The organism is Mesorhizobium sp. CA16, assembly GCF_020165175.1.
In the GTDB taxonomy this organism is placed as follows: Bacteria; Pseudomonadota; Alphaproteobacteria; order Rhizobiales; family Rhizobiaceae; genus Mesorhizobium.
This window is the reverse complement of sequence record NZ_JAIUHP010000001.1, coordinates 338,589-393,968: the sequence shown is the minus strand read 5'-3', so window position 1 is coordinate 393,968 and position 55,380 is coordinate 338,589. Positions and strand designations below refer to the sequence as shown.

Sequence of the window (55,380 nt, the reverse complement as noted above, 5' to 3'; positions counted from 1 at the left end):
TCGGCCTGATCGCCAACCAGGTGCTGGTCGTCCTGCAGCGGCGGCTGTGTCGTTGGAATGTTTCAGCCGGCTAAGCACCCAAACCTTCACCGTCATTCCAAAACAACGAAAGGCTTGATCATGAGCATCACCCGCCGTTCGCTTCTCCTGCGCGCTCCGCTTGCTGCCGGCATTCTCGCCGGCCTGCCTTCGATCGCCGTGGCGCAAGCCGCATCCGTCAAGATCCGCTATCTCGCCAGCCGCGGCAGCATCTCCCCGCATGAGCTGGCTGACGCGCTCGGCTATTTCAAGGGCCTCGGCATCGAGCTCGAAAATGTCGGCTATGCCGCGGGCGGCCCGGAATCGCTGTTCGCGCTCGCGTCCGGTAGCGTCGACCTGGGCTCGGCAGCCACGCCGGCGGTGATCAACTCGATCGCCGGCGGCAACGACTTCGTCGCGGCTTATCCCAGCAACGGCATCAACAAGGATGTGAAGAGTGTCTTCTACGTGCTGGAAGACAGTCCGATCAAATCGATCGCCGACATTGCCGGCAAGACGATCTCGGTCAACACGCTCGGCGCCCATCTCGACTATACGGTGCGCGAGGCGCTGCACAGCGTTGGCCTGCCGCCGGACGCGGCCAAGCTGGTGGTGGTGCCCGGGCCGCAGCTCGAACAGACCTTGCGCTCGCGTCAGGTCGATATTGCCGGGCTGGGTTATTGGCAAGCGACCTTTGCGGGTCAACTGGTCAGCAATGGCGGCGTGCGCGGCGTCTTCAACGATACCGACGTGCTCGGCGAAATCGCCGGTGGCTTCGTCGTGCTGCGTCGTGATTTCATCACGGCGAATCCGGATGCGGCCCGCAACTTCGTCGAACAGTCGGCGCGCGCGTCGGACTGGTCGCGGCAAAATCCGGACGAGACGCGCAAGCTGCTCGCCGACATTCTCAACAGGCGTGGCGAGAATGGCGAGCTGGCGCGCTACTGGACCGGCTTCGGCCTGCGCGAGAAGGCGGCGGTGACCGACCGCGACGTCGAGTTCTGGGTGAATATCCTGGAGCGCGACGGCCGGCTGCCGAAAGGCAAGCTCAAGGCTTCCGACATTCTCTACCGTCTCGGCGAAACCAAGACCAATTGAGCACGGAGACGCAAACCATGCCCACGGCACGCGGCGGCGATGTCACGATCCGCGACCTGTCGAAATCCTTCGCACTCGGCGGGCGGCAGCTTGCCGTGCTGCGCTCGCTCAATCTCGATATCCGCTCCGGCGAATGCCTGGTCATTGTCGGCGCAAGTGGTTCCGGCAAGACGACGCTGCTGCGCATCCTTGCCGGGCTGGAGCGGGCCGATGGCGGCGCCGTCGCGATCGACGGCAAGCGGATTGAGGGCGTCGGCGAAGAGCGGGCGGTAATTTTCCAGGAGCCGCGGCTGCTGCCCTGGCTGACTGTGCTCGGCAATGTCGCCTTCGGTCTCGGAGTGCGCGGCATTGCCAAGGCGGAGGCCGAGAAGCGGGCGCGTTTCTATGTCGACCTGGTCGGCCTTGCCGAATTCAGCGATGCATATCCCAGGCAGCTCTCCGGCGGCATGGCGCAGCGCGTCGGCATCGCCAGGGCACTGACGGTGCAGCCGGAAATCCTGCTGCTCGACGAGCCGCTCGGGGCGCTCGACGCCATGACCAAGATCTCCATGCAGGAGGAGCTGGCGCGCATCTGGAGCGAGGAGAATGTCACCATGGTCATGGTGACCCATGACCTTGAAGAGGCGATCTATCTTGCCGACAGGGTGCTGATCCTGCCCAGGGAGAAAGGCGGCGCGGCGCGACTGATCGATGTCGACCTACCGCGGCCGCGCGAGCGCAGCGAAAGCCGCTTCGTGCGCTATCGCGAGGAGTTGCTACGCGAGTTCGGCCTGCACTAGGTTGACATTCAGGTGATGCCGGCTCGATCTTGAATCTCAATTAGCCCTAGGCGGTGTCCACCATCTGGTCGCCGCTTAAAGCATTGCGCAGCGCCTGGATTTGCCGGTTCAGCGCATCGAGTTCAGCCAGTTTCATGCCTGAGCGCTCGATCAGGGTCTCGTTCAGGCAATTGCACCGGACGAGCAGAGCACGTCCGGCGGCGGTGAGATCGACCTGCACCTGGCGCTCGTCCGTCTGGCTGCGCTGGCGGGTGACAAGGCCTGCCTGTTCCATGCGTTTCACCAGCGGCGTGATGGTGCTCGATTCGAGGGCCAGCCGATGCGCGATGCTGCCCACCGACATGCCGTCCGTCTCTCCCAGCGCATTGAGCACGAGATATTGCGGATAGGTGATCCCCATCTCGTCCAGCATCGGCTTGTAGGTGCGGTTGATCGCCATGCTGGTGGCGTAGAGGGTGAAGCAGAGCTGATTGTCCAACGGGAGAGGCACGGCGCATTCCTTTGCCGACTGAGCATCCTTTGTGTACCACGGGAAATGGTATCGCGATACATTTTTTCGTGGACAAGGCTCCCGATCTCCATTACGAAATAATTATCGCGATATTGTTTATCGCGCTAATACAAGGAGATTGAGATGACCTCGCAGACCAAGTCGGGTTCGGGCAGCGGCACGATCACCACGAAGGACGGAACGCAGATCTTCTACAAGGACTGGGGGACTGGCCAGCCGGTCGTCTTCCACCATGGCTGGCCGCTGAGCAGCGACGACTGGGACGCCCAGATGCTGTTCTTCCTGGCACAGGGCTACCGCGTCATCGCCCATGACCGGCGCGGCCATGGCAGGTCCAGCCAGACCGATACCGGCAATGAGATGGACACCTATGCCGCGGATGTGGCGGCGCTCGCGGAACATCTCGACCTCAAGGATGCCATCCACGTCGGTCATTCGACAGGCGGCGGCGAGGTCGCGCGCTATGTCGCGCAACATGGCGGCGCAGGCCGCGTCGCCAAGGCCGTGCTGATCGGCGCGGTGCCGCCGATCATGTTGAAGACGCCGGCCAATCCCGGCGGCCTGCCGATCGAGGTGTTCGACGGTTTCCGCGCGGCGCTGGCGGCCAACCGGGCACAGTTCTTCCACGACGTGCCGGCCGGCCCGTTCTACGGCTTCAACCGTCCCGGCGCCCAGGCTTCCGAAGGTGTCATCGACAATTGGTGGCGCCAGGGCATGATGGGCGGCGCCAAGGCGCATTACGACTGCATCAAGGCCTTCTCAGAAACAGACTTCACCGAGGACCTGAAGAAAATCGACGTGCCGGTGCTGGTCATGCATGGCGACGACGACCAGATCGTCCCGATCGCCGACTCCGCGCTCCTCTCGATCAAGCTGCTCAAGAAGGGCGAGCTCAAGGTTTACAAGGGCTTTCCGCACGGCATGGCAACGACCCATGCGGATGTCATCAACGCCGACCTGCTGGCCTTCTTCAAGGCCTGAGGCTGGCCGCCAAAACGCGAAAGCACCCGCCCTCGGGCGGGTGCTGTAAGATGACGGATCATCGTTTCGCGGTTGGGCGGGGACGCTCGATATTGTCCCTATGCCGTCCTTTCGATATCGGCGAGAAGTCAGCGCCCGGCCGCCGATATCATCTCCAGACTCGGCACCGAAAAATGGTACTGTCGCCTCTGAAGAAGGGGGCAAAAAATGAGTGCCGTCGTAGGATCGCTGCTTAATGCCGGCGATTGCAGCATCACGCTGATCCGATGAGATATGTTTCGCTGGGAACGTATCCGATCCGGCAGCCGGTCCAGGGCGGCCAGCTGCGGGCGAACGCCATCCACAGGGTCCTGCGGGATTGTGGATGGGAAACACGCCATGTCCTCGTTACTCCCAACCGCGGCGCCAGGCGGGAAATGGGGGCCGGCGATCTTTTCATCGAGATGCCGCGCCGGTTTCGCAAGCAGATGGCCAGGCGCAAATGGCGTTCCGATGTCGCCACCGCCGAATTCATCGCGCGCAGCAGCTCCCATCGCCTTGAAATCGCAAGATTTCTCGACGACTTCAGGCCGGATGTCATTGCCGTGGAGCAAGGCTGGCTTTGGCCGGCTTTGCGTGAGTATGTTGAAACGTGCTCGCCCGAGGCGAATTTTTCAATCGTCTACAGCTCGCACAATGTCGAACAGCACTTGCTGGCGCAAGAGGCCGCGATTGCCGGCGCGGGAACGGACCTCTGGAGCGCTCGACGTGCGGCGGACATCGAGTCCGATCTTGCCGCAAAGGCGGACCTGGTGGTCGCGGTCAGCGAGCAGGATGCAGCCCATTTTCGCAAGCTCAATCCAAGCGTGGTGGTCGGCGCCAACGGCGTTTGGCCGCGGGAAACGCCCGTCGGCCTCGATCGTTGGGCATCGCGGTTCGCCGGCCTGCGCACGGCGCTGTTCGTCGGGTCGGGCCATCCACCCAACGCCCGCGGTTTTCTCCAGATGACGGATCCGGACCTTGGTTTTCTCTCAGCCTCGGAGCGGATTGTGGTGGTCGGCGGCGTTGCCGACCAGATCCGCAACGATCCCGGATTCCTGCGGCATCGTGGCGCCGACAATGCCCGGATCGAGCTGCTCGGCATGCAGGACGGCGCGACCCTCGGCGCGCTGATCGAGCTTGCCGACGTCGTGATGCTTCCGATCGTCGAGGGCGGCGGCACGAATATCAAGACCGCGGAAGCGCTGTACAACCGCAAGCCGATCGTGGCGACATCTTTCGCGTTGCGCGGCTACGAGCAATTCAAGCATTGGCCGAATGTCCGGCTGGCGGACAGGCCGCAGGACTTCCGGGATGTGCTTGCGCAGGCGCTCAGAAGCGAACCGGAAGCGCTGAATTCGGCGGACATCGCACAGCTCGACACGCTGCTTTGGAGTTCGACGCTCCGAAAGCTTCCCGAGCTGTTCGCAGCGCTGCCGAGGCGGCAACGCCAGCCGGTGGCGAACCCGGCCGATGGCCGGGGCCGCTTTCTTCACGGCCTTTTGCAACGCTTGGGTTTGAGGGGAAGGAGCTGATCTCGTCGCGAGGGCGGCGAGGGAAGAAGCTGCTTGTTGGGTAAAGCAAGCGTCGCGCCATGGGACGCCGCCGCCGGCTCCAGAACGTTCAAGGCTCCGAACCCGGCGGCGATCTTTTGTTGAACGGCAGCTTGGCCGCTGACCCGATCGGCTCAGGCCTTCCGCGCTTCCTTCATGTTGGGCAGGAACACCGTCAGCAGGCCGAGGAAGGGCAGGTACGAGCAGATCTGGTAGACGAAGTCGATGCCCTTCATGTCGGCAACGACGCCGAGCACGGCGGCGGCGATGCCGCCCATGCCGAAGGCGAAGCCGAAGAAGATGCCGGCAATCATGCCGACGCGGCCCGGAACCAGCTCCTGCGCGAAGACGACGATGTTGGAGAAGGCCGACGACAGGATCAGGCCGATCAGCACGGTAAGCACCATCGTCCATTCCAGATTGGCGTAGGGCAGCGCCAGCGTGAAGGGTAGCACACCGACGATCGAGAACCAGATCATCGCCTTCTGGCCGTAGCGGTCGCCGAAGGGGCCGCCGAGCAGGATGCCCAGCGCCGAGGCGCCGAGGAAGAGGAACAGCATCACCTGGCTCATCTGCACCGAAACGCCGAATTTATGCATGGCGTAGAAGGTGTAGTAGCTGGAGAGCGAGGCGATATATGCGTTCTTGGTCAGCACCAGCAGCGTCAGCACGGCCAACGCCCACATGACCTTCTTGCGCGCGAAGGGCGAGACATGGGCAGCCTGCTTACGGGTTGCCAGCGAGGCGCGCAGCCGGCTGTACCAGCCGCCGACCTGCCACAGCACGACGATGCCGATCAGCGAGCCGACGGCGAACCAGGAAATGCTGGTCTGGCCGAACGGCACGACGATGAAGGCGGCGAGCAGCGGGCCCATGGCCTGGCCGAAATTGCCGCCCACCTGGAACAGCGATTGCGCCAGGCCGAAGCGGCCGCCCGAGGCGAAGCGGGCGATACGCGAGGATTCCGGATGGAAGATCGCCGAGCCGATGCCGATCAGCGAGGCGCCGATCAGGAGCAGCCAGTAATGACCGGCATGGGCGAGCACCACCAGGCCGACCAGCGACGAGGCCATGCCCCAAGGCAAGGAGTAGGGCATCGGCTTCTTGTCGGTGATCATGCCGATCACTGGCTGCAGCAGCGAGGCCGTCACCTGGAAGGTGAAGGTCAAAAGGCCGATCTGCCAGAAATCGAGACCGTAATTGTCCTTGAGCAGCGGATAGATCGCCGAAAGCAGCGACTGCATGATGTCGTTGACGCAGTGGCAGAAGCTCACCGCAAGAATGACGGTGAAGGCCGTCGCCTGCGCCGAGATGTTGCTTGCCGGCGCCGGTGCGGCGACGGAGGGGGCGGTCGTATCAGTCAAGGCAATGCTCCGTAGTCTCTTGTTGGAGCATGGTCTTTTCCGAAAACCGGTTCCCACTTTTCGGGATCATGCTCTGGGCGGGCCGAACCGCAGCCGGCCTTATAGGCCCGTTGCCAAGCGACTTCTTTCGTGGTTTGGTCCAATAGTTTCGCAAGTGGGCCACATCGATGCCGCATGGCAAGGAGATATTCAAGGGCGACGCCGCCGAGCTCGGCCGGCTGCATGAAAGCCGCTGGCAATGGCTGGAACAGGCTGTCGGGCCGGCGGTCGCGCTGCCGACCGAATACCCGGACGGCTATCACGTGCCGCAGCACCGCCACAGCCGCAGCCAGCTGCTGCACGCGCTGGTCGGCGTGGTCTTGGTGACGACCAGGCATGGGCGCTGGATGGTTCCGCCCGACCATGCGATGTGGATACCAGCCGGCATCGAGCATTCCGTCGAGATGCTGGGCGACGTCTCGATGCGCTCGGTCTATGTGATGCCGGGCGCCATTGCCGGCCTGCCGGACAGCTTGCGCGTCGTCGGCATTACCGAGCTGATGCACAGCCTGATCGTCGAATCGGAGAAGCTGCCGCAGGGCGGCGAACTCGAAGGGCGGGCGGCGCTCGTCATGGGACTGCTGCTGCACGAGATCCCGAACCTGCCGGAACGGCCGCTCGGCTTGCCTTTCCCGTCCGATCCGAAGCTCGCGGCGCTTTGCCGGCGTTTCGTGGCGGCCCCTTCGCCGCATGCGACGATCGACGAATGGGCGGATGCCGCGGGCATGAGCCGGCGCTCTTTCACCCGCGCCTTCCATCGCCAGACCGGGCTGTCGCTGTCGACCTGGCGCCAGCAGGCCTGCCTTTTCGCGGCGTTGCCAAGGCTCGCCGACGGCGAGCCGATCACCAGGGTGGCGCTCGATCTCGGCTATGACAGCGTGCCGGCCTTCATCACGATGTTCAAGCGCATGCTCGGCACATCGCCGCGCGGCTATATGCGCAGGGCGCGCGATGCCGGTGAGAACCCGCGCCGCACAGGCGGTCCGATCGCCGCGTGAAACAGCGCCCGGCGGCATTGAGCCGGTGTGCCGGTTCTCGGCATAGGCGCCAATTCTGATTGCAATTTGCAATCAGTTATGTTTCTTTTCCGAGAAACGCAAAATCGGAGGCCCCTATGGCAACGCATCGTCTATGCCATGCTGACATCGCTGGACGGCTACATCGCCGGGCCGAGCGGAGACATCGACCTGCCGGTTCCCGAGGAAGAATTGCATCGGTATTTCAACGACGAGATGAGGCGGACGTCGATCGCGCTCTGCGGGCGCCGAATGTATGAAACCATGCGCTTCTGGGACAACCCGGAACGCGATATCGCGGCTGGGGAGGTCGAGCGGGATTTTGCCCGCGCGTGGCGGGAGACGCCGAAGGTCGTGTTTTCGACCACGCTTCAGGAGGTCGGGCCGAATGCCCGGCTGGTGAAGGCTGACGCGGAGGCGGTGGCAAGGACCCTCAAGACGGATACAGATGGCGAGATCACGGTCTCCGGCGCCGACCTTGCCGGGCACCTTGCGCGTGCCGGCCTGATCGACGAATACCGGCTTTACATGCATCCGGTCGTGCTGGGCGGCGGCAAGCCCTATTTCCAGTCCGGCCTGTCGCTGGCGTTGAAGCCGCTCGGCACGGGGCGCCTCGCGCAAGGGGTCACGCTGCTGCGCTATGCGCCCGCAGAAACCAGTTTCTGATCAATCGAACAGGCTCGAAACCGATTCTTCGGTCGCGGTGCGCGAGATCGCTTCGCCCAGCAGGTCGGCGATCGAAATGACACGGATGTTCGGGGCGTCGAGCACGCCCTGCGTCGGCTGAATGGAATCGGTGATCACCAGTTCCTGCAGCTTCGAGCCGGCGATACGGGCAACGGCGCCGCCGGAGAGCACGCCATGGGTGATGTAGGCGGTGACGGAGGTCGCGCCATTGGCCAGCAGCGCGTCGGCTGCGTTGCAAAGCGTGCCGCCGGAATCGACGATGTCGTCGATCAGGAGGCAGTCCTTGCCGGCAACCGCGCCGATGATGTTCATGACTTCCGATTCACCGGGACGCTCGCGGCGCTTGTCGACGATGGCGAGCTGCGCGTCGAAGCGCTTGGCCAGCGCACGCGCCCGCACCACGCCGCCAATGTCGGGCGACACGACGACGACATTGCCGAGCTGCTTGTACTTGGCCTTCACATCGCGGGCCATCACCGGCACCGAGAACAGATTGTCGGTCGGGATGTCGAAGAAACCCTGGATCTGGCCGGCATGGAGATCAAGCGTCAGCACGCGGTCGGCGCCGGCGCGGGTGATCATGTTGGCGACCAGCTTGGCCGAGATCGGCGTGCGGCCCGAGGCGCGGCGGTCCTGCCTTGCATACCCGAAATAGGGGATGACCGCCGTGATGCGCCGCGCCGAGGAGCGCATGAAGGCGTCCATCATGATGAGCAGTTCCATCAGATGGTCGTTGGTCGGATAAGAGGTCGACTGCAGGATGAAGACATCCTCGCCGCGCACGTTTTCCTGGATCTCGACGAAGATCTCCTGGTCGGCGAAGCGCCTGACGCTGGCCTTGCCGAGCGGGACGTTGAGATAGCGAGCGACCGCCTCGGCCAGCACCCGATTGGAATTGCCCGCGAAAAGCTTCATGCACCGTTCCTGGTGAAGGATGGAGAGGCCGGAGAGACTCTCATGCGCCTTTTAAGCGGGCTTTTAGCGGGCCGGGCCGGTATTGCAAGCCTCGTCGTCCGGAATCCTTCCGGCGGCCGCAACAAACACGGAAAACATCGCAAGCCGGCAACAGTTCGGCCCGCGCTGGCCCCGTCAACCGGCGCCGCCGCTGCCGAGCCAGGCGGCGAACTGGTCGATCGTCTGGTCGGCAATGGCCTGCATGGTCGCGGGCGCCACCGTGGGCCAGCCCTCGCCGCTGCCGGCCGCGGGCGCCTTCTGCTGGCCATTGATGCGGTGCAGGCGATTGCCGGAGGGGTCGTAGATGTCCCAGACATAGATGACGGTCGTGTCCTTGCCCTCGGACATCGTCGAAAAATAGCCTTTCAGCACATGCGTGGCCGTTTGGTCGGTGCTGCCGACAAGCGTCAGGCCGCGTTGCCGCGCACGGGCCTGCAGTTCCGCCGTCAAGGGCGCCGCAGCCTCCACGGACGCGCCGACGATCGGCGCCACCTGAAGCCGCGTCTTGGCGACAGCCGCGGTCTGGGCCGGTGTCCTGGATGTCGCGGGCGACGCTGTGGTGGAAGGCGCGGGCGAAGGGGCGGGCGCGGTCGTGGTCGGGGTTGTGGCCGTCGTCGATGTGCCCTGCGAAGCGGCCGAGGACTGGGCCGAGCCCGCCGGCGGGGTGATCGCCGAAGGTTCGAGCACGTCCTTGGCATTGGTGCAGGCGCCAAGCGCCAGCGCCGCAAGCAATGACACGGTCGTCACCTGCGATCGTCTCATTTGCCTGAAAACTCCCTGCTGGCGAACGCCCCCGCGTGAACGAACGATTATGGATTCACTGCACGATCAAGTCGAGATCATGGCGCGACAGCGGCTTCGGCGCCGATTCCGTGGTGAGGTAGGTGCGGCCAAGCGTCATCGCGGTCTCGGTCTCAGAGTCCATGATGATCATGTGCGCGAACAGCGTCATGTTGGGCGCGATCGGTTCCGTGTTGCCCTGGTAGAACATCGGCATGTCCATCCAGGACGGCGTGAAGCGGGCGCCGACCGAATAGCCGCAGGCGTTCAGCCGGTGCTTGGTCAGATTGTGCGTTTCGAGCGTGCGGGCATGCGCGTCGAAGACATCGCCGAAAGTGTTGCCCGGCGTCATCGCCTTTTCGACCGCGAGCAGGGCGGCGCGGGAAGCGTCGAACAATTCCTGATGACGTTTCGACACCTTGCCGGTCAAAACGGTACGCATCATGGGGGCATGGTAGTGGTGGAAGACGCCGGCCCATTCGAGCGTCAGCTGGTCGTTCTTGGTGAGCTTGCGGCGGCCGGCCTTGTAGCGGCAGAGCAAGGCATCGGCGCCGGAGCCGATGATATACTCATTGGCGGGATAGTCGCCGCCGCCGGCAAAGACCGCGCCCTGCATGGCGGCAAGGATCAGCCCTTCGTCGCCGCCTTGCTTGATCAGGGGCAGGGCGGCATCCAGCGCGTCGTCGGAAAGATTGGCGGCCTTTTCCGCCTTGGCGATCTCGGCCGGGCTCTTGAACAGGCGCAGCCGGCCGACGATGCCGGAAGCATCGGCGATCTGGCCGAAGGTCTGCAACTGCTCGTCCAGGCGGCGGCCATTGTAGGCGGTCAAGCCATGGGTGTCGTATTCGACGCCGATGCGGGCGCCGAGCAGATCGAGGTCGTTGAGCAGGTTGCGCAGGTCGATCGCCGGATTGGCGCCCTGACGATCGGTCCACAGCACGATGTTCTCGATGGTCGAGGTATGGCGCGCCTGTCTCAGATCGGCCGAACGGGTGAGCAGCACCATCGAGCCGTCGGCCTTCACCACCAGGCACTGGAAGAAGCAGAAGCCGAACGTGTCGTAGCCGGTCAGCCAATACATGCTCTCCTGCGCGAACAGGAGCACGGCGTCGAGCTTCTTCTCAGCCATCTCGATCAGCAGCCGGTCGCGCCGCGCGTCGAATTCCGAACGTTCGAAATGCAGCGCCATTATTCTTTCTCCAGAACGATTGCCGAAACCTGGCGCCCGTAATCCGCTTCCTTGCGGTGTGTGGTGCGCCGGTAGGAATAGAACAGGTCTTCTTCCGCATAGGTGCAGCGGCCAAGCCCCTCGGCGGTCACGCCGGCCTTGCGCAGCCGGTCGACCGTATATCGGTTGAGATCGAACATCGAGTGGCCGGCGGTCCTCGATGGCCTGAAATAGCGATGATTGCCGGCGTCGGCCTCGACGAAGCGGGCGACGAATTCCGGCCCGACCTCGTAATTGTCGGGGCCGATGGAAGGACCGAGCACGGCGACGATGCGCTTGCGGCTGGCGCCGAGGCTCTCCATCGCGGCGACGGTATTCTCGAGCACGCCGGTGAAGGCACCCTTCCAGCCCGCATGGGCGGCACCGATGACGCGCGCCTCGGCATCGGCGAAGAGAACCGGCCCGCAATCGGCGGTCGAGGCGCCGATAGCGATGCCCGGACGGTCGGTGACGATGGCGTCGGCCTTTGGGCGAGGACCAGCGAAGGGCTCCCTGGCGACGACGACATCCGGCGAATGGACCTGGTGCGCGGTCAACAGATGATCCGCCGGCACGCCCATCCAGGCGGCAACGCGCCGCCGGTTCTCGGCGACCAGTGTCTGATCGTCGCTGGAGCCCGTGCCGATGTTGAGCCCCCGATAGATGCCGTCGGAGACGCCGCCGATGCGCGTGAAATAGCCGTGGCGCATGCCTTGCGCCTTTTCAAGGAGCGGCGAGCGCACTGGATCGGGTCTGGTCTGATTCAGCATGGTTGGGTTTGTCGTCCGTGCGGGGCGGTCTCGTCAAGGCGAAGTTCGGAGTACGAAGCGGACCAGCCGGTGAAACCGCTCGTCGATCTCAGGCGGCTTTGGCCGCCGGCAGGATCTTCATCACCTTGAACAGCTCGCCCATCGCGTCGCGGCCGGCCAGGCGTTCGACCGCGTCCGAAATGGCTTGACGTGTCTTGGCATCGGCATCGGCGCCGAGCGTGCCGGCGCGCTCGAGCAGGCCCATGCCGAGCAGGAATTCGCCCTGGGTCGACAATTGCACATCGAGACCGTGAGCGCGCGCCATATCGGCAAGGGGCGTGAAATCGACATGGGCGGTGAGATCGGCTTCACCTGGGTTGGCCAGCACGTCTTCGCGCCGATGCCGGCGCAGCGCCTGGAAGGTGTCGCCGATCCCCGGCCGGAGGTGGCCGTAGTCGATGAACAGGCCGGCGCCGCCCTGGCCGGCGATGCGTTCGGCGATCACCGCCATCAGCGCCGAACGGGCGGGCGCGATTTCGGCGACGGCGCCTTGCGGCGCATCGGCCGCGGCGGCCGGTAGCAGTGCCGGATCGACAGACCCCGCGCCGGCGAAGAAACGCAGTTCATCGGCGCCATCGAGGCCGACCACGCGCTCTCGCCAGCTTTCGCCGACATGGACGAACTGCCGGATCGGCACCGCGTCGAACAGCTCGTTGCCGACGATGAAGAGCGGCTGCCGCGGCAGCGTGTCGATGGTCTGGTGCCAGGCAAGCGGCGCGCTCTCGCCGGCAAGCGTCTGCTTCTGGATCTCAGCCAGGCGCGGGCTGGTCTCGATGAGGGCAAACGAAGCCTTACCGGTGAGCGCCGGGTCGAGCCGTGACCAGGTGCGCAGCATGTCGTTCATCAGGGTGCCGCGGCCGGGACCGATCTCGGCGAAGGTCGCGGGCAACGGCCGGCCGGCACCTTGCCAGGCCTGATAGAGCCAGACGGCGACAAGCTCGCCGAACATCTGGCTGATCTCTGGCGCGGTGATGAAGTCGCCGGCGACGCCGAAGGGCTCGCGCGTCGTGTAGTAACCGGCGTCGGGATCGAACAGACAGAGCGCCATATATTCGCTGACCGGGATCGGCCCCGCCGCGCCGATCAGGCCTATGATGCGCTCCTTCAGCCGGGTCATGCCGCCCGCGGCTCGGCCGCCGGTCTTGCGGTGACCATGGCCCAGATGCCGGCCAGCACCATCGGCGTGGACAGGATCATGCCCATGGTCAGCCAGCCGGTGCCGAGCAGATAGCCGAGCTGCTGGTCGGGCTCGCGGAAGAACTCGACAAAGATGCGCGACAGGCCGTAGCCGCAGATGAAGGCGCCGCCGACGAAGTGCGGCGTCTTCAGCTTCAGGCGCGAATGGGTGAGGAAGCGCAGCACCAGGAAAAGCACGAGCCCTTCGAGCAGCGCCTCGTAGAGCTGGCTGGGGTGGCGGGTGAACGGGCCGCCATTGGGGAATTCGATCGCCCAGGGCACGTTCGACGGCCGGCCCCAAAGCTCCGAATTGATGAAGTTGGCGACCCGGACCAGGCCCAGCCCAACCGGCACGCCCGCCGACACCACATCGAACAATGTCCAGGTGGGGATGCGGCGCTTGAGCGAAAACAGCGTCATGGCGAGGATGACGCCAAGCAGGCCGCCGTGGAACGACATGCCGCCCTGCCAGACCGCGAAGATGTCAAGCGGATGCGCGATATAGCGCGGCAGGTCGTAGAAGAGCACGTAGCCGGTGCGCCCGCCGAGCACGACGCCGATCGCCGCCCAGACGATGAAGTCGTCGAGATCCTCGGGCTTCATCGGCAGATTGCCGTTGGGCCACAGGCGCGGGTTGGTGACCAGGCGCTTGGCGTACCACCAGGCAAAGAGGATGCCGACGATATAGCCGACGCCGTACCAATGCACCGCCAGCGGCCCGATATGGACAATGACCGGATCGATATTGGGGAAGGGCAGGGAGGCCAGCGGCAGCAGGAAATATTCGCTCAAAACGGTTCCCCGGTGACTGTCACGATTGGGCGCGGACCATGCGGCAGGGTTTTGGCGCGGTCAAGGCAAGGCTTCGCTTGCATTCCGCGCCGCTCGCCACTACGTCAAAATGACAAAGCGAGGATATGCCATGGCGACTGGACCGAACCGCATTCTCGATGAATTCGCAAAGATCATGACCGATGCCGCGGGTGCCGCGCAGGGCGTGCGGCGCGAAGTGGAGACGGCGTTCCGGGCCCAGGCCGAGCGCATGCTGAATTCCATGGATGTGGTGCAGCGCGAAGAATTCGAGGCCGTGCGCGAGATGGCGGTCAAGGCGAGGGAAGACAACATCCAGCTGGCGACGCGCGTCGAGGCGCTCGAGGCCAGGCTCGCCGAACTGACCGGACAAGCCGCACCAGCGGGTGCTGCAAAGCCCCGCGCAAAAAAATAATCGTTAAACTTTTCCACATAGCGCGATCCGAAAAATCGCTTTGCCGTGAATCGTTTACCGGCATCGCATGAATCTTCGTGACAGCCACCTTTCCACATGCGGATGGCGCGGTGCGAAAAATTGGGCTGTTCACGCGACTCCCGATCAATAGACTGAATTTGTTGCATGATTCGAAGCAAGGTCATGCGCCGGGCGGTGGGGTCCGGTTGGGTCTTTGTGTTGGAAAGTCCTGACCGTCCGAGTTCTAGACAAGATTGTTCGTCGTGTGTGCCCCGCGGAGCGTGTGGCGCTCCCCTGAACACAGGAAGCATTCATGGAACTCCTCGAACTCGAATTCTCCCGCGAAATCCACCCGGTGGACGTCATCGAGCAGGTGGCCCACAACAACGACTGGTCCTTCGAGCGCGCCGGCGACGACGAGATTTCGATTTCGGTGGCCGGCAGCTGGACAGACTATCACGTCTCCTTTTCCTGGATGGAGGATTTCGAGGCGCTGCATCTGGCCTGCGCCTTCGACATCAAGGTGCCGGAGACGCGCGCGCTGGAAGTGATGCGGCTGCTTTCGCTGATCAACGAGCAGATGCTGTTCGGGCATTTCGACCTGTGGGAGCAGGAAGGCGCGATCATGTTCCGGCAGTCGCTGCTGCTTGCCGGCGGGGTCGAGCCGTCGAGCCAGCAGGTCGAGGTGCTGCTGTCGTCGGCGCTCGAGGCCTGCGAATGCTATTTCCAGGCCTTCCAGTTCGTCGTCTGGTCGGGTACATCGGCCAAGGACGCGCTTTCCAGCGTGCTCTTCGAGACCCATGGTAACGCCTGAACTAAGCCAATTCCGCCAATGAGTTCCAGCAGCGAGCGCAAGCCCGAGATCAGCTTTGCCGATTTCGACCGTGTCGACATCCGTGCCGGCACGATCGTCGAGGCCGAGCCGTTTCCGGAGGCGCGCAAGCCGGCGATCAAGCTGAAGATCGATTTCGGCCCGGCGATCGGGGTAAAGAAATCGTCGGCGCAGATCACCAAATACTACGCGCCGGAAACGCTGATCGGCCGCCAGGTCTTCGCGGTGGTCAATTTCCCGCCGCGCCAGATCGGCCCGTTCATGTCGGAAGTGCTGACGCTGGGCTTTCCCGACGAAGAGGGCGCGGTCGTGCTCGGTGCCATCGAGCGCAAGGTGCCGGACGGCGGGCGCCTATTCTAGGGCGAGCCTGGAGCGAACTGGAGCCACCCTGTCCTGATCGGCGCGCTTGCTTGGCATGCCCAGCGCTTCGTCGACGGCGTCGAGGAACATTTCGGCGCAGGCCTGCCAACTATAGCGCATCGCGCGCTGGCGCGCTTCGGCGCGATCGACGTGAGTCGCCTTCATCGCCGCCTCGCCCAGGTCGTTCGACACGGCCCCGCCGACGCCATCGCCGACAATATCGATCGGTCCGGTCACCGGATAGGCGGCGACGGGCGTTCCGCTGGCCAGCGCCTCGATGATGACATTGCCGAAGGTGTCGGTGCGGCTCGGAAAAACGAAGACATCGGCCGACGCGTAGATCTCGGCCAGCTCGTCGTTCGGGCGGTGGCCGAGAAAATGCGCGTTGGGATAGCGCGCCTTGAGCTTTGCCAGTTCCGGTCCTTCGCCGACGATAACCTTGCTGCCGGGCAGGTCGAGATCAAGGAAGGCGGTCAGGTTCTTTTCGATTGCGACCCGGCCGACGCACAAGAATACCGGGCGGGGGAATCCGGTTTCCTTGCGCTTGTTGGGCCGGAAATGGTCGGTGTCGACGCCGCGCGTCCAGGGCCTCAGCTTGTTGAAGCCGCGTGCCGCGAGATCGTCCGCCAGCGATTGCGTCGCGATGAGCGTGCCCTGTCCGGAATTGTGGAAGTCGCGCAGCCAATTGTAAGCCCAGCTCTCCGGCACCGGCAGGCGGGCGCTGAGATATTCGGGAAAGCGCGTGTGATAGCTGGTGGTGAAGGGGCGGCCCACTTTTCGGCAATGGCGGCGCGCCATGATGCCGAGCGGACCCTCGGTGACAATGTGGATGTGGTCGGCCTTGGCGGCCTCGATCATGCGCGCGACGCGGCCAGGCGTGGTCAACGCCAAGCGAATGTCGGGATAGGTCGGCATCGGCAAGGTGCGAAACAGGTTCGGCGTCAGGAAATCGAGCTCGACGTCGAAGGGTTTCAGCGCCTCGGTGAGGCGTTCCAGCGTGTGCACCACGCCGTTGACCTGGGGCCGCCACGCGTCGGTGACCATCAGGATACGCATGGCGATCCCGATACGCATGGCGATCCTTTGCCGCAATAATTCCTGAGCGCGCCGGCGCGGTGCCGGAACGGCAACCAGGCAGCCGCTCGCGCCTCGCTCCAGCGCACCCGGGCAGGGGCCGGATCGAAGCGATGCGGCAGGGCCGAATCAACAGAGGTCGCGCGCTTCATGCGCGCTCTTGACCATGATTTCATGACGGGCGGATGAAGCTTGTCTCGGCTGGACTTACGCAGGCACCTTGATCACGGCGCGCAGGCCGCCGAGCGGGCTGTCCTCGAGGCTGACGTCGCCGCCGTGACTGCGGGCGATGTCGCGGGCGATCGACAGGCCAAGGCCGGTGCCGCTGGCATCGAGATTGCGCGCCTCGTCGAGCCGCAGGAAAGGCTTGAACACCTCTTCTCGTTTGTCGGGCGCGATGCCCGGTCCGTCGTCGTCGATGGTCACGGTGAGCGAGCCGCGGCCATGATTGGCGTGGACCTCGACGGTCTTGGCATAGCGGAAAGCATTGCCGATGACGTTCGACAGCAAACGGGCAAAGGCGTTCGGCCGCACATGCACGGTCGGATCGCCGACCAGCGTCGTAGCGAGCTTGCAGCCGCGCAATTGCGCTTCCTCGCCGAGCTTCTGGAAATAGGTCTCAAGGTCGAAGCGGCCTGTATCCTCCGCGGACTCGCCGCGGGCAAAAGAGAGATAGCCTTCCAGCATCGACTGCATGTCGTCGATGTCCTGGTTCAGCGCGGCCTTGGTCTCGGACTTGCCGCCGGCCAGCGCCAGCTGCAGCTTGAAGCGGGTGAGAATGGTCCTGAGGTCGTGGCTGACGCCGGTCAGCATCGCGGTGCGCTGCTCGATCTGGCGCTCGATGCGCTCTCGCATCTGGATGAAGGCGAAGCCGGCGCGACGGACTTCCTCGGCGCCGCGCGGGCGGAAATCGCGCGGCATCGGTCGACCCTTGCCGAAACTCTCGGCGGCCTCGGCGAGCGTCAGGATCGGCCTGATCTGATTGCGCAGGAACGGGATGGCGATCATCAACAGCACCAGCGAGGTCCCGACCATCCAGATCAGGAAGATATGGGTGTTCGAGGCATAAGCCTGGCTGCGCCTCACGAAGACGCGCAGCACCTTGCCTTCAAGCTGGACGCGAACCTCGACGACGTTGGAGTTGCCGACGGTGTCGATCCAGAACGGACGGTTGATCTGCTTCGTGATCTCCGACGACAAGGCCTCGTCGAGGATCGAGAAGAACGGTTTGGGACCGGGCGGCGGCAGCGGGTCTGGCGGCAGCAGATCCACCTTCAACTGCATGCGGTCCTGGGCGATGCGGATGATGTTGGCGTAGTCAGCGTCGTGCGGATAGGTCTCCATCATGTCGATGACGGCCGCTATGTCCGAGATGGTCGCCTGCGACAGGCGCTGCGTGACAGTCTGCCAATGGCGCTCCATGAAGACGAAGGCGACCACCGACTGCAGCAGGATCATCGGCGCGATCACGATGATCAGCGAGCGGGCGTAAAGCCGTTTCGGCATATAGAGTGCGACCAGGCGCCAGAACCGGTTCCAGGCACGCGGCATCGCCCTCAGCGTCCGCAATGCGAGATCGCCGGGACCGCTTCCTTTTGGCTTGTCCAGTTGCGTGGTCGCCATTCGCCCTTCCGCTCGTCGATGGCCGTTCAGCAAAGGGCCTTCGACGGTAACCTATTCGACGCTGAGCCGATACCCAATACCGCGCACCGTCTGCAGCCACACCGGATTGGACGGATCGCGCTCTATCTTGCGGCGCAGCCGGTTGATCTGCACGTCGATGGTGCGCTCGCCGACATCCGATTCATCGCCCACCAGCTCATGGCGCGGTATGGTTTCGCCCGCCCGCGCGGCGAAGATCGCGAGGATCTCCTGCTCGCGGTCGGTCAGCTTAAGCGCCTCGCCGCCGCGCTTCAATTCACGCTTGGCGATCTGGAATGTGTAGGGCCCGAACACCAGTTGCTCCACCTTCGGCGTCGCCGCCGGGCCGCCACGGCGCAGAATGTTGTTGATACGCAGGATCAGCTCGCGCGGATCGAACGGTTTCGGCAGGTAATCATCGGCGCCGGCTTCCAGGCCGGTGATGCGGCTGTCGGTCTCGGACAGCGCCGTCAGCATCAGGATCGGCACGTTCTTCTCGGCCCGCAGCGCCTTGGTGAGGTCGACGCCGGTCTCGCCCGGCATCATCACATCGAGCACCAGAAGGTCGAAGTCGAGGCCGGCGAGCTTGCGCCTGGCCTCGCCGGAATTGCCGGCCACGGTGACGCGAAAACCGTTCTCGGACAGATACTGCTTGAGCAGGTTACGGATACGCGTGTCGTCGTCGACGACCAGAAGATGCGGCGCGTCATCGTCGGGCGCTGACGGATGATCGACCTTCTCAATGGTCTCCATGGTTCTTCCCCGATGTTTGCGCAGGCACAATGTCAATCTGCGCTCTTAGTTCCGGATTGACCATCGCTTCCAGAAAACGCTCGATCGTGGCGCGTTCGGTGGTTCCGGAATCCTCCAATGCCGCACGGATGCGGCGCGACTGTGGCCGCGCCAGTGCCAGGGCCAGGGCGCGACCCTTGGCGGTCGGGTAAAGCTCGCGCTGCCGGCGGTCGCGCGGACCCTGCACCTGGACGATGTGATCGGTGTCGATCAACTGCTTCAAAACCCGCGCCAGGCTCTGCTTGGTGATCTTCAGCACATCGAGCAGCTCGGCGACGGTGAGGCCCGGCCTGCGGTTGACGAAGTGCAGCACACGATGATGGGCGCGGCCGAAGCCGTAATCGGCGAGGATCTGGTCCGGGTCGGAGGTGAAATCGCGATAGGCGAAGAAAAACAGCTCGATGATGGCGAAGTCGATGCCGTCCTCATCGGCGATGGCCGTCCTGATCGGTTTTCCGGCTGCGGGGCTCGTCATCGTTTCTCCATGCGAGGCGGGAATTACGTCAGTACTATTGACGTAATTTCCGGGCAATGATAATTTTTGACAAGCTTTTCGGCGGATTGCGAACAAAAAGGCAAGAGGAAGCCGTTTTTCCGGAACTTCCTGAGTTTGCCACGGATTGAATATCCGCCTACGCTTTCAAGCATTGGCCAGCGTTTCGGATCCTGTGCGGGGCCGGTTCGAAAGGTCATAAACACAACGATTTGCGGGCGCCTGCCCGCGGGAGGTTTCCATGGCATCCGTTCCCTTCGATCAATTGGAAGGCTTCATCTGGATGAACGGCGAGTTCGTCAAATGGGCCGACGCCAAGATCCATGTGCTGACCCATGGCCTGCACTATGCCAGTGCCGTCTTCGAGGGCGAGCGCGCCTATGGCGGCCAGATCTTCAAGCTGACCGAGCACAATGAGCGCCTGCATGAATCGGCGCGCCTGCTCGGCTTCAAGATTCCCTATCCGGTCGCCGAGATCGACGAGGCCTGCCGCACGCTGTTGAAGAAGCAGGGTTTCCAGGACGCCTATGTGCGTCCGATCGCCTGGCGCGGCAGCGAGCAGATGGGCGTTTCGGCGCAGAACAACCGCATCAACTGCGCCATCGCCATCTGGCAGTGGCCGAGCTATTTCGATCCCGCGCAGAAGCTCAAGGGCATTCGGCTCGATGTCGCCGAATGGCGCCGGCCCGATCCGCGCACCGCGCCGTCCAAGTCGAAGGCCGCCGGCCTGTACATGATCTGCACGCTGTCCAAGCACGCCGCCGAGGCCAAGGGCTACGCCGACGCCATGATGCTCGATTGGCGCGGCCAGGTGGCGGAAGCGACGGGCGCCAACATCTTCTTCGTCACGGACGGCAAGATCCATACGCCGACGCCCGACTGCTTCCTGGACGGCATAACCCGCCGCACGGTGATCGGCCTGGCGAAGGACCGCGGTTTCGAGGTGATCGAGCGCGCCATCATGCCGGAGGAGCTCGAAGGTTTCGAGCAGTGCTTCCTCACCGGCACCGCCGCCGAGGTCACGCCGGTTTCCGAGATCGGTCCATACCGATTCGAGGTCGGCGAGATCGCCAAGACATTGATGAATGACTATTCCGCCGCGGTGCAGCCAAAGCATGCAATCGCTGCAGAATAGAGATAGTCACAGCTTTTTTGTGCAATAGGGGCGGTTTTCGAGCCGCCCCTTTTATTTAAGCGCGCGCGCATTTGACTTTCGAACAATTCGGCGTCTCATGATGGCGTCGGCCCGAGGAGGCTGGCGGCTATGGAGGGACTAGCTACATGGACAGCAACACGATTATTCAGATCGTTGTACAGGTAATTGCCGGCGTTATCGGTGGCCAGGCGGTTGGCGCGGCGTTCAAGCAGGCGGCGATGGGCCAACTTACCAAAATCCTCAGCGGTGCGATCGGCGGCGTCGGCGGCGCGGCCATTCTCGGCAGCCTGCTCGGCGGCGGCGGCGTTGACGCGGCAGCGGCGGCGGGCGGCATCGGCAGCGCGCTCGACCTGAAGAACCTCCTCGGCGGCGTTGGCGGTGGCGCGATACTGACCGGCATCGTCGGCGCGGTCATGAATGCGATGAAGAAATAGGTCCGGTCTTTCGGACTTTGCCATGGGCGGCCTCGGCCGCCCATTCCTTTGGAAACATGGCCAGCGGCCTCGGCCGCGCATTTCCTCCCGAAGTTCGGACAATGGTGGACGAGGTTCGCCGGGCTGTCTACATCAGGGCGACACTTCGAAGGAAAAGGAATGCCATGGGTCAGCTCAATGCCGGTATCGTGCCGGTCACGCCCTTCCAGCAGAACTGCACCATTCTCTTCGACATGGACGACAGGTCGGGCGTCGTGGTCGATCCCGGCGGCGATGTCGACCAGATACTGTCGGCGCTGAAGGACAATGCCATCACCGCCGGCGCAATTTGGATCACGCACGGTCATATCGACCATGCCGGCGGCGCGATGGACCTGAAGGACGCGCTGGGCATCGACATTATCGGCCCACATGAGGCCGACAAGCCGCTGCTTACCAATCTCGAGAACCAGGCCAAACGTTTCGGCCTCACCGATCCGGTGCGCAATTGCGTGCCGGACCGTTTTCTCACCGAAGGCGAAACGGTGTCGTTCGGCAACCATGTGTTCGAAGTGCTGCATTGCCCGGGACATGCGCCGGGCCATGTCGTCTACTACAACCGGGCGGCCAAATTCGCGCATGTCGGCGACGTGCTGTTCCGCGGCTCGATCGGGCGCACCGACCTGCCCGGCGGCGACCACGCAGCGCTGATCGCCTCAATCAAGGACAAGCTTCTGCCGCTAGGCGACGACATAGGTTTCATCTGCGGCCATGGCCCGGGTAGCCGCCTTGGCGACGAACGGCGGACCAATCCGTTTCTGACCTAGGCTATGCCGATATTCAGGTGATGCCGGCCTGCGAGCGTCAGTTTCCTGCGCTTCCGGTGCTCACGTACTGTAAGTACGCTCCGCTCCGGTTCTCGGAACCCATCGCTCTCGGCTCGGCCTGACCTGAATCTCGGCATAGCCATCGTTGGCGAGGTATTCAAAAAAGCGCCGCCCAAGGGCGGCGCTTTTTAAGGTAGGGAACCTGGGTTTTCTTAATTGGCGACGCAGAAATGCTGAGCGCCGTCACTGCCGGTGAAAGTGCCGGTCCGCGAATTGAAGCTGCGGTAGCGGTCCGAGCAATACTCGTACCAGCCGCGGGTCCACGGCTCGGCGTAGCGGTCGGCATAGACGACGCGCGGCTGCTGAACATAGTAGCGGCGCACCGGCCGGTAGACATAATAATCGTCACCATAGGCCGGTTCGTAATAGCGCGGCCCGGGGTTGCTGAGCGCGCTGCCGATCAGAGCGCCGGCCGCGAGGCCGACAACGCCGGCGGCGAGGGCGTCACCGCCATGATGACGATGATGGTGCCAGCGCCAGTCGTCCGCATTGGCCGCCGAGAAGGTGGCCAAGGTGGTCGCGGCAATGCCAACACTGAGGATGGCGGTCCTGAGAAAACGGTTCATTTTCGGTCTCCTTAGCGCCGACCCGCGCGTTTTTCGGGGGATACGGACCGGCTTTAGCAAAGGTTAATAGAAGACCGTGGCTGAACGGAGGCTGAACAGAAATCGGCGTAAACGATTTTTCGAGGCCTGGGGATTTTTCGAGCCTCGGCGGTTTGCGAGGCTTGGCGATTTTCGAAGCCGGCGACCTTTCCGGACCTAGGCACAATCCGTTCCGGGGCGGGAGCGGTCCCGCCTGAAAAGCTTCCGTCGGATCCGTCGCGAGCCGGCTTAGCCGACCGACAGATTGACGGCCTTCGGACCCTTGCCGCGCTTGTCCGGCTCGGTGTCGAATGTCACTTTCTGCCCATCCTCAAGACCGGGAAGGCCCGACGCCTGCACAGCCGAGATGTGGACGAAGACATCCTTCGCGCCATCATCGGGCGTGATGAAGCCGAAGCCCTTGGCATGGTTGAAGAATTTGACGGTGCCGGTCTGCGGCATGGGAAACTCCTTTGATCCCATCAAGTCAAGTCTCGGGCCGGCAAACTGCCCGAGAGGAAATTTGTCCTTTATTTTAGCGCTATCGGCAAGAGAAAGTTTTCGCCTGCCGATCCAAGCATTTGCGCGCAAAAAAGGCGCAACCTTTTCGGTCGCGCCTTCGCAAATTCAAGCCTGTCCTGAAGCCGGTTCATGATCCTGCCGCACCATTGCATCCGCAACGATAGGCTGTTTCGGCGGATCAGGCGGCGCGCAGGTTGACCGCCTTCGGGCCCTTGCCCATGCGGTCCGGCTCGACGTCGAAGGTGACCTTCTGGCCGTCGACCAGCGTGCGCAGGCCAGAGGCCTCGATCGCGGAAATGTGGACGAACACGTCCTTGGCGCCACCATCCGGCGTGATAAAGCCGAAGCCTTTGGTGGCATTGAAGAACTTTACAGTACCGGTCTGGGCCATTGGGGAAAACTCCTTCACCCGTGTCAGTCTTGGTGGTTTGCCCGCTGCCTCGCGCCTTGGGCAAATCCCGGTGGTTGCTTCGGCGGTCATGCATTCGCGCATGGTCAAACCCCCCGCCGAAAAACGGGGTTGTCAGAGATTCACACTTATCGGGGAAAGGTCGTCCAAAACGTTCCGCTCTCCGGGTCGCAAATGCCCGAACATGATTTTTATTACACGGAAACGTGATGGTTGCAAGACGACGCTCGCGGGCGGCCAGCGGCGCGTCCAACGCTGGGCCTCGATAGACCCGGCCCTATCACCGGTCATCGGCCAGAGGCGGGCCAAGCATGGGCCAGAATGTGGGCGGCGACGACCGTTCCGTGGCTCCACAAACGATGGTTGCGTTTAACGCGCGGGATGCGAGGATACCGCGAGCCGGCATCACGCGTCGGGATGGAGGAGGGGTATATGCGGCTTCTTGCGGTGTCATGGCAGGGCGTTGTCGTTTTCACGCTGTCGGCGCTGCTGGCAGCCTGCACCGTCGTCGTCGACGATGGGCCGCGCCCGCCCGGGCCGCATCCGCAGCTCTGCACCATGCAATACCAGCCGGTCTGCGCCCGGCGCGGCGGCGACCGGCAGACTTTTGCCAATGCCTGCCTGGCCGAAAGAGAAGGCTACCGCATCATGCGAGAGGGTGCTTGCCGCGACGGCGGCGGCGGTGGTGGCGAACAAGCCTTCTGCACGCGCGAATACGCGCCGGTCTGCGCCAGGCGCCACGGGCAAGTGCGAACCTTCCCGAACGCGTGCGAAGCGCGCGCGGCGGACTATCGCATCGTCGGCGACGGCCCGTGCTGAGCAGACCGCGGTGTCCATTCGCAAGATAGACACCGCGAGGCGCGCTGACGTTTGTCTTGAATCTCTTGCCCGCATGGCTTAGGTCCGGCGGACCAACAAACACGGCAGGTTTCCCATTAACCGAGATCAAAGAAGAGCGGCAAACGCCGGCGGCAGGCCAGGTGGCTCGGCGAGCCCGCTCGACCCGTATGTGCAAAAGGCGCTGCAACTGCATCAGGCGGGACGCCGCCAGGAGGCTGAGGCGCTCTACCGGCAGGTCCTGGGGCAGCAGCCGAACCATGCCGCGGCGCTGCACTTCCTCGGATTGCTGCTGCACCAGACCGGCAGGAGCGAGGAAGGGCTCGAGCTCATCGAGCAGTCGGTGACGCTGCAGCCCGAAAATGCCGATTTCCTCAACAATATGGGCACGGTCATGCGCGACCTCGGGCGCGTCGCCGCCGCGGTCGATTTCTTCCGCGGGGCCGTGGATATCCGGCCGGACCAGCTGGCCGCGCGCGACAATCTCGGCTCGTCGCTGAAGCAGCTCGGCCAATTCGACGCGGCCGAGGAGATCTATCGAGGCACCATCGGCCGCAATCCGTTCCATGTCCGTGCGCGCATCGGCCTTGCCGAGACGATGCAGGAGGCCGGGCGGCTGGATGAGGCGATCAAGCTGTTTAGCGAGGCGCTGTCGATCCGGCCGAAGGACGCCGAGCTTCTCTACGGGCTTGGCGTCGCGATGATGGAGAAGGGCAAGCTCGGCGAGGCGGCCGATTTCGCCCGCCAGGCATTGGCGATCGCCCCGAACATGTCGAAAGCCTGGCTGCTGCTCTCGCAGGTCAAGCGCCAGACCGAGCGCGACAAGGAGCTTTCCGGCATGGAGGCCGAGCACGCCAAGGCGCCGCAAGGCAGCCTCGCGCGCATGCAGCTCTCCTTCGGCCTGGGCAAGGTCAATGACGACCTCAAGGATTACGGTCGCGCCTTCGACTATTTCGCCGAGGGCAATGCCATCCGCCGCAAGGCGATCGACTACGATCCCGCGCGCACGCGCGGCGAATTCGAGGCGATGAAGGCGGCCTTCGACACAGCCTTCTTCGAGAAGCGCAGGCCAAGCGGCATTTCCGACGACACGCCGATTTTCGTCGTCGGCATGCCGCGCTCCGGCACCACGCTGGTCGAGCAGATCATCGCCAGCCACCCGACGGTCTTTGGCGCGGGCGAGTTGAACATCCTGAAGACGGCCGTCGGCAAGCAGTTTCCGATGAGCATGCCGGGCGGCTTCCCCGCTGGTATCGCCGATATGCCCGACAAGGCCTTCGTCGAGGCCGGCCAGGCCTATCTCGACATGCTGCATACCCGCTATCCGGGCTACCGCCATGTCACCGACAAGATGCCGGGCAACTTCCTGCTGGTCGGCTTCCTGCACATGATGCTGCCGAAGGCCAAGATCGTCCATTGCGCGCGCGATGCGGCGGCCACGTGCCTGTCGATCTTCAAGGTGCATTTCCGCGGCGACAGCCACCGCTACGGCTACGACCTCGGCGAGCTCGCCGATTTCCATAACCTCTACACCGACATCATGGCGCATTGGCACAAGGTGCTGCCAGGCGTCGTGCATGATGTGCGCTATGAGGATTTCGTCGCCGACCAGGAAGGGCAGTCGCGGGCGCTGATGGCGTATCTCGGCCTGCCCTGGGACGACAAGGTGCTGTCCTTCCACGAGACGGACCGGCCGGTGCGCACCGCTTCCGCCGCGCAGGTGCGCCAGCCGATGTATCAGGGCTCGGTCGATCTGTGGAAGAGGTATGGGGAGCGGCTGAAGCCGCTGCTTGATCGGCTGAACTAGCGCACGCGTCAGCGATTGGCCGAAGCGCCCGAACTTCGTCATCCTCGGGCGGAGCGGGAGCGAAGCGGACGCGTAGACCTGAGGATCCATTCCGTGACCTCGCGCGAAGGTTAAAGGCGGCGCAGAACAGAGGTCGTTTTGCATCGCTGCAAAGCTCATAGGTAACGGAATGGATCCTCGGGTCCGCGCCGCGTCGCTTCGCTCCTTGCTCCGCCCGTGGATGACGACCTGACGAGCGTCTCGGCCAATCGCAACGGATTGCGATCAGCCGACACTGGCGTTCCGTCGCTCCTCAAAGCTGGATGAATGGCTGGAAGCCGCCGAAGATCATGCGCTTGCCGTCGAACGGCATGGCGGACCAGTCCATCTTGAGACGCTCATCGGCCATCACCTTGGCCATGACCGCGTCGCGGCTCTGCCTGGACTCGTAGACGACCCAGGAGAAGATGACGACCTCGTCGTCCTTCGCCTGCACGGCGCGCGGGAACGAGGTCAGCTCGCCATAGGGGACGTCGTCGCCGACGCATTCGACATAGGCGAGCGCGCCGTGCTCCATCCAGACGGCGCCGGCGTTCTCGGCCATCTTCTTGTACGCATCGAGATTTGCCTTCGGCACGGCAAGCACGAAACCATCGACATAGGACATGCTGAACTCCTCTTTGTGACGTCTCTTTGTCCCCCTGTGGGAGGAGGTGGATCGGCGCGCAGCGCCGAGACGGATGAGCGGTGCGCCAGCTCGGCGCCGCTTACCCCTCACCCGGATTGCCAGCCGATTCGCGAAGGGCAAATCGGGGCAATCCGACCTCTCACAGGGGAGAGGTGGGCGGGCTCACTTCACCGGCGCATTCATCGCCCAGGCGACGCCGAAGGGGTCTTTTACCTGGCCCCAGCGGTCGCCCCAGAACATCACCTGCAGCGGGGTGACGATCTCGCAGCCGGCATCCACCGCGCGCTTCCACCAGGCATCGATGTCGTCGCTGCCGAGATGCAGCTGCAGCGTATAGCCTTGCGCCGCCTGGTGCGGATGACCGTGCTCGGGATAGGCATCGCCCAGCATCAGCGTCGAGCCGTTGACGTAGAGATGGATGTGCATGGTGCGGCCCTTGTCGTCAGGCGGATAGGCGAACACTTCCTCCGCGCCGAAAGCCTTCTTGTAGAACTCGGCGGCCTTGATAGCGCCGTCGACCTGCAGGTAGGGAGTCAATCCGCCAAGGACCTTGGCGCGGGGCGGGGTCTGGTCGTTCATTCTCGTGTTCCTCTTCACGGGTTGATACGGTTTTGCGACCCCAGGACGGATGAAGCGGCGGCGATCCTACATGGCCCGCGAATTATTTTTTTGAGTAGCTGGCCCAAACAGCTCGGGCGACAAGCGCGGCTGCAAAACGATCGCATCGAAAGCGACTTATATGACCTTCGCCGAGAAGGTGGCGGCGCGGCGGCTTTCGCGCGTTTCGAAAATCTCCGGAAAGCCGATGTCCTTGCGCAGCTCGGCCGGCAGCGACAGCAGGATGCGCTCGCTGCGATGACGGGCGCGCGCCTGGACGTAGCGGTTGGCAAGACGGCCGATGGATGACAGTACCGACATGATGTCTCTCCCTGGTTGATGCCGGCATCATCGTGTCGGCATCCCAAGGACGAGGCGGCAATCGGCGATCCGACAGGTCGCCCTCGATTTTTTTTCAGAGCACCGACGCGGCCAGCGCGGTGTCGTAATATTCCACCATCTCGGTGATCTCCCCGTCGCGGACCGTCCAGAAATTGGCGGTGCGCATGATGAGCTCCTCGCCGGTGGCGCGGCGCGTCATGTGGATCTCGACTTGCGCGGCCACCTTGTCGCCGCCGTCGATGAGCTCGACGGGGACAAAATGCCGGTACTCGAAGTCGTCATCGAGCGCCAGGAGCCTGGCGAGGAATTCCTGCTTGCCGTGCGCGGTGCCGGCATGACGCGATTGCCGGGGATCGGCAATCCAGCGGAACACGACATCTTCAGCGCACCGAGACAAGGCGCCTTCGATGTCGCGGTCCGCGTAGGCCTGATAAAGATTGCTGACGATTTCCACTGCACGCATGGCCCATTCCCTCCATGGCTAAGCAGTTCAGCATGCGCTTTTTTTAGCAGGTGGAAAAGTATCGCCAGGCCGGCAGCAACGCCTGTTGGACCGGCAGTGCCGGCCCAACAGAGGTATCGCCTCAGTTCGGCATCTCGGCGACCGAGCGGAAGAACGCCTCCGGGTCGTCGACCTCGGTCAGCCGCTGCCTGTCGATCAGCCAGAAGCGGTTGCCGACGGCGCGGATGAAGGAGCGATCATGCGAGGCAAGCAGGCAGCTCGCCTGATGCTTCAACAATTCGTCCTCCAATGCTTCCTGGCCGTCGATGTCGAGATGGTTGGTCGGCTCGTCGAGCAGATAGAAATTGGGATGGATGAGCCTGAGCACCAGCATCATCAGCCTCGATCTCTGTCCGCCGGACAGAGCGCCGATCTTCCTCTCCTGCATCTCGATCGCGACGCCGGCGCCGGCGAGCAACGAGCGGGCGCGCTGCTCGCCGACCTCGAAGCGGCGCGAGACCATCGCCAGCGGCGTGTCGCCGCCATCGATGCCCGACAGCGCCTGATCGCTGTAACCGAGCACGGTCGACGGCGTCACCTTGACGTTCGCGACCGATCCCGGGTCGGCGACGGCGCCGCGGATCATCGCGATGAAGCGCGTCTTGCCGACGCCGTTGCGGCCGAGCAGCACGATGCGGTCGTCCTGGCAGATGTGGCGCTTGCCGGTCCTGAACAGCAGCGTGCCGTCAGGGGTTTCGACCGCCGCGTCCTCCAGCGTGATCAGCACCTTGGCGTGGGTGCCGCGGTTCGCCAGCTTGATCGCGCCGGCCGAACGCTCGCGATGCGCTTGTATGGCGGCATCCTCCAGCTTCTCGGCACGTTCCTTGAGCTGCCTGGTCTTCACCGTCAAAAGGTCGCTGCCGGAATTGATGCCGATATTGTTCAACTTGGCGGCCTGCTTGCGCAACTGCTGGGCGATCTTCATGTCGCGCTCGAACTTGCGCGCCGTCGAGGCATCGAGCTCGTCGAGCGCCTGCCTGGCGCGCGAATAGGGCAGGGCGAACACCGGCGATTCTTCCGGGCGCAGGAACAGGGTACGGTTGGTGGTCGCGTCGAGGAAGGCGCGGTCGTGGCTGGCGATAATGACCGGCACATCGCGTGGCAGCGCATTGAGCCATGTTTCCAGCTGGCTGATCCTGGCGAGGTCGAGATGATTGGTCGGCTCGTCGAGCAGAAGCACGTCGGGATCGGTGACCCAGACGCGGGCGATCAGCGCCAGACGCTGCCAGCCGCCGCTCAGCGCGCGCATCGGCCGGCCGCGCATGTCTTCCGGCACCTCGAGCGAATCCAGCACGACGTCGACGCGCCAGAACTCGCTGTCGCGCTGTTCGGGCGGCAAGGCATCGGCGACGACGTCATGGAAGCTGCGACCGAGCAGCGAGTCGGGAACGGATTGCTCGACATGGCCGACGCGCAGGCCGCGCGACCGGGTGATGTCGCCGGTGGTGGGTTCGAACGCGCCGGTCAGGCATTTGAGAAGTGTGGACTTGCCACGGCCATTGGCCGCGACGATGCCGAGCCGGTCGCCGGAGCCGATGATGAGGTCGAGGTTGGAGAAGAGCGGCGCACTCATGGTGACGCCGAGGGATTTGAGGCTGATCAGGGCCATGTCGATTTCTCTGGTCTGTCCAATACACTTTGACGGTGCGCGGCTGATCAACGGATCAGCTTAGCGGCACCACGAAGGGCAGACCAAAAATCGAAACGGGAAGAACCCGGACCGTCCGGTCAGCCCTGCAAGCAAGCTCGCAGGGCAAAGACAGGGCCGCGCTGACGGTGGTGGCAGTAGTTCACGCAGCCCTCCTTTCCAGATGTTCGAGTTGGGAATTGGGTACACCGGGGGAGGGGCGGAGGCAAGTGGTCCGCACTTCCCTTCTCCCCTTGCGGGAGAAGGTGGATCGGCGCGCAGCGCCGAGACGGATGACGGGTATTCCAGCGGAGTGAGACGGCCGCGACCTCTTCGCTGGACAAACGGTGTCGCCAAGCTGGAGCACCCCTCATCCGTCGCCTTCGGGAGAAGGAAAAGATGCTACTGCCCCGGCCGTCCGGTCTTGCCCGGCCGGCGTTTTTGACGCCGCTCGTCGCCAGGGTCCTCGTAGGAGCCGATGCCGGCTCGCTGGCGGACGATCGGCTTGCCGGAATCGTCGCGATCCTTCGCGCCCCCCTCTGTCCTGCCGGACATAACAAGGGGGGAGATTGGCTGCGGCTTCGCCGGCTTCGTTCCCTCGACCGGCTTTTCGGTGCGGCGCACGGTCATCTCGTCGAGCGAGTTCTTCCTGAACAGGGGCTTTGTCGGCTCGCCGGGAATGCCGAAATCGGAACCGTGCGCTTCGTGCGCGCTCTGCTTCTTGAACAGCGAACGCGACACCGCGCCCGCCGGGGTCGTCATGTCGGTGCCAGGCCCCATGTCGTCGATCGACGGCTTGGCGAAGAGCTGCTTCTTCACCGGCACGGCGCCGTCGGCGCCCATCTCGTCCAGATGCGGCTTGCGGAAGAGGTTGGGCCGGGCAGCCTTTGCCGCCTCCTCGGCGGCGCGTGCCTCATCGAGCTTGCGGAAGCGCTCCTGCTCCTCGACCGTGCGATGCTTGGCCACGCCCTTGTTGTGCCTGCCCTTTTCGCGGCCCGATGCGGGACTCTGTCCTTCCACCTCGCGCGCCAGCGGGTCGTCGGAGATGGCGAGTTCCATCTCGCGCAGCCGCTTGATCTCGTCGCGGACGCGGGCGGCCTTCTCGAAGTCGAGATTGGCGGCGGCGTCGCGCATCTGCTTGTCCAGCGCCTCGAGGTGCGTCTTCAGATTGTTGCCGATCATCGCCCCGGCATCGTCTGTGAACTGCGAGATGTCGGCGCGGACATGGTCCTTCTCGTAGACCGAGTCGAGGATATCGGCGATACGCGACTTGACCGATTCCGGCGTGATGCCGTTGGCGGCGTTCCACTCCATCTGCTTCTCGCGGCGACGGTTGGTCTCGGCCATCGCCCGTTCCATCGAGCCGGTGATCTGGTCGGCGTAGAGGATGACCTTGCCGTCGACGTTGCGGGCGGCGCGGCCGATGGTTTGGATCAGCGAGGTTTCGGAACGCAGGAAACCTTCCTTGTCGGCATCGAGAATGGCGACGAAGCCGCATTCGGGAATGTCGAGGCCCTCGCGCAGCAGGTTGATGCCAACCAGCACGTCGAAGGCGCCGAGGCGCAAATCGCGCAGGATCTCGATGCGCTCCAGCGTGTCGATGTCGGAATGCATGTAGCGGACGCGAATGCCGTTCTCGTGCAAATATTCGGTGAGGTCCTCGGCCATGCGCTTGGTCAGCACGGTGACCAGCGTGCGATAGCCGGCCCGGGTTGTGTCGCGGATCTCGCCGACGACGTCGTCGACCTGGCTCTTGGCCGGACGCACCTCGACCGGCGGATCGATCAGGCCGGTCGGGCGGATGACCTGCTCGGCGAAGACGCCGCCGGACTGCTCCATTTCCCAACCGCCCGGCGTCGCCGAAACCGCCACCGACAGCGGGCGCATGGCGTCCCATTCCTCGAAGCGAAGCGGCCGGTTGTCCATGCAGGACGGCAGGCGGAAACCGTACTCGGCCAGCGTCGCCTTGCGGCGGAAGTCGCCGCGATACATGCCGCCGATCTGCGGCACGGTGACGTGGCTTTCGTCGATGAAGATCAGCGCGTTGTCGGGCACATATTCGAACAAGGTCGGCGGCGGATCGCCCGGCTGGCGTCCGGTGAGGTAACGCGAATAGTTCTCGATGCCGGCGCAGGAGCCGGTCGCCTCCAGCATCTCCAGATCGAAGCGCGTGTGCTGTTCCAGCCGCTGCGCCTCCAGCAAACGGCCAGCCTTTTCAAGCTCTTGCAGGCGATGCTTGAGCTCCTCCTTGATCGACTTGATGGCTTGGTTCAAGGTCGGGCGCGGCGTCACATAATGTGAGTTGGCGTAGATCTTGACGCTCTTCAGCTCGCCGGTCTTCTGCCCGGTGAGCGGATCGAACTCGGTGATCTGCTCGATCTCGTCGCCGAACATCGAGATGCGCCAGGCGCGGTCTTCCAGGTGGGCGGGAAAGATCTCGATGGTGTCGCCGCGCACGCGAAACGAGCCGCGCACGAAGTTGATGTCCTGGCGCTTGTATTGCTGGGCGACGAGGTCGGCGAGAAGCGAGCGCTGGTCGAGCCGGTCGCCGACCTGCATCTGGAAGGTCATCGCCGTATAGGTCTCGACCGAGCCGATACCGTAGATGCAGGACACGGAGGCGACGATGATGACGTCGTCGCGCTCGAGCAGCGAGCGCGTCGCCGAATGGCGCATGCGGTCGATCTGCTCGTTGATCGAGGATTCCTTCTCGATATAGGTGTCGGTGCGCGGGACGTAGGCCTCCGGCTGGTAATAGTCGTAGTAGGAGACGAAATACTCGACCGCGTTCTCGGGGAAGAATTTCTTGAACTCGGCATAGAGCTGCGCGGCAAGCGTCTTGTTCGGCGCCAGGATCAAAGCCGGACGCTGCGTCTCCTCGATCACCTTGGCCATGGTGAAGGTCTTGCCCGAGCCGGTGACGCCGAGCAGCACCTGGGTGCGGTCGTTCCGCTCGACGCCTTCGACGAGGTCCTTGATGGCTGTCGGCTGATCGCCGGCGGGCTCGAAATCCGAGACCATCTTGATGGCGATGCCGCCCTCAGACTTTTCCGGGCGGGCCGGACGGTGCGGTGTCCACAGCTGGCCGTCCTTGTGCAGCGGATTGCCGGATTCGATCAGCGCCGACAGCGCCGCGACCGTCGCGGTGACGCCGCCGGACGAAACCGACTCGGCATCCTCCAGGCTGATGTCGAGGCCGGCCACAGGGTTGAGGCCAGCGGCCGCGCGCTCCTTCGCCGAGGCAGCGCCGCCCATCGAGGTGCCGCGCGCGGTGCGGCCGGGCGCCGACGAGCGCTCGGGTATCTTCTTCGGCGCTTTTGCCTTCGGCTGCTTTTCAGCTTCACGCTCGATCTGCCCGGCCCAATCGGAGATCGAGCCGGTCAGCGGCGCGCCGGCAAAGCCGGCCTGCGGCGCTTCCGCGAAACCGCCGGGCTCCAGCGGCTCGGCGGCATCGAGGAATTCGGTCAGCGGGCTGCGCCGCTTCGGCGCGCCGTCTTGCGAAGGCGTCTTCTTGTCAGGATGTCTGGCCATGGCCCGAATATGGGTGGACTCGGCCGAAATGGAAAGAGCCGAGTGAAAGGGCTCCGGCCGCGCTTGGACGCTGCTGACAGAAGGCTGTCAGGAGAGGGATCATGACCCGATGGACTGGGGAGCGTCTGCGATTGCGGCAAGCGCCGCGGCGACAACGGCGGCGCGGCGGGCCTTCGGTCCATCCACCGGCCAGACCAGACGGCGCTTGATGGTCAGCGCGGGAATAACGCGGGCGATCTCGACGAGTTGGCCGGAGCGGAAATGCTCCCTCAGTACCAGTTCGCTGGCAAGCAGCGCGCCCATGCCGGAAATCGCGGCATGCGCGGCCAGCACGGTCAAGGGGAATCGCGGTCCGTGGTCGATGTTCTTGCGTTGGCGGCCGGCGGCGGCGAACCAGTTTGCCCATGTGGGGTAGACGTCGTCGCCCATGGTCTGGTCGATGTGGAGGAGGGGCAGGCGGTCGAGCACTTCGGCGCTGTCTTGATCTGCGCGGTTGCGGATCAGCGCCGGGGCACAGGCCGGAACCACCCTTTCGGTGAAAAGATCGGCCGATGCGAGATCTCTTGCCGTGCTGTTCCGGTAGCTGATGGCAAGATCGACGCTTTCCTCCAGCATCGCATCCAACGCGATCGACACCACAATGCGCACGTCCAGTCTGCCGAGAGCCGCGCGGACATTGCCAAGGCGCGGCGCCAGCCAAAGCGAGGCGAAGGACGGATCGGCCGCGATGGTGAACGTATCGGCGCGGCGCTCGAACCGCAGCCGCCGCAATCCGGAGGCCAGCGCGTCGAAGCCGCGGTCGATGTCTGGCAGCGCCGCCTCGGCAATGCGTGTGAGCGCGATGCCGTTGCCCTCGCGCCTGACCAGCTTGACGCCAAGCCGGTCCTCCAGCTGCCGCAACTGATGGCCGACGGCGCCCGGCGTGACGCCGAGCTCGTCGGCGGCGCGCGTCAGACTGCCGGTGCGCGCGGCGGCTGCAAGCGCACGCAGGGCCGACAGCGGGAGGTCGCGAAGAAGCGTCATGGATTGAGAATACCTCAAAACTTGCGAAAACAAACTCGTTTGCAAGAAAAGCCGCGAGCGCCCTACCGTTGTTGAAGACAACTCAATCCAGGAAAGCCGTCGCCATGCTTGATATGCAAACGCAGTCCGTCCCCGCCGGCCAGGCACTCGCAACGCGCTCCTTGCGATCGATGCGCAACGAAGGACCGCACATCGCCATGGAATTCGACGACGGCAGCGCCGGCCGGCTGTCGATGCGCTGGCTGCGGCTTGCCTGCGAATGCGGGATATGCGGCGACACCGCTTCCGGAAAGCGCTGGCTGACGCCTGCTGATGTTCCGGCCGGTATTCGCGCGGCCTCGATCGAAATCTCGACGGATGGGAAGATGGACGTGGTCTGGCAGGACGGCCACGTCTCGCGCTTCGCGGCGGGCTTTCTGGCGGCCCATGCCGGACGGGGCGGCGATTTCGGCGCGCCACGCTTTCAGCCGGAACTGTGGAATGGCGATCTCGGCGCGCGGCTTGGGCGCTTCGCCTTCGACGCCGTGGTGGAGGGGGACGCGGCGCTTTTCCAGTCGCTGCGCGCCTTGCGCGACCATGGTATCGCCATGCTGACCGGCGTCCCGGCCGAGCCGGAGGCGACGCTGCGCGTCGCCGGCCGCTACGGTCCGGTGCGCGAGACCAGCTACGGCAAGGTTTTCGATCTCATCTCACGGCCCGACGCCCGGGTGGCCGGGGAAACGGCGCGCGCGCAAATTCCGCACACGGACGAGCCGTTCCGCTATTCGCCGCCGGGCTTCATCTTCTTCCATGCCATCAGGACCGGCGCCGGCAGCGGCGGCACATCGCTGATGGTCGACGGTTTTCAAATTGCTGAACGGATGCGGCGCGATACGCCGGATCTGTTCGCCCTACTCGCGCGGCATGGCGTGACATTCCATCGCGAGCATGCCGGCGACGTGTTCTTCAGCGCCGAGGCGCATGTCATCAGCCTCGACGCGAGCGGCGCCGTCACCGGCATACGCTTCAACGATCGCTGCCTGGCGCCGCAGACGGGCGCTGTCGATGAGATCGACGGGCTGATCGAGGCGCTTGCCGAGCTGACGCGGCTGATCTGCGATCCGGCGAACCAGTTCCGGCATCAGCTGCAGCCCGGCGAGGTGCTGGTCTTCGACAATCAGCGGGTCTTGCACGGACGCACCGAATTCGATCCGACGCTGGCCGTCCGCCACCTCAGAAGCTGCAACCTGGACCGCGACGGCGTCCACAGCGCCTTCCGCACGCTGGCGCGGCGCTTCGCGCCGGAAGAGGCGGAAGCGGTGCTTTATCAGGGCGCAATTTTCTGACGATAGCCAGGGGGACGGCGTCGACCTCGAAGGTTCGGTTTCCTCGCCCCCGCCAGAGGCGGGGGAGAGGTGTCCGCGAAGCGGACGGAGAGGGGGTTTCGTAAGGCGGAAGCCCTTCTCTTCAAAGCGCTTTCGCCGCGCGGGACCGGCGCCCCCTCTCCGTCTCGGCTTCGCCGAGCCACCTCTCCCCCATTTCATGGGGGCGAGGAACCTAAGACCGCGGGCCTCAATTGAACCACAGCGCAAACGTCAAGAAACCGGCGCCGCTGAACTGGCGCTGGATCTGGTCGAAATCGTCGCTGGTGAGGATCTTGCCGCTTTCGAGATAGGGCGCGATGCCGGGACCGGTGATCGAAAGGACCAGGTCAAAAGGTTTCGGCTCGTCGAAGAAGCGCTTCATGTTGATGCCCTTGCCGGTGATGCGGAAGTGCGGAAGCAGCGCGCGGCCTTCGAGAAGATCCTCGGCCACGGTCAACGTGGCGAGCCAGGCCTGCACCTGTTCCTCGCCGACCTCGAGGCCGGTCAGCGGATTGACGCCTTTTTGTTGGGGTCCCGGCAGCCATTCGCGATCGTTGTCGGTCTCGGCCAGGATCGATTTCCAGTCCTCGCGCGACAGCCGGATCATCTCCAGCAGGTGGCGTCGCGCGGCCTGCCGGCGTTCCGGCTCGACCACCGGCCAGTTGACGAGATGCACCAGCGAGATGAAGTCGGCGAAGCGCCATTCCGAGGCGAAAATGTTGCCGCTCATGCCGCCGTCCAGTGGCACGAGCGTATCCTGCAGTGGCAGTTTCGCGCGCGGGAACAGCATGTGGAACGAGCCGTCGAAGGCATTGCGGAAATCATGCGCCAGCCAGAAATCAGCCTGCGCCATCAGGAACTCGGCATAACCTTGCAGCCAAAAACCGTCGGCGCGGTCGAAGCGGAAGGTGAGCGAAGGCGCGGTATTGCTGGTGTCGATGCTGCCGCGCGACAGCGACGCCATGATGGCGGCGATGCTTTCGTCGGGCGCGAGCTTGCCATCTTCGTTGAGGTCGATGCCGGCGCGGGTGAGATCGACCACCATGCCGATATCGGCATCTTTTGGCACGGAGCCGAGCGTGGCGGCGGATTTCTCGAGCCGGTCACGGAAGGCGACCAGGATGGCGCGGAATTCTTCGTAGGTCAGCGGCTGCGGGTTGGGATTGTCGGGCACGGGCAACCGCATCAGCGGCAGCATGAAGGATTTCGGGCTCTCGAAACCGTGGCGATGCAGTCCGCCGGCGAGGAGCTCAAGCGCGGTGAAGAATTCGCCGGCGCCGGCCGCATAGGCCGAGGCCGGGTCCTTGGCCGCTGCCGCCTCCAACGCCGACAGCGCCGTGTTCCGGTCGCTCACGCTCTTGGCCTCGAACATGGACTTGGCCGCGTCCGGCATCTCCGCCCAGGCAACGGACGCCGGCAGGAATGCAAGCAAGGCTGCTGCAAGGATCGTTCTACGCATCATCTTCGCCCTCCACTGCGTCATGTTGGAAGCATACACGCATTTGGCTCAAGGCGTCCTCCGGCCCGTGCCGATCTGCGAGCCCGCTTTCGGAACGGCGCCTGGCTTCAACACGCAGGGCAGACAGTCTACACAGGGCGAAACTGGATGGGCCCGTGTCGAACTATCCGCTTGCCTATAAACTGTCATGGCTGCCGCGCCTGCTGAGACCGTCGCTTGCCGGCGACAGAAGCGGCTTCGCGGCGCCCGCGGCGACGTTGCTCGATCCGCAACCCGCACGGAAGGTGCGGCTGGCGTTCGTCGGCGATATTTCGGCAGTCGCCAATCGCGATGCGCCGGATTGCGATCCGGCAATCACGACGCTGCTTTCATCCGCCGACCTCGTGATCGGCAATTGCGAAAGTCCGATCGTCGAACGAGCACGCGCGGTCATAGGCACGCGGCTCGGCACGCATCATGCGATGAGCGAGCATTTCCTGGCCGATGCGCTCGCAGCCGCCGGCATCGCGCGCGACAGGCTCGTTCTGTCCCTGGCCAACAACCACGTGCTCGATCAGGGCATCGCCGGTTTCGACGAAACGCTCGCTGCGCTGAACCGGCTCGGGATCCGGACCATCGGCACAGTTGCCGGCGGGCCTGTCCAGAGTCATGCGGCCGGATCGCTGACGATCGGCTTTGCGGCTTTCACGCTGTGGCGCAACACGGATGCCGCGCGGTTCGAAGAACGCATCTCGACGCATGCCGCCGAATGGCCGAGCGACGCTGCATCCGGCATCGATCTCATCTGCGCCGTGCCGCACTGGGACTGGGAGTTCCGGCATTTTCCACGACCTGCGACGCGGGCGCTGGCGAGACGGCTGGCGGATCGCGGCGTCCGGCTGATCGCGGGGCATCACGCGCATGTCGTGCAGCCCATCGAGCGTATCGGCGACAGCGTGATCGCCTACGGCCTTGGCGATTTCCTCGGCACTGCGCTCGCCAGACTGCCATGGCCGGCACGCATCGGCTCGATATTCGTCGTCGATGTCAGCGCCGGTCCGGCCACGCGGGGTAGGATCGCTGCCTACTGGATGCATTTCTTCGTGCGGCTGCGGGCAGGCAACCATGAGCGGCTGCTGCCGATCGAAGTTCTGGATGGAGTGCTCAAGCAGCGGGTCGCGGCCCGACTGGTGGCGATTTTTCCCATGGCGGGAGGTGGGCGATAGACCTCAGCAATCGAAGCCGTATTGGGCGCGCATGTACTCGGCCTCTTTCTTCGACATCTTCTTGAGCATCACGCAGACGGTGAAGCTGCCGACCTGGCGGCCGTTCCTGGTGTAGCCCCAGTCGGAGATGTCGTCCCTGGTGAATTCGATGTTCTGGCCAAGGACGACGTTGCGGACGATTTCCGGCTCGTTCGCCAATATGCCGGCGAAGCCGTTGGCCGTCCGCTTGAAGGGAATGACCCAGAAATGCTCCGTCGCCTTGCCGTCGACGATCATCACCTTCAGCTTGAACCTGTCGGTTCCCGGCGGCGGAGCGTCGGACAGGTTCAGGAATTCATCCAGGCTGGATCGCGCCTTCTCGACCGCCGCCGCCATCTCGGCGTCGTCGGATGCGATCACCATGGCCTTGTCGTCGCCTTCCGCCCTGGCATGCAAGGGAGCGAGCGCCAGCAGCAGGGATAACGCGATACGAACGGCAATTGTCATGACACCCCCGGGTGAAGGCCAATATCCTGTGCGTTATCTTCGGGCAATGTGTCGGCTTGATCAATCCGGTCTGCGGTTGCGAAGCGGCCCTACGCCATTGTCATCGGGCAATGATAAGGGAATGGCTGCTCGGGCCGACCCGAACCTTGGGCAGGCTTACAGCCCGGTCAATCCGGCCAGCCAGCTTGCCGAGCGCTTCGCCGCGTCCACCGTTGCGCCGGCAGCGCGGCTGAGGTCGGTCTTGACCACGGCATAGCCGGCCTTGGTGCGGTAAAGCACGGCGCGGCCGCCATCGACCGACCCGTCGAAGGCCACGGGCTTTGCCGATTCCGTTTCGCTGGCGGTCACCGTTCCGCCGACCGGAGCGCTCGGGCGATGGTCGAGCTCGGGCGGCAGCGGGGCGATGGTTTCGACGACGCGGTTCCTGGGTTTCAGATCCGGCCTGGAAGCTTTCTCGGCAAGCTCGGAGGAAGAGGCCGAGCCCTTGACGCGGCAAATGCCTGAAACAAGCGGATAGTCGAAATTGCGCTGGTGCAGCATCTGGCTCTTCATCGCCGCTTCGCAGTCGGCGAGCGTCGTCCACTTGGCCGGCGTCTCGCCGATATATTCGCAGAGCTTGGCGTCGCAGTCGCAGCCGACAATGGTCATGGCGACAAGGGCGGTCTTGATCACGGTCTTGTCCCTTTAAATATTCCCAAACCGATCAATCACCGCGGAACAAGGCGGGATTTGGCCGCGATTGTGGATTGTGCGTGTCGATGCGTTACGGAAGGTTGCTTGGCCGGCGACTGTGGCCGGAAAGCATCAGCAGCGGACGCCCCGGGAGGCGCGGTAGCCTGTGAGGCGGGCCAAAAAGACAGTCGGCGCTGGGATTTCTCCCAGCGCCTCCCTGTCAGATCAGGAACCAGTCAAGGCAGCAACTTCCGTAAGGTCGTCGCGCCAGGCCAGCCTTGATTTTGACGGTCCTGCCAGTCGCCGCCCGAAGGGCAGCTCCCGTTCCAGACCACGCCGATCTCCACCCTTGCAGGCTTCGCCCAGCGTGCCATCGAAGGTTTTTACCGGCCTTCATGGCAGCATCGGTCCGCCGTCGGCGTTGGCACGCTTTCCGCGGCACCCGTAGGTCTCGGCATCCGTCCCTCAAACAGGCGAGCCTGCTCTCGTTCTGGGCCGTACGGGCCTCAGGAAATCCGCCTTGCGCTTTTGCCTTTCGGCTGGGCGTTCGGTAGCCGCCTGAGATGGGTTGAATGTACGCCGGGTAAGGGGTTTCGGGAATGCCGGCGCGCCTGTGAATAGCGGGATTATCGGGGACCAGTGGCAAAAGCCGCGGAATCCGCTGGCCGAACCGCTTAGACGGCCTGCCCCGCTTTTCTGTATCCGTTCGATGTTGGAGCCTTGCTCCGGCGCCCGGTCCGCGTTTCAATGTCGGCAAAAGACTTTGGGTGCTAGTTGCGCGACTTGCCTCGGGGGAGGTCGACTTGAAAGTCGGGGTGGTTCTCAATCCGATTGCCGGCGGCGGCAGGCTCAAGCGGCATTGGGCGGAGGCCGCGGCATCGCTCAACAGGAATTTCGGCGATTTCCACTTGCGGGAAACTCAGGCCAACGGCGACGCAGAGCGGCTGGCGATCGATCTCGCCGCCGGCGGGTGCGACCTGGTGATCGCGGCAGGCGGCGACGGCACCGCAAGCGAGGTGGCCGACGGGTTGCTGCAGGCACAAGATGAGACCGGCCAGGAAGCCGCGCTTGGCCTTCTGCCCTGTGGTACCGGCATCGACTTCGCGCGCGGGCTCGACTTGCCGCGCGGCATCGATGCCGCGCTGAAGCGGATCGCCGATTCCAATGCGCGAAAAATCGACGCCGGCCGCATCTGCTACATCGACGACCACGGCGCGCTGGCCAGCCGCCACTTCATCAACATTGCCAGCCTCGGCCTGTCCGGCGCGACGGATCGCGCCGTCAATGCCGACAAGCGCAAGGGCAGGGTCTCGGCCAAGGCGCTGTTCTTCTGGCGCACCGTGCTGGAGTTCATCCGCTACCGCTTCCAGGATGTCAGGATCACCATCGACGACGGCGAGCCGGTCGAGGCGCGCATGGCGCTGGTCGCGGTGGCAAACGGCAAATTCTTCGGCGGCGGCATGATGATCGCGCCGGACGCCGAGCTCGCCGACGGCCAGTTCGATATCATCATCCTGCGGGCCGCCGGCAAGCTTGGGCTGATCCGCGACCTCCGCCTGCTCTACGGCGGGCGCCACCGCAACCATCCGGCAATCACCATCCTGCGTGGCCGCAAGGTGCTGGTCGAGCCGCTCGGCGATGCCGAGAAGAACGGCGCGCTGGTCGACATAGACGGCGAGTCGCCAGGCCGAATTCCGGCGACGTTCGAGATCCTGCCCGGCGCGCTGACGCTGAGAGGTTGAATCAGCCGGCTAAGAGGCCGATTCAGCCGGTGCGGTCAGGCAATTGAAACAGCTGGCTAATTTCTGCCGGGTTACAGTTCGAGCTTCGCCGGAAAGCCCGGCGCGCGAAGCTCCACGCCGACTTCATCCTCAAGCAGCTTGACGATCTGTGTCGACCAGGCACCACCACCATAGGCGCGCTTACCCTCTTCGAAAATCGCGTTGACGCGGGTGGCAAGATCGAGCGGCGCGCCGAAATCCCTGGCCATGGCAAGCGCGAAGCCGAGGTCCTTCAGTGCCAGGTCCATGGTGAAGCCGATGTCGTAGGAGCCGTTGAGCACGAGCTGGCTTTCGGTTTCGTGGACGAAGCTGTTACCGGAAGAGGCGACGATGGCGTGGTAGGCCTGGGCGAGATCGAGCCCGCCCTGCTTCGCCAGCATCAACGCTTCGCCGGCAGCGACGAGATGAATGAAGGCGAGCATATTGGTGATGACCTTGATCACCGCCGCCGAGCCGACCGGGCCCATCAGGAAGGATTTCGCGCACATCGCCTCGATGGCCGGACGATGGCGTTCGTAGAGCGCCGCATCGCCGCCGACGAGCGCCGTGATCCTGCCCACTGCGGCCAGATGCACGCCGCCGGTCACCGGGCATTCGAGCGTCTCGATGCCTTGTGCCGATGCCAGCGCGGCGAGTCGTAAAATCTCGTCACGGCCATTGGTCGACATCTCGATCCAGGTGCCGCCCGCGGGCAGGCCCTGGAGCAATCCGTCGGGGCCGGCGAGCACAGTTTCGCTGACCTTCGGCGAGGGCAGGCAGGTGATTGCATTGCCGGCGCGGGCAGCGGCCTCGGCGGGGCTACCCGACGCCGATGCACCGAGCGCGACCAGGCGCTCGACCGGCGCCGGGTCGCGGTCGAAGACGGTGACGGCAAAGCCGTTGCGCAGCAGGCTAGCGGCAAGGTTGCCGCCGAGATGGCCAAGGCCGACGAAGGCATAAGCGAGGCTCACGGCATCAGCGGCGTCTGCATCATCTGCAGATGCAGCTCCTTGCCGCTATAGGGATGGGCCTCGCAGACCGCCTCGTCGAGCTCGACGCCGAGGCCGGGCTCCTTCGAGGGGATGACGTTGCCGTCCTGCCATTCGATCTTCTTCTTGAGCAGCGTGGCGTGGAAACCGTCCCACTGCTTCAGCGATTCCAGGATGAGGAAGTTGGGCAGCGTCACGGCAAGCTGGATGTTGGCGGCGCCGACGATCGGGCCGCAATAGCAATGCGGCGCCACCTGGATGTGGTAGGCTTCGGCCATGGCAGCGATCTTCTTGGTCTCGAGAATGCCGCCGGAGCGGCCGAGATCCGGCTGCAGGATGGTCGCGGCGCGGTTCTCGATGACGCGGGCGAACTCGAACTTCGTCGTCAGCCGCTCGCCGGTTGCTATCGGGATGGAGGTCTGGCGGGCGACTTGCGCCATCACCTCGGGCATATCAGGCGGCACCGGCTCCTCGAACCACAGCGGATCGTAGGGCTCGATGGCGCGGGCGAGGCGCAGCGCGCCCGAGGCGGTGAACTGGCCATGCGTGCCAAACAGGATATCCGCCCTGTTACCGACTGCTTCGCGGATCGCCTTGACCATGCGCGCCGACAGGTCGATGTCGATCAAGCGCGGCTGATGGCCGTCATAGGCGGTGTAGGGGCCGGCCGGATCGAGCTTCACGGCATTAAAACCCTGCTCGACATATTCGAGCGCACAGGCGGCCGCCATATCGGGGTCATTGTAGACGTTCTTGCCGCGCGCATCTTCCGAATGGACGCTGCCGGTGTGCGGATAGAGGTAGGTGTAGGAGCGCAGGGTCTCGTGCACCTGGCCGCCGAGCAGCTTGTAGACCGGCTTGCCGGCCTCCTTGCCGACGATGTCCCAGCAGGCCATTTCGAGCGCCGAGAAGCAACCCATGCCGGAGACGTCGGGGCGCTGGGTGAAGCCGGAGGAATAGGCGCGGCGGAAGAAATTCTCGATGTCGTGCGGATCGCGGCCGACGAGATAGCGCTCGGCCATGTCCTCGATCATCCTCGCGGTGACATGCGCGGAGAAGGTGGCGTTGTAGGCCTCGCCATAGCCGACCACGCCGCCATCGGTGGTGAGCTTGACGAAGATGAAATACTTGCCGCCGACACCGGGCGGCGGATTGCCGACAACCCAGGTCTTCACGTCGGTGATTTTCATGTGTGATCCTCCAGAACCAGGTCGGCGCCTTTCCATCCGGTCAGGATCGAGGCGGCGTTGGTGTTGCCCGTGATGTTGTCGGGGAAAATCGAAGCGTCGATGACGCGCAGCCCCTGCAGCCCATGCACCCGAAGCCGCGGGTCGACGACGGCGCGCGCCGCGTCAGGTCCCATGCGGCAGGTCGAGACTGGGTGATAGACGGTGCCCGAGCGTTTCCTGAAATCATGGATCAGGTCGGCGTCCGACCGGACCGAGGGACCGGGCAGCACCTCTTCCTCGATGATCTCGGCCATGGCCGGCATCGAGGCGATCTTGCGCACGAACTTCACCGCCGCCAGCATCTCGTCGACATCGGCATTGGTCGAATAGGCGTTGGCCTTGATCCTCGGATAGTCGCGCGGATCCTTCGAGCGGATCATGATCTCGCCGCGGCTCGAGGGCCTGCAGTTGGACAGGCCGATCGAGAAGCCCGGCCAGGGGTCGGGCGTCAGGATCGGACGCTCGCCGCTCTTCGGGATGACGGTGGAGAAGGCCTGGAAATAGAGCTGCATGTTCGGCCGCGTCATCGACCGGTCGGTGCGGAAGAAGCCGCCGGCATTGTTCATCGACAGCGACAGCGGACCGGAGCGCAAGAGAATGTATTGCATGCCGACGAGCAGCTTGCCCCACCAGGGCCTGAGGACCTGGTTGAGCGTCGGCAGCTTGCCTCTAAAAGTGTAGTTGATGCCGACATGGTCCTGCAGATTGGCGCCGATATTGTCGTTGGCGAGGACGACCGGGACAGCGAGGTCGGCCAGCAATGCCGCAGGGCCGACGCCGGACAGCTGCAGCAACTGCGGCGAGTTGATCGAGCCGCCCGACAGGATCACCTCGCGGCCCGCGCGAGCCGTGTTCTTCTGCCCGTTCTGCTCGTATTCGATGCCGACGGCGCGCTTGCCCTCGAACAGGATTTTCGTCGCCAGCGCATTGGTCTCGACGCGTACGTTTGAGCGCTTCATCGCCGGCCGCAGAAAGGCGCGGGCGGCCGACATGCGGCGTCCGTTCTTGGTCGTGATCTGGTAGACGCCGACGCCTTCCTGGGAGGCGCCGTTGAAGTCCGGATTGAACGGCAGGCCAGCCTGCTGAGCGGCGGCAATATAGCGCTTGGTCAGCGGATGCACCGCGTTCGTGCATTCGGTGATGTGCAAGGGGCCACCGACGCCGCGCCACTGGTCGGCGCCCGCTGCATTGTCTTCCAGCGCCTTGAAGGCGGGCAGGAGGTCATCATAGGCCCAGCCGGGATTGCCTGCGGCGGCCCAGGCATCGAAATCCTCGCGCGCGCCCCTGATATAAACCATGGCGTTGATCGAGCTCGAGCCGCCAAGCAGCTTGCCGCGCGGCCAATGATCGCTGTTGCCGGCCAGGCCGGGATCCGGCTCCGCCTTGTAGTTCCAGTTGACGGCCGGATCGAAGAAGGTCTTGCCGTAGCCTAACGGCATCTGGACGTAGAACCGCCGGTCGGTTCCGCCGGCCTCCAGCACCAGCACCGAGAATCGGCCCGAAGCCGACAGCCTGTCGGCAACGACCGAACCGGCCGAGCCGGAGCCGACGATGATGAAGTCGTAAGTCTGCATGATGGAAAAGCGGGCTCCGCACTGTTGCGCTTACCCTAGACATTGCCGGCTTGCGGCGTCGCCGTGGCTTCCGGCATGGCTTGTGAAAAAAGCGACCGGCGCAGTGGGGCACATTTCGCTTTTACCAGAGCTTGCGACATGGTGGTCGCATTGATACGCAACATAAGCTGCCCTTTGAGGATTTTGCCATGGTGCATTACGCGGACGGAAAACCCATTGGCGATCTGACCTTGCGCACGCTCGCCATGCCGTCCGACGCCAATGCGGCCGGCGACATCTTCGGCGGCTGGGTGATGGCGCAGATGGACCTTGCCTGCGGCATCCGCGCCGCCGAGCGCGCCAAGGGCCGCGTGGTCACCGCCGCAGTCAAGGAGATGTCCTTCGCCAAGCCGATGAAGATCGGCGACACGCTCTGCATCTACACCCATGTCGAGCGCGTCGGCCGCACCTCGATGGTGCTCAAGGTCGAAGCCTGGGCGCAGCGCTATCTTTCCGATCTGATGGAGAAGGTCACCCATGCCGACTTCGTCATGGTGGCGCTCGACGGCGAGGGCAAGCCGAAGCCGGTTCCGGCCGAGAGCTGACGCTCCGGCGGGATACTGATTCTCCCCAGACTTGCCGCTTTGTAACAACGCCTGCTCGGGAGATTCGCTTCGCGACATCCAATGGTTGCCTTCACCCCCCACCTTGTAGGCGCGAGGGAAAGACAATGCGTCAACATATGCTGAACGGCTGGCTCGTGGCAGCTCTTATTGCCTTGGTCTGCCTGCTCGGGATAACTGCCTATGTGGAGGTCAGCAAAGGCCTTCCACACGTCGCCTGCATGCGGGGCCCGAAGGCGATCGACAAGAAGGCCGCGCAGCGGGAGAGCTGCTCGACCGCGTGCTGCGACAGCACTGCCCCAAGCGCCTGATCCGTTGCCGGCTAAAGACGGATCTCCTTGGCGAGCCGGTTGCGCGGAGACGCCGGCGAGGCTGACTGCGGGGCCGCAGCGGATCCATTAAACCGGAAGGTGGGACGGGCCCTGCGCCCAGCCGCATGGCTCATCCAATGGTTCAGAAATCCTTGAACTTCAAGGGTTTCAGGCCTGCAGGCCGTCGAATTTCGCGCGCGCTTCGCGGACCCGATTGGTGTTCTTGCGCGCCCATTCGCCGAGCGCGCCGACCGGCACGAGCAGCTCGTGACCGAGTTGGGTGAGCTCGTAATCGACACGTGGCGGAATGGTCGGAAACACTTTGCGCGTGACGAAGCCGTCACGCTCCAAACCGCGTAAGGTGGTGGTCAGCATCTTTTGCGAAATTCCGCCAACGGCGGCGCGCAATTCGTTGAAGCGCATTGGTCCGCCGCCGAGCTTGCCGACCACGAGCACCGTCCATTTGTCGCCGACCCGTTGCAGGATTTCTGAAACGGCCCGGCAGTCCTCGGTGTTGTGCGGGTGCCTCAGTAACAAAGAAGTGCCTCCTTGCGCGCCGATTTGTCAGTATCACATATAGCGCCGGTATCCAAACGATACCAGAAATTCCCGCAAGGAGAGCCCCTTATGTCCAAGCCCAAAATCGCCATTGTCGTCGGTTCGACGCGCGCCGCCCGCTTCGCCGACGTGCCGACGCAGTGGATCGCCAAGATCGCCAAGTCGCACGCCGATATCGATGTCGAGATCGTCGATCTGCGCGACTGGCCGCTGCCTTTCTTCGACGAGGTCGCTTCCTCCGCCTGGGCGCCGTCGCAGAACGAAGTGGCGCAGCGCTGGCAGAAGAAGGTCGCCGAGTTCGACGGCTTCATCTTCACCGCCGCCGAATACAATCACGCCCCGACCGCTGTGCTGAAGAACGCCATCGATTACGCCGCCAATGAGTGGAACAAGAAGCCGGCCGGCTTTGTCGGCTATGGCAGCGTCGGCGGCTCGCGCGCGATCGAGCACCTTCGGCTGATCGCCGTCGAGCTGCAGATGGCGCCGGTCAAGTCGGCGGTGCACATCGCCTGGGGCGATTTCCTTGCGGTTCGCCAGGGCGAGAAGAAGCTCGAAGATCTCGAGCACCTGAACCAGTCCGCCACCGCCCTGGTCAACGACGTCGCCTGGTGGGCAAGGGTGCTGAAAGCGGCCCGCGCCGCCGACGCGATCGCCGGCGAAGCCCAGGCCGCCTGAGCGGCCGATCGACACTGTCCTCCCAATGAGAAAGGGGCGGCGCCAGCGCTGCCCCTTTCCATTTGCGGAGCTGTCTGTCTGGCCTGGATCCCAGGCTGATCCCTTTGCCGCCGCACTGTTGACCGCTCGGAACGGCGCGTTAGATGCAGGCCCGAATCCACCGAAGAAAAAGACAGCACAGTCGTGGGAGGGGCGGAATGCCTTGGCTTGGCAGATGGCGCAATCAGTATGGGTCCGTCCTCGACATCACCGGCGAGGACGGCGGCCGGATTGAAGGCACGTTTCGCACGGCGCTCGAAGACAGCAGCTTCTATGGACAGACCGTGCCGATATCCGGCATCGCGCATGGCGACGTGATTGGAGTAACGGCCGCCGGCGAGGGTACGGCCGGCCCCGCCGCCGTGAGCTACACCGGCATTTTGCGGGACGGCAAGCTGGAGACGATGTGGCTGACAGTGGCCGGCAGCACCATCACCGGCAAGGAGGGCGAAACCGCTTCCCGCAAGCAGATAGGAACCTGGCGTGCCTTCGGCATCAGCCTCGACACCTTCGTCCGAGAATAGCCAAGCCGACGAGAGAAGGTCCCTGGTTGATGTTCATGGGTGATGGTCAGAGCCGGCCCTCCATGAGCAACTCGCGGGTGCGCTTCAGTGTGGACAGCAGGGCAGCCTTGTAGCCCTGGTCGCCGTCGAACTGCGCCTGTTCGGCCTGCTCCTCTGGGCCGTTCGGCTCTTTGCCGCGCCGGCCGAGATAGCAGTAGAAGCGCAGATGGAGCGTGCCGTCGGCGCCCTCGAACAGTTCGTTGATGATCGCGCCCTCGCGCGGCCCGGTGGCCTGGAAGAATGTGACTTTGCTCTCCGGTTCAAGCGTGATGATCTCGCGCAGATCTGCACCCGCGATGGTTGCTTCGCGCACGAAATGCGTCTCGCTTTCTTCCACGACATCGCAGCGGGTGCAGAGGCCGGGCGGCAGGAATTCGCGGGCGTCGCGGGCCTTGAGCTCCAGGCCAGCCCAGGCTTGTGCACGGGTCAGCCTGGTCGCGCCTTCCGGGTTCACCGGGACGGTGGCGGTTGAGTAGATCATAATTGTATCCTTAGGATTGATGTTGGGGTGGCAGGCTGTCTCCGGCGTCAGGCCGAGGCAGCGATTTCTGCGGCGAAGTCGCGATAGGTGCGCATCGGCCGACCCAGCAGCTTGGTCAGGCGGTCGACGTCGCCAGCATCGGGAATCATGCCCTCGCTGATGAAGCGCTCGCCCATCAGGCGCATGTCGAGCGCCATCCAACTCGGCATGAACTGCCGCAGGTTCTGTTCGAAGCCTGCCAGATCTTCGCCGGGGTAGGCGATCTGGCGACCCAGGACCACTGTCCAGACGCCGGCGACATCCGTGCCGGTCAGCGTGTCGGGACCGACGAGGTTGATCCGGTCGAGCGGGAGGGCAATTTCGGCCTGCTCGCGGCGAAGCAACTCGATTGCCGCGACCTCGGCGATGTCGCGCGCATCGACCATTGCCAAGCCTTTGCTGCCGATCGGCATCGGATAGACGCCATAGCTGAGGATCACGTCCTTGATCATGAGCTCGTTGTTCATGAAATAGGCCGGACGGAGGATGGTGGCGTTGAGGCCCATCTGCTCTATCATCCGCTCGACCGCGAGCTTGCCGGCGAAGTGCGGCACGTTCACGTAAAGCTCGCCGTGGATCACCGACAGGTAGACGATGCGCTCGATGCCTGCCTCGCGGGCCAAGTTGAGGGCGATCAGCGCCTGGGTGAATTCATCGGGCACCACGGCGTTAAGCAGGAACAAAGTGGAGACGCCCGAGAAGGCGCTGCGCAGGGAATCGACGTCGAGCAGGTCGCCCTGCACGACGGCGACGCCCGCCGGGAAGTTCGCCTTGGAAGGATCGCGGACAAGCGCACGGACATCGGCGCCGCGCTTGACGAGCTGGTTGACGACTTGGCTGCCGACATTGCCGGTCGCGCCGGTAACGAGAATGGTCATGGGGGTTCACTCCGGGTTTGGGTCAAAAGACATCCCGTAAATGAGTGATCCACATTCGAACCGATAGGCGCTATATCTGGACACAGCGTCTCAATGGTGGAACAGATGGACCTTCTCGCCCTCGCTGATTTCAATCTGGTTGCCCGGCATGGAGGGTTCGGAAAGGCGGCGCGCGCCGCGGGGCGCCCGAAGGCGACCCTGTCTCGCCGAGTCGCGGAACTGGAGGCCGCCCTCGACTTGCGTCTGTTCGAGCGCGGGGCGCGTGCGCTGAAGCTCACCGAGGAAGGACGGGCGCTCTTCGAGCGGACGGGAGCGTTGCTGACCGAATTGGACGAAACCGCGACGGCGATCGCTTCGGGCGGACGCACGCCGCGGGGCAGGCTGCGGATCAGCGCGCCGCTGCTCTTCTCCCAAACTGCGATGGGGAGGCTGGCCGCCGGGTTCGCGCTGAAATATCCGGAAGTCCGGCTCGAGGTCACGACGGAAGACCGGGCCGTCGATATGATCGAGGAGGGATACGATCTGGTGATCCGGGTCGATCCCGAGCCCGATGAAAGTCTTGTCGGACGGGTGTTCCTGCGCGACCGGCTGGTCGTGGTCGCGAGTCCGGGCCTCGCCAGACCGCCTGACGATCTCGCCGTTCCGGCCGTCGTGCGGGAGTCCGGCGAGCGCGTTGCAGCCTGGGACATCGTGACGCCGACCGGACGGTCACGCATCGCGATTGAGCCAGTCCTTCGCCTTTCGTCGCTCCTCATGTTCCGCGATGCCGTCCGGGCGGGCGTCGGCGCCGGACGTTTGCCGATCTCGCTTGTAAGTCACGATCTGGCTGCTGGAACGCTGGTGCATTGGGGCGATGTCGACGGCCCGGACATCGCCCTATGGACGCTCTATCCGTCCCGACGCTTGCTCAGCGTCCGCGTATCGGCGTTCCTCGACTATTTGAAGCAGGCCTTTCCCAAGGGAACCCCTGACGAATTGGCGGCCTATATCGGCGGATGAGACGGAATGATCGAAACGCTATCTGCGCCTTCTCTATGCGGCGACCCTGTACGGTCGGGGGCGGCAGCTTGTTGGTGGGCCTGCCGAAAAGCAGACTGGGCGCCTCCCGCCGCAAAGCTGACGGCGAGTTGGTTACCACATAAATTTCGTCCTCAGCGCGCCACAGGGCGGTGGCCCTCGGGCAGGCGGGTGGCGATCAGCTTGTCGATGCGGCGGCCGTCCAGGTCGACCACCTCAAAGCGCCAGCCTTGCGCGTCGACGCATTCGCCGGTGGTCGGCAGATGGTGGAGATGCGACAGCACATAGCCGGCGACGGTTTCGTAGTCGCGGTTTTCGGGAAGGTCGATGCCAAGCACCTCGGCCATCTCGTCGGCCTGCATATAGCCGGCGAGCAGCCAGGAGCCGTCCTCGCGCTTGACGGCGTTTTCCTCCTCGCCGGCTTCGAGGTCGGAGCGGAACACGCCGGTGATGGCTTCGAGGATGTCGGCCGGGGTGACGATGCCTTCGAAATGGCCGTATTCGTCGTGAACGAGGGCCATCGGCACGTCCGATTTCTTCAGCTTCTGCAGGACATCGAGCGCGTCGGCCTGATCATGCACGATGGGGGCGGCGCGCACATGCTGGCGCGGATCCAGCACCCTGCCGGCCAGAAGGGCGGCCAGCACGTCGCGCGTCTGGATGACGCCGACCATGGCGTCGACATTGCCGTCGCCGACGGGCAGCCGCGAGTGCTGGGTATCCATCAGAAGTTTTTTGACCGCCGTGTCGTCTGACTGCAGGTTCAGCCAGTCGACCTCGGTGCGCGGCGTCATGACGGCGCGCACGGCGCGGTCGCCGAGGCGCATGACGCCTGCGATCATGCGGCGCTCATCGGATTCGATGGTGCCGTGATGCTCGGCCTCGGCGACCAGCATCTTGATCTCCTCGTCGGTGACCTTCTCTTCGGTCTCGCCGGCCTGCCCAAGCAGCCAAAGCACCGCGCGGCCCGAGAGGTCGAGCAGGAAGACGAGCGGCGCCGAGAAGGTGGCGAGGATGGTCATTGCCGGCGCGGCTCTGACGGCGACGCGCTCCGGATCCTTGAGCGCGATCTGCTTCGGCACCAGCTCGCCGACGATGAGCGAGGCATAGGTGATCAAAGCAACCACGATGCCGACGCCGACAGGATCGGCGATGTTTTCGCGGATGCCGGTCGACGCCAGATATTGCGCCAGCCTTTCGCCGAGCGTGGCGCCCGAAAAGGCGCCGGAGAGAACGCCGACCAAGGTGATGCCGATCTGCACCGAGGACAGGAACTTGCCGGGATTAGAGCCGAGCGCCAGCGCGCGGCCCGCGCCCCTGACGTTGCGGTCGATCATCGCCTTGAGGCGGGCGGGCCGCGACGAGACGATGGCTAGCTCCGACATCGACAAGAGGCCGTTCACCAGAATGAGGACGGCCACGACGGCGATTTCAACATATAGCATGGGCGGTCAATAGCATTGCTGCAGTGCGTTCGAAAATAGCCCGCGGGTATTTTTGGAACATGACAGGCGCGCTGTTCAGGCGGCATCCCAAAGCGGCGCCGAAAAATGCCCGACAAGCGCGTCGACCACCACGCGCACCTTCGGCGTCAGCGCGCGCGTGACGGTGCGCCGTCACTGCTGCGTCTTCAGAACGCCGATAATGGCCATGCCGTCGGTGAAATAGGGGTCGCCGCCGCCATTGCGTCCGGCCTTGGTGGCGCCGATCCCGGGTATCTCGCTGGTGGAGGCCAGCAGGTCGGCAGCCTTCAGATCGCCGATCAGGAAGTCGCGCTCCGCATCGATATCGGGGCCGATATGGTGGGTGACGGCGCCGGTATCGTGGCTGAGGCCGACGCCGCGGTCGAAGCTCGCGGCGCCCAGCCAGAGCGGGCGGCCGTCGTCGCCCACCGTGTCCGTCTGCCAGAAGCGGACGTGGTGGCGCCGGGCGGCGCTGTCGCCGACCGGCTTCTCGAAGGCCAGGTCCTGGGCTCGGCCCTCGAACAGAAGGCGGCTCATCGGCGCATCGGGGTAGGGGCGGGAAAACAAGACGCTTTCGCCGATGTCGATCGCGGTCTGCAGCGTCACGGCATCGGCAGTGTCCCAGCCCGCGACCGCGAAGGCGTGGACAACTTCCTTCTCGGTGCCGACAAGGCCGACATTGATCGGGTCGCCGGGAATGCCCTGCGGCGTATGCGTCACCATCTCGAAGGGCCGGGTGCGGAAGCCGCGCTCCCGCCAGGTCCAGAATTCCGGCGCGGCGAGATAGGCGAGCATCACGTAGAAGGCGCAGAAAGCCGCGATCCAGATCACCGCGCGTCGTCTCAAACTTCTGTGGCTCATGAACGCCGCTCGATCCCGTGTGGCATGTGTTGCGCGACAATCACGGGAAATCAATGGCCAGCGATCTGGAGACCGTCTACCATCGATTATCGCTTGACCGGGGTGCAGCGAATGGAACCGACAAAGACAGGCCGCGGGAAAATGGCGCTGACTGCCGAGCTTGTCGCGAGGGTCGAGCGCATGGAGCCGGATCCCGGTCCCGAGCCCGGAACAAGCGAGCATAGCGACGCTGAATTTGACGGTCTGGCCGAACAGCTGCTTGCGCAATATCGGCCTGAGACGCTTTGGGTCTTTGCCTATGGCTCGCTGATCTGGAATCCAGAGTTCATCTATGAAGAGCAGCGTCAGGCGACGGCACTGGGTTGGCACCGCTCATTTTGCCTGAAGCTGACACGCTGGCGCGGAACGCGTGAATTGCCGGCGCTGATGCTGGCGCTCGACCGGGGAGGCAGCTGCAACGGCATCGCCTATCGGCTGCCGGCGGAGGACCATCAGGGGCAGATCGTCCAACTGCTTCGTCGCGAAATAGATGCGAACCCGCCGACCAACGTGCCATGCTGGATCAAGCTCCGGACCAGGGAAGGGCCATTGCGTGCGCTGGCTTTTGTCGCCGCGCCCGAGGGCAGGGCTTATGCCGGCAGGCTGGCGTTGGAGCAGGTTGCGCACACGCTGGCGCGCGCCGCCGGGCATTGGGGCTCCTCGGCGCAATATCTTTTCCGGACGGTCGCCAAGCTGGAGGAAAGCGGGATCCGCGACAGAAATCTTTGGCATATCCAGGATCTGGTCGCCCGGCAGATCATCGCTGCCACCGAAGCCCAAGGCTAATCTAGACTAGCGGCAGGCGCGGTAACCGCTTTTGCGGTTCTTGATGTCGAAATGGAAATGGTTGCGGTGGTCGTAATTGTAGCCGGGGCCGAGCACCGTGGTGAAATACTCGCAACCGTCGGCGCGCACATTGTTGAGGAAGCCGCGCGTGCGGAAGGCGAACAGGCCGGGCTTGCGGACGTCGATGTCGTCGCCATTGTTGAGCTCGATGCTCATGACGTCGAGGGCGTTGCCCTTGCCGTGCTCGGACAGCACGCCTTCGCCGGCGATGTTGCGGCAGGAATAGCTGGAACCCTGGTGGATCGCCTTGACGCCGGAGAAATAGCGCCAGCGGGCAGCAGGCTGCAGCTCGTTCTTCGTCCATGCGGCAAAGGTTGCGGCCATGTTGCAGGTCAGCGTCGCCGCGGGCGTCATGGCGACATTGCCGATGGCCGAGACTTTTACCGGATAATCGATGCCGCACTGGCCCTCATGGATAGGCTGGACGTCCTGATAGACGACACCCATCCGCCTCAGCTCGTTGCGGCAGTCGATCTCGCTGGCCGGCATCTGCTCGAGAGGCGACATCGGCTCGTCCATGCGCGGATAGGCGACCTGCGTCATATAAGGGTTGGACGGAACAAGACGCTGCATTCCGGAATATTGCGGCGCATCGGGCTGCGGCACGGCTGCCGTCTGGCTGCCGACATCGACGGCCGGCTGCAGTGCAAAGACGTCACCGGTCGTGCAGGCCGATATTGCCGCCATGGCGACGCCCGCGGCCAGCCCGGCGACCGTGATGCGCGCACGCTTGCTCCGTTGCGCCGCTGCCAGCATAGCGCCAAGTCTTCGAGCCATTGAAAGGCGTCCTTGTCCCCGAATGGCACAAGGTTAACCGCCAACAGTAAAGGAAAGATCAGCGCCGGCATTCACGCATGGGGCGGAATTGCGGCGCTGTTCTTGGCTTGCTGCGGGCAAGACTTCCGGAATTCACCTATTGGCAGAAGGTTCCGCCGTGGCGGCGCGGTTCCAGGTCCAGATGGAAATGCAGCGCGTGGTCGGGATCGGCGCCTGGTCCGAGCACCGTCTTGAACGGCCCGCAGGCAGCCTTGCGCACCGCGTCGAGGAATTTTGCGTCCTTCTCCGGCGGCGTCGGCCCGACCTCGATCTTCCTCCCGTCCGACAAGGTGAAGCTGGCGATGTCGAGCGCGTTGCCGAAGGCGTGTTCGGACAGTTTGCGGGTGCCGTTGCGCGGCCGGCAGACAAAGGCCGAGCCCTGGTCGATCGACTTCAAATCGGCGCCGAGCTCGGCCTTTGCCGTGGGCTGGACGATTTCGGCCATGAAGCGCGCCGCCGCCTCGGCCATCTGGCAGTTGAGCTCGGTGCCGGGACTGATGCCGATGGATTTGCCGAGCGTTTTCAAAACTACCGGATAGGGGATCGAGCAGCCGATTTCCGCATCGTGCTCGGCCTTGTGCTCCTCGAATTCGACGCCCAGCGCCTTCAGCCGCTCGCGGCATGCGGTTTCTTCCGCCGGCATCGTGTCGGCCGGCATGTCGGCCGAGCGCGGATCGGGAAGCATCTTTTCCTCGCCCGGCGGTTCGGGTTTCTCCGCTGGCTGCGGCGCGGTTTCCGGCGGCTCCGGCTCCAGTTCGGTGGGCTTCTGCGGGGGCGTCGGAACGACATCCGGCGTCTGCGGCTCGGCTTCCGTCCGCGGCGCGGATTGAGCGCTCTTCGAACGCGGCGGACGGGCGTCCCATTTCGGATGCGATTTCTGCTGGTTGAGGAAGTCGTCGCTGCTGTCGAGGCGGCTTTTGTCTTGCGCGGACTTCTCGGTGCCGTTCTCCATGTCCTGGGGACGCGACCCTGGAACCGGGGTCGCCGGAGGCGTTTCCGGTGCCGGAGCGGCGCTCTGGCTGGCCGGCGGCGGGTGTCTTTTATTATTTCGATGGTGATGCTTGGCCAGGGCCGGCGTAACCAGCAGCATCGCGGCCGCCACAGGCAGCGCCAGTCGGCAAATTTGGGAAAGGCTCAGCGTTGCCATCGCCCCGAAACGGCAGT

The 55,380-nt window shown here is 64.2% G+C and carries 58 protein-coding genes (1 of these 58 cut by a window edge); 23 read left to right on the top strand and 35 right to left on the bottom strand.

All coding sequences use genetic code 11. From position 1 onward, the window contains the following. The 3 genes in view from LB525_RS01955 to LB525_RS01945 are tightly spaced (at most 46 nt apart) and all read left to right on the top strand, a layout consistent with a single transcriptional unit that may run on beyond the window. A protein-coding gene (locus LB525_RS01955) for an ABC transporter permease (RefSeq protein WP_224543178.1) crosses the window boundary here: on the top strand, positions 1-74 show its 3' portion. 775 nt of this gene lie to the left of the window's left edge; only the last 74 of its 849 coding nucleotides appear in the window; the start codon falls outside the window, past its left edge; its stop codon occupies positions 72-74. Positions 75-120: 46 nt separating this feature from the next. Beyond that, a complete protein-coding gene (locus LB525_RS01950; protein WP_224543177.1) occupies positions 121-1,116 on the top strand; it encodes an ABC transporter substrate-binding protein in 996 nt (331 codons plus the stop codon). 17 nt (positions 1,117-1,133) lie between these two features. After that, complete coding sequence (locus tag LB525_RS01945; RefSeq protein WP_224543176.1) at positions 1,134-1,895, top strand: ABC transporter ATP-binding protein; 762 nt, start codon at positions 1,134-1,136, stop codon at positions 1,893-1,895. Positions 1,896-1,941: 46 nt separating this feature from the next. Here LB525_RS01945 and LB525_RS01940 read toward each other — a convergent pair whose 3' ends face one another. Further along, positions 1,942-2,385 carry a MarR family winged helix-turn-helix transcriptional regulator gene (locus LB525_RS01940; protein WP_224543175.1) on the bottom strand — a complete coding sequence of 148 codons (444 nt, stop codon included), beginning with the start codon at positions 2,383-2,385 and terminating at the stop codon, positions 1,942-1,944. A gap of 144 nt (positions 2,386-2,529) precedes the next feature. On the opposite strand from LB525_RS01940, the gene LB525_RS01935 reads away from it, so the two are divergent. Together LB525_RS01935 and LB525_RS01930 are read left to right on the top strand one after the other, a co-directional pair. After that, positions 2,530-3,387 (top strand): alpha/beta fold hydrolase, encoded by an 858-nt coding sequence (locus tag LB525_RS01935; protein WP_224543173.1) that lies wholly within the window; start codon positions 2,530-2,532, stop codon positions 3,385-3,387. Between the two features lie 266 nt (positions 3,388-3,653). Beyond that, on the top strand, positions 3,654-4,940 hold the full coding sequence (locus tag LB525_RS01930; RefSeq protein ID WP_224543172.1) for a glycosyltransferase: 1,287 nt from the start codon (positions 3,654-3,656) through the stop codon (positions 4,938-4,940). 152 nt (positions 4,941-5,092) lie between these two features. Here the strand turns inward: LB525_RS01930 and LB525_RS01925 are convergent, their stop codons facing one another. After that, positions 5,093-6,322, bottom strand: coding sequence for an MFS transporter (locus LB525_RS01925; protein ID WP_224543170.1), 1,230 nt, complete (start codon positions 6,320-6,322; stop codon positions 5,093-5,095). 167 nt (positions 6,323-6,489) lie between these two features. On the opposite strand from LB525_RS01925, the gene LB525_RS01920 reads away from it, so the two are divergent. After that, a complete protein-coding gene (locus LB525_RS01920) occupies positions 6,490-7,359 on the top strand; it encodes an AraC family transcriptional regulator (RefSeq protein ID WP_140838663.1) in 870 nt (289 codons plus the stop codon). A gap of 138 nt (positions 7,360-7,497) precedes the next feature. Next, a complete protein-coding gene (locus tag LB525_RS01915) occupies positions 7,498-8,043 on the top strand; it encodes a dihydrofolate reductase family protein (protein WP_263483115.1) in 546 nt (181 codons plus the stop codon). Here LB525_RS01915 and LB525_RS01910 read toward each other — a convergent pair whose 3' ends face one another. The 6 genes from LB525_RS01910 to lgt form a co-directional block, all read right to left on the bottom strand. Next, entirely contained in the window at positions 8,044-8,979 is a 936-nt protein-coding gene (locus LB525_RS01910; RefSeq protein WP_095766529.1) for a ribose-phosphate pyrophosphokinase, read from the bottom strand. Positions 8,980-9,153: 174 nt separating this feature from the next. After that, a complete protein-coding gene (locus tag LB525_RS01905; RefSeq protein WP_095766530.1) occupies positions 9,154-9,780 on the bottom strand; it encodes a hypothetical protein in 627 nt (208 codons plus the stop codon). A gap of 55 nt (positions 9,781-9,835) precedes the next feature. Then, positions 9,836-10,987 (bottom strand): M24 family metallopeptidase, encoded by a 1,152-nt coding sequence (locus LB525_RS01900; protein ID WP_095766531.1) that lies wholly within the window; start codon positions 10,985-10,987, stop codon positions 9,836-9,838. Next, positions 10,987-11,775, bottom strand: coding sequence for a peptidoglycan editing factor PgeF (gene pgeF, locus LB525_RS01895; protein ID WP_224543167.1), 789 nt, complete (start codon positions 11,773-11,775; stop codon positions 10,987-10,989). Before pgeF ends, LB525_RS01900 begins: the two co-directional genes overlap by 1 nt. 88 nt (positions 11,776-11,863) lie before the next feature. Beyond that, positions 11,864-12,931, bottom strand: coding sequence for a class I SAM-dependent methyltransferase (locus tag LB525_RS01890; RefSeq protein WP_224543166.1), 1,068 nt, complete (start codon positions 12,929-12,931; stop codon positions 11,864-11,866). After that, on the bottom strand, positions 12,928-13,782 hold the full coding sequence (gene lgt / locus LB525_RS01885) for a prolipoprotein diacylglyceryl transferase (RefSeq protein WP_224543165.1): 855 nt from the start codon (positions 13,780-13,782) through the stop codon (positions 12,928-12,930). The genes LB525_RS01890 and lgt overlap by 4 nt, the downstream gene beginning before the upstream one ends. Positions 13,783-13,912: 130 nt before the next feature. On the opposite strand from lgt, the gene LB525_RS01880 reads away from it, so the two are divergent. From LB525_RS01880 to LB525_RS01870, 3 genes are all read left to right on the top strand, one after another. Then, positions 13,913-14,215 carry an accessory factor UbiK family protein gene (locus LB525_RS01880; protein WP_040990372.1) on the top strand — a complete coding sequence of 101 codons (303 nt, stop codon included), beginning with the start codon at positions 13,913-13,915 and terminating at the stop codon, positions 14,213-14,215. 313 nt (positions 14,216-14,528) lie between these two features. Next, entirely contained in the window at positions 14,529-15,029 is a 501-nt protein-coding gene (locus LB525_RS01875) for a YbjN domain-containing protein (protein ID WP_040989643.1), read from the top strand. An 18-nt stretch (positions 15,030-15,047) separates the two neighbouring features. After that, positions 15,048-15,407, top strand: coding sequence for a tRNA-binding protein (locus LB525_RS01870; RefSeq protein WP_127251739.1), 360 nt, complete (start codon positions 15,048-15,050; stop codon positions 15,405-15,407). Here the strand turns inward: LB525_RS01870 and LB525_RS01865 are convergent. From LB525_RS01865 to LB525_RS01850, 4 genes are all read right to left on the bottom strand, one after another. Then, a complete protein-coding gene (locus tag LB525_RS01865; RefSeq protein ID WP_224531367.1) occupies positions 15,399-16,463 on the bottom strand; it encodes a glycosyltransferase family 4 protein in 1,065 nt (354 codons plus the stop codon). The two genes, LB525_RS01870 and LB525_RS01865, sit on opposite strands and share 9 nt — an antisense overlap. A gap of 225 nt (positions 16,464-16,688) precedes the next feature. After that, entirely contained in the window at positions 16,689-18,104 is a 1,416-nt protein-coding gene (locus tag LB525_RS01860) for an ATP-binding protein (protein ID WP_224531195.1), read from the bottom strand. Positions 18,105-18,155: 51 nt separating this feature from the next. Continuing rightward, a complete protein-coding gene (locus LB525_RS01855) occupies positions 18,156-18,875 on the bottom strand; it encodes a response regulator (protein ID WP_095766537.1) in 720 nt (239 codons plus the stop codon). Continuing rightward, positions 18,862-19,389: a MarR family winged helix-turn-helix transcriptional regulator gene (locus LB525_RS01850; protein WP_140647554.1), complete on the bottom strand. Its 528-nt coding sequence runs from the start codon at positions 19,387-19,389 to the stop codon at positions 18,862-18,864. The genes LB525_RS01855 and LB525_RS01850 overlap by 14 nt, the downstream gene beginning before the upstream one ends. A 259-nt stretch (positions 19,390-19,648) precedes the next feature. Here LB525_RS01850 and LB525_RS01845 point away from each other — a divergent pair, with 259 nt between their 5' ends. The 3 genes from LB525_RS01845 to LB525_RS01835 all read left to right on the top strand — a co-directional run bounded on the left by LB525_RS01845 (position 19,649) and on the right by LB525_RS01835 (position 21,803). Continuing rightward, positions 19,649-20,542, top strand: coding sequence for a branched-chain amino acid aminotransferase (locus LB525_RS01845; RefSeq protein ID WP_224531198.1), 894 nt, complete (start codon positions 19,649-19,651; stop codon positions 20,540-20,542). A gap of 146 nt (positions 20,543-20,688) precedes the next feature. Then, a complete protein-coding gene (locus LB525_RS01840; protein ID WP_095766540.1) occupies positions 20,689-20,997 on the top strand; it encodes a hypothetical protein in 309 nt (102 codons plus the stop codon). A gap of 164 nt (positions 20,998-21,161) precedes the next feature. Further along, on the top strand, positions 21,162-21,803 hold the full coding sequence (locus LB525_RS01835) for an MBL fold metallo-hydrolase (RefSeq protein WP_224531202.1): 642 nt from the start codon (positions 21,162-21,164) through the stop codon (positions 21,801-21,803). Positions 21,804-22,015: 212 nt separating this feature from the next. Here the strand turns inward: LB525_RS01835 and LB525_RS01830 are convergent, their stop codons facing one another. The 3 genes from LB525_RS01830 to LB525_RS01820 form a co-directional block, all read right to left on the bottom strand. Continuing rightward, entirely contained in the window at positions 22,016-22,429 is a 414-nt protein-coding gene (locus LB525_RS01830) for a BA14K family protein (RefSeq protein WP_095766542.1), read from the bottom strand. A gap of 267 nt (positions 22,430-22,696) precedes the next feature. Then, positions 22,697-22,909: a cold-shock protein gene (locus LB525_RS01825; RefSeq protein ID WP_008877668.1), complete on the bottom strand. Its 213-nt coding sequence runs from the start codon at positions 22,907-22,909 to the stop codon at positions 22,697-22,699. A gap of 238 nt (positions 22,910-23,147) precedes the next feature. Beyond that, positions 23,148-23,360 carry a cold-shock protein gene (locus LB525_RS01820; RefSeq protein ID WP_006202520.1) on the bottom strand — a complete coding sequence of 71 codons (213 nt, stop codon included), beginning with the start codon at positions 23,358-23,360 and terminating at the stop codon, positions 23,148-23,150. A gap of 450 nt (positions 23,361-23,810) precedes the next feature. Here LB525_RS01820 and LB525_RS01815 point away from each other — a divergent pair, with 450 nt between their 5' ends. Together LB525_RS01815 and LB525_RS01810 are read left to right on the top strand one after the other, a co-directional pair. Beyond that, positions 23,811-24,197, top strand: a complete 387-nt coding sequence (locus LB525_RS01815) for a Kazal-type serine protease inhibitor domain-containing protein (RefSeq protein ID WP_224531204.1) — start codon at positions 23,811-23,813, stop codon at positions 24,195-24,197. A 190-nt stretch (positions 24,198-24,387) separates the two neighbouring features. After that, a complete protein-coding gene (locus LB525_RS01810) occupies positions 24,388-26,022 on the top strand; it encodes a tetratricopeptide repeat-containing sulfotransferase family protein (RefSeq protein WP_224543164.1) in 1,635 nt (544 codons plus the stop codon). Between the two features lie 292 nt (positions 26,023-26,314). Here the strand turns inward: LB525_RS01810 and LB525_RS01805 are convergent, their stop codons facing one another. The 7 genes from LB525_RS01805 to LB525_RS01775 all read right to left on the bottom strand — a co-directional run bounded on the left by LB525_RS01805 (position 26,315) and on the right by LB525_RS01775 (position 34,311). Further along, on the bottom strand, positions 26,315-26,668 hold the full coding sequence (locus LB525_RS01805) for a DUF1428 domain-containing protein (RefSeq protein WP_095766545.1): 354 nt from the start codon (positions 26,666-26,668) through the stop codon (positions 26,315-26,317). Positions 26,669-26,851: 183 nt separating this feature from the next. Beyond that, a complete protein-coding gene (locus LB525_RS01800; RefSeq protein ID WP_071034680.1) occupies positions 26,852-27,268 on the bottom strand; it encodes a VOC family protein in 417 nt (138 codons plus the stop codon). A gap of 156 nt (positions 27,269-27,424) precedes the next feature. Beyond that, complete coding sequence (locus LB525_RS01795) at positions 27,425-27,607, bottom strand: hypothetical protein (RefSeq protein WP_095766547.1); 183 nt, start codon at positions 27,605-27,607, stop codon at positions 27,425-27,427. A gap of 94 nt (positions 27,608-27,701) precedes the next feature. Continuing rightward, complete coding sequence (locus LB525_RS01790; protein ID WP_224543163.1) at positions 27,702-28,091, bottom strand: nuclear transport factor 2 family protein; 390 nt, start codon at positions 28,089-28,091, stop codon at positions 27,702-27,704. 121 nt (positions 28,092-28,212) lie between these two features. Then, positions 28,213-29,739, bottom strand: a complete 1,527-nt coding sequence (locus LB525_RS01785) for an ABC-F family ATP-binding cassette domain-containing protein (protein ID WP_224543162.1) — start codon at positions 29,737-29,739, stop codon at positions 28,213-28,215. Between the two features lie 420 nt (positions 29,740-30,159). After that, complete coding sequence (gene uvrB, locus LB525_RS01780) at positions 30,160-33,288, bottom strand: excinuclease ABC subunit UvrB (protein ID WP_318012383.1); 3,129 nt, start codon at positions 33,286-33,288, stop codon at positions 30,160-30,162. Positions 33,289-33,387: 99 nt separating this feature from the next. Next, positions 33,388-34,311 (bottom strand): LysR substrate-binding domain-containing protein, encoded by a 924-nt coding sequence (locus LB525_RS01775; protein ID WP_224543161.1) that lies wholly within the window; start codon positions 34,309-34,311, stop codon positions 33,388-33,390. Between the two features lie 104 nt (positions 34,312-34,415). Between LB525_RS01775 and LB525_RS01770 the strand changes: the two genes are divergently transcribed. Further along, positions 34,416-35,636: a clavaminate synthase family protein gene (locus tag LB525_RS01770; protein ID WP_224543160.1), complete on the top strand. Its 1,221-nt coding sequence runs from the start codon at positions 34,416-34,418 to the stop codon at positions 35,634-35,636. Positions 35,637-35,862: 226 nt separating this feature from the next. Here LB525_RS01770 and LB525_RS01765 read toward each other — a convergent pair whose 3' ends face one another. Then, positions 35,863-37,113, bottom strand: a complete 1,251-nt coding sequence (locus tag LB525_RS01765; RefSeq protein ID WP_224543523.1) for a hypothetical protein — start codon at positions 37,111-37,113, stop codon at positions 35,863-35,865. 155 nt (positions 37,114-37,268) lie between these two features. On the opposite strand from LB525_RS01765, the gene LB525_RS01760 reads away from it, so the two are divergent. Continuing rightward, positions 37,269-38,318, top strand: coding sequence for a CapA family protein (locus tag LB525_RS01760; RefSeq protein ID WP_224543159.1), 1,050 nt, complete (start codon positions 37,269-37,271; stop codon positions 38,316-38,318). 3 nt (positions 38,319-38,321) lie between these two features. Here the strand turns inward: LB525_RS01760 and LB525_RS01755 are convergent, their stop codons facing one another. Together LB525_RS01755 and LB525_RS01750 are read right to left on the bottom strand one after the other, a co-directional pair. Next, positions 38,322-38,804 (bottom strand): YegJ family protein, encoded by a 483-nt coding sequence (locus LB525_RS01755; RefSeq protein WP_224543158.1) that lies wholly within the window; start codon positions 38,802-38,804, stop codon positions 38,322-38,324. Between the two features lie 156 nt (positions 38,805-38,960). Next, complete coding sequence (locus tag LB525_RS01750) at positions 38,961-39,476, bottom strand: hypothetical protein (protein ID WP_224543157.1); 516 nt, start codon at positions 39,474-39,476, stop codon at positions 38,961-38,963. Between the two features lie 803 nt (positions 39,477-40,279). Here LB525_RS01750 and LB525_RS01745 point away from each other — a divergent pair. Next, complete coding sequence (locus tag LB525_RS01745) at positions 40,280-41,218, top strand: diacylglycerol/lipid kinase family protein (protein ID WP_224543156.1); 939 nt, start codon at positions 40,280-40,282, stop codon at positions 41,216-41,218. Positions 41,219-41,289: 71 nt separating this feature from the next. Here the strand turns inward: LB525_RS01745 and LB525_RS01740 are convergent, their stop codons facing one another. From LB525_RS01740 to LB525_RS01730, 3 genes are read right to left on the bottom strand one after another with little or no spacing between them, the layout of a single operon-like run. Next, a complete protein-coding gene (locus LB525_RS01740) occupies positions 41,290-42,207 on the bottom strand; it encodes an NAD(P)-dependent oxidoreductase (protein ID WP_224531237.1) in 918 nt (305 codons plus the stop codon). Beyond that, complete coding sequence (locus tag LB525_RS01735; protein ID WP_224543155.1) at positions 42,204-43,415, bottom strand: mandelate racemase/muconate lactonizing enzyme family protein; 1,212 nt, start codon at positions 43,413-43,415, stop codon at positions 42,204-42,206. The genes LB525_RS01740 and LB525_RS01735 overlap by 4 nt, the downstream gene beginning before the upstream one ends. Then, positions 43,412-45,028, bottom strand: coding sequence for a GMC family oxidoreductase (locus LB525_RS01730; protein ID WP_224543154.1), 1,617 nt, complete (start codon positions 45,026-45,028; stop codon positions 43,412-43,414). The genes LB525_RS01735 and LB525_RS01730 overlap by 4 nt, the downstream gene beginning before the upstream one ends. A gap of 188 nt (positions 45,029-45,216) precedes the next feature. Here LB525_RS01730 and LB525_RS01725 point away from each other — a divergent pair, with 188 nt between their 5' ends. Then, positions 45,217-45,612, top strand: coding sequence for an acyl-CoA thioesterase (locus LB525_RS01725; protein ID WP_140838613.1), 396 nt, complete (start codon positions 45,217-45,219; stop codon positions 45,610-45,612). 497 nt (positions 45,613-46,109) lie between these two features. On the opposite strand, the gene LB525_RS01720 is transcribed toward LB525_RS01725, so the two are convergent. After that, the gene (locus LB525_RS01720) at positions 46,110-46,478 is read right to left on the bottom strand and encodes a winged helix-turn-helix transcriptional regulator (RefSeq protein WP_140629822.1); all 369 of its coding nucleotides are present in this window, start codon (positions 46,476-46,478) and stop codon (positions 46,110-46,112) included. 90 nt (positions 46,479-46,568) lie between these two features. Here LB525_RS01720 and LB525_RS01715 point away from each other — a divergent pair, with 90 nt between their 5' ends. Beyond that, the gene (locus tag LB525_RS01715; protein WP_224543153.1) at positions 46,569-47,174 is read left to right on the top strand and encodes an NADPH-dependent FMN reductase; all 606 of its coding nucleotides are present in this window, start codon (positions 46,569-46,571) and stop codon (positions 47,172-47,174) included. A 197-nt stretch (positions 47,175-47,371) separates the two neighbouring features. Next, on the top strand, positions 47,372-47,737 hold the full coding sequence (locus LB525_RS01710) for an avidin/streptavidin family protein (RefSeq protein WP_224543152.1): 366 nt from the start codon (positions 47,372-47,374) through the stop codon (positions 47,735-47,737). Positions 47,738-47,783: 46 nt separating this feature from the next. On the opposite strand, the gene LB525_RS01705 is transcribed toward LB525_RS01710, so the two are convergent. After that, positions 47,784-48,257: an SRPBCC family protein gene (locus tag LB525_RS01705; protein WP_224543151.1), complete on the bottom strand. Its 474-nt coding sequence runs from the start codon at positions 48,255-48,257 to the stop codon at positions 47,784-47,786. A 47-nt stretch (positions 48,258-48,304) separates the two neighbouring features. Next, positions 48,305-49,174 carry an SDR family oxidoreductase gene (locus tag LB525_RS01700; RefSeq protein ID WP_224543150.1) on the bottom strand — a complete coding sequence of 290 codons (870 nt, stop codon included), beginning with the start codon at positions 49,172-49,174 and terminating at the stop codon, positions 48,305-48,307. A gap of 105 nt (positions 49,175-49,279) precedes the next feature. Here LB525_RS01700 and LB525_RS01695 point away from each other — a divergent pair, with 105 nt between their 5' ends. Next, positions 49,280-50,173 carry a LysR family transcriptional regulator gene (locus tag LB525_RS01695; RefSeq protein WP_224543149.1) on the top strand — a complete coding sequence of 298 codons (894 nt, stop codon included), beginning with the start codon at positions 49,280-49,282 and terminating at the stop codon, positions 50,171-50,173. A gap of 152 nt (positions 50,174-50,325) precedes the next feature. Here the strand turns inward: LB525_RS01695 and LB525_RS01690 are convergent, their stop codons facing one another. Further along, positions 50,326-51,636, bottom strand: coding sequence for a hemolysin family protein (locus LB525_RS01690; protein WP_224543148.1), 1,311 nt, complete (start codon positions 51,634-51,636; stop codon positions 50,326-50,328). A gap of 171 nt (positions 51,637-51,807) precedes the next feature. Beyond that, positions 51,808-52,515, bottom strand: a complete 708-nt coding sequence (locus LB525_RS01685; RefSeq protein WP_224543147.1) for an LssY C-terminal domain-containing protein — start codon at positions 52,513-52,515, stop codon at positions 51,808-51,810. A 141-nt stretch (positions 52,516-52,656) separates the two neighbouring features. On the opposite strand from LB525_RS01685, the gene LB525_RS01680 reads away from it, so the two are divergent. Further along, a complete protein-coding gene (locus tag LB525_RS01680) occupies positions 52,657-53,340 on the top strand; it encodes a gamma-glutamylcyclotransferase (RefSeq protein WP_224543146.1) in 684 nt (227 codons plus the stop codon). A 6-nt stretch (positions 53,341-53,346) separates the two neighbouring features. Here LB525_RS01680 and LB525_RS01675 read toward each other — a convergent pair whose 3' ends face one another. Beyond that, a complete protein-coding gene (locus LB525_RS01675; protein ID WP_224543145.1) occupies positions 53,347-54,177 on the bottom strand; it encodes an extensin family protein in 831 nt (276 codons plus the stop codon). 136 nt (positions 54,178-54,313) lie between these two features. Next, positions 54,314-55,363 carry an extensin family protein gene (locus tag LB525_RS01670; protein WP_224543144.1) on the bottom strand — a complete coding sequence of 350 codons (1,050 nt, stop codon included), beginning with the start codon at positions 55,361-55,363 and terminating at the stop codon, positions 54,314-54,316. Between the last annotated feature and the right edge of the window lie 17 nt (positions 55,364-55,380).

Coding starts and splice junctions, on each gene's coding strand:
- LB525_RS01950 (WP_224543177.1), top strand. CDS start 121: ATGAGCATCACCCGCCGTTCGCTTCTCCTGCGCGCTCCGCTTGCTGCC.
- LB525_RS01945 (WP_224543176.1), top strand. CDS start 1,134: ATGCCCACGGCACGCGGCGGCGATGTCACGATCCGCGACCTGTCGAAA.
- LB525_RS01935 (WP_224543173.1), top strand. CDS start 2,530: ATGACCTCGCAGACCAAGTCGGGTTCGGGCAGCGGCACGATCACCACG.
- LB525_RS01930 (WP_224543172.1), top strand. CDS start 3,654: ATGAGATATGTTTCGCTGGGAACGTATCCGATCCGGCAGCCGGTCCAG.
- LB525_RS01920 (WP_140838663.1), top strand. CDS start 6,490: ATGCCGCATGGCAAGGAGATATTCAAGGGCGACGCCGCCGAGCTCGGC.
- LB525_RS01915 (WP_263483115.1), top strand. CDS start 7,498: ATGCTGACATCGCTGGACGGCTACATCGCCGGGCCGAGCGGAGACATC.
- LB525_RS01910 (WP_095766529.1), bottom strand. CDS start 8,979: ATGAAGCTTTTCGCGGGCAATTCCAATCGGGTGCTGGCCGAGGCGGTC.
- LB525_RS01905 (WP_095766530.1), bottom strand. CDS start 9,780: ATGAGACGATCGCAGGTGACGACCGTGTCATTGCTTGCGGCGCTGGCG.
- LB525_RS01900 (WP_095766531.1), bottom strand. CDS start 10,987: ATGGCGCTGCATTTCGAACGTTCGGAATTCGACGCGCGGCGCGACCGG.
- pgeF (WP_224543167.1), bottom strand. CDS start 11,775: ATGCTGAATCAGACCAGACCCGATCCAGTGCGCTCGCCGCTCCTTGAA.
- LB525_RS01890 (WP_224543166.1), bottom strand. CDS start 12,931: ATGACCCGGCTGAAGGAGCGCATCATAGGCCTGATCGGCGCGGCGGGG.
- LB525_RS01880 (WP_040990372.1), top strand. CDS start 13,913: ATGGCGACTGGACCGAACCGCATTCTCGATGAATTCGCAAAGATCATG.
- LB525_RS01875 (WP_040989643.1), top strand. CDS start 14,529: ATGGAACTCCTCGAACTCGAATTCTCCCGCGAAATCCACCCGGTGGAC.
- LB525_RS01870 (WP_127251739.1), top strand. CDS start 15,048: ATGAGTTCCAGCAGCGAGCGCAAGCCCGAGATCAGCTTTGCCGATTTC.
- LB525_RS01865 (WP_224531367.1), bottom strand. CDS start 16,463: ATGCGTATCCTGATGGTCACCGACGCGTGGCGGCCCCAGGTCAACGGC.
- LB525_RS01860 (WP_224531195.1), bottom strand. CDS start 18,104: ATGGCGACCACGCAACTGGACAAGCCAAAAGGAAGCGGTCCCGGCGAT.
- LB525_RS01855 (WP_095766537.1), bottom strand. CDS start 18,875: ATGGAGACCATTGAGAAGGTCGATCATCCGTCAGCGCCCGACGATGAC.
- LB525_RS01850 (WP_140647554.1), bottom strand. CDS start 19,389: ATGACGAGCCCCGCAGCCGGAAAACCGATCAGGACGGCCATCGCCGAT.
- LB525_RS01845 (WP_224531198.1), top strand. CDS start 19,649: ATGGCATCCGTTCCCTTCGATCAATTGGAAGGCTTCATCTGGATGAAC.
- LB525_RS01840 (WP_095766540.1), top strand. CDS start 20,689: ATGGACAGCAACACGATTATTCAGATCGTTGTACAGGTAATTGCCGGC.
- LB525_RS01835 (WP_224531202.1), top strand. CDS start 21,162: ATGGGTCAGCTCAATGCCGGTATCGTGCCGGTCACGCCCTTCCAGCAG.
- LB525_RS01830 (WP_095766542.1), bottom strand. CDS start 22,429: ATGAACCGTTTTCTCAGGACCGCCATCCTCAGTGTTGGCATTGCCGCG.
- LB525_RS01825 (WP_008877668.1), bottom strand. CDS start 22,909: ATGCCGCAGACCGGCACCGTCAAATTCTTCAACCATGCCAAGGGCTTC.
- LB525_RS01820 (WP_006202520.1), bottom strand. CDS start 23,360: ATGGCCCAGACCGGTACTGTAAAGTTCTTCAATGCCACCAAAGGCTTC.
- LB525_RS01815 (WP_224531204.1), top strand. CDS start 23,811: ATGCGGCTTCTTGCGGTGTCATGGCAGGGCGTTGTCGTTTTCACGCTG.
- LB525_RS01805 (WP_095766545.1), bottom strand. CDS start 26,668: ATGTCCTATGTCGATGGTTTCGTGCTTGCCGTGCCGAAGGCAAATCTC.
- LB525_RS01800 (WP_071034680.1), bottom strand. CDS start 27,268: ATGAACGACCAGACCCCGCCCCGCGCCAAGGTCCTTGGCGGATTGACT.
- LB525_RS01795 (WP_095766547.1), bottom strand. CDS start 27,607: ATGTCGGTACTGTCATCCATCGGCCGTCTTGCCAACCGCTACGTCCAG.
- LB525_RS01790 (WP_224543163.1), bottom strand. CDS start 28,091: ATGCGTGCAGTGGAAATCGTCAGCAATCTTTATCAGGCCTACGCGGAC.
- LB525_RS01785 (WP_224543162.1), bottom strand. CDS start 29,739: ATGGCCCTGATCAGCCTCAAATCCCTCGGCGTCACCATGAGTGCGCCG.
- uvrB (WP_318012383.1), bottom strand. CDS start 33,288: ATGGCCAGACATCCTGACAAGAAGACGCCTTCGCAAGACGGCGCGCCG.
- LB525_RS01775 (WP_224543161.1), bottom strand. CDS start 34,311: ATGACGCTTCTTCGCGACCTCCCGCTGTCGGCCCTGCGTGCGCTTGCA.
- LB525_RS01770 (WP_224543160.1), top strand. CDS start 34,416: ATGCTTGATATGCAAACGCAGTCCGTCCCCGCCGGCCAGGCACTCGCA.
- LB525_RS01765 (WP_224543523.1), bottom strand. CDS start 37,113: ATGCGTAGAACGATCCTTGCAGCAGCCTTGCTTGCATTCCTGCCGGCG.
- LB525_RS01755 (WP_224543158.1), bottom strand. CDS start 38,804: ATGACAATTGCCGTTCGTATCGCGTTATCCCTGCTGCTGGCGCTCGCT.
- LB525_RS01735 (WP_224543155.1), bottom strand. CDS start 43,415: ATGAAAATCACCGACGTGAAGACCTGGGTTGTCGGCAATCCGCCGCCC.
- LB525_RS01730 (WP_224543154.1), bottom strand. CDS start 45,028: ATGCAGACTTACGACTTCATCATCGTCGGCTCCGGCTCGGCCGGTTCG.
- LB525_RS01725 (WP_140838613.1), top strand. CDS start 45,217: ATGGTGCATTACGCGGACGGAAAACCCATTGGCGATCTGACCTTGCGC.
- LB525_RS01715 (WP_224543153.1), top strand. CDS start 46,569: ATGTCCAAGCCCAAAATCGCCATTGTCGTCGGTTCGACGCGCGCCGCC.
- LB525_RS01710 (WP_224543152.1), top strand. CDS start 47,372: ATGCCTTGGCTTGGCAGATGGCGCAATCAGTATGGGTCCGTCCTCGAC.
- LB525_RS01705 (WP_224543151.1), bottom strand. CDS start 48,257: ATGATCTACTCAACCGCCACCGTCCCGGTGAACCCGGAAGGCGCGACC.
- LB525_RS01700 (WP_224543150.1), bottom strand. CDS start 49,174: ATGACCATTCTCGTTACCGGCGCGACCGGCAATGTCGGCAGCCAAGTC.
- LB525_RS01695 (WP_224543149.1), top strand. CDS start 49,280: ATGGACCTTCTCGCCCTCGCTGATTTCAATCTGGTTGCCCGGCATGGA.
- LB525_RS01690 (WP_224543148.1), bottom strand. CDS start 51,636: ATGCTATATGTTGAAATCGCCGTCGTGGCCGTCCTCATTCTGGTGAAC.
- LB525_RS01685 (WP_224543147.1), bottom strand. CDS start 52,515: ATGAGCCACAGAAGTTTGAGACGACGCGCGGTGATCTGGATCGCGGCT.
- LB525_RS01680 (WP_224543146.1), top strand. CDS start 52,657: ATGGCGCTGACTGCCGAGCTTGTCGCGAGGGTCGAGCGCATGGAGCCG.
- LB525_RS01675 (WP_224543145.1), bottom strand. CDS start 54,177: ATGGCTCGAAGACTTGGCGCTATGCTGGCAGCGGCGCAACGGAGCAAG.
- LB525_RS01670 (WP_224543144.1), bottom strand. CDS start 55,363: ATGGCAACGCTGAGCCTTTCCCAAATTTGCCGACTGGCGCTGCCTGTG.